Source organism: Microbacterium sp. M28, assembly GCF_025836995.1.
In the GTDB taxonomy this organism is placed as follows: Bacteria; Actinomycetota; Actinomycetes; order Actinomycetales; family Microbacteriaceae; genus Microbacterium.
The window spans coordinates 56,061-111,364 of the sequence record NZ_CP107546.1 but is presented as its reverse complement, the minus strand read 5'-3'; the positions used below and the strand labels follow the sequence as shown (position 1 = coordinate 111,364).

The window sequence follows — 55,304 nt, the reverse complement described above, 5'->3', positions numbered from 1 at the left end:
CTCGCGTACGTCGTCGAGGGTGAGATCACCGGCGATGTCGTGCGCGAGCCGAGCTGCACCCTCGACGTGCCAGGCGGCTCGGCCGGACCTGCCCGTGGGGCGCGCACGCTGCTCGCGGGCGACGCGTTCCTCAGCATGGGGCACCGGTCGATCGCGTTGCAGTCGACATCGGGGGCACGGCTGATGACCGCTGATCTCGAACTGGACTCTGCCGCTCTGGACGGGATCCCCGGCTTCGTCTTCGTGACCGGTTTCGCCGAGCTCGAGCCGGCCGCCGCGGCACTCGCCGCGAACCTCGGCCCGGTCGATCCGGACGTGCACGGACTGCGCTCGGGCGATCCGCTGATCTGCCGCATGATGGTCACCACGGTACTGCTGAGCCTGATCCGCGCCTGGGCGCAGAACGGCTGCGCTCCGCAGGGGTGGCCGTCGCGAGCCGGAGACCCGTTTCTCGATCGCGTCGTAGAGGCCATCCATTCCGAACCCGGACGGGACTGGACGGTCGACCTGCTCGCCAACGTCGGCGCCATGTCGCGGTCGGTCTTCGCGGAGCGCTTCCGCGCCGCGCTCGGGCAGTCGCCGGCGAGCTACGTCACTGAGGTGCGGATGCGCCAGGCCAAGGAGCTGCTGGACGCCGGACGCAGCGTCTCGGAGACGTCACGCGAGCTGGGCTACGCTTCGGACGAGGGCTTCAGCCGCGCGTTCCGCCGGCACACCGGCGTCACACCGTCGCTGTGGCGCGCCAGCGGGCGCGCGTCCATCCCGGCCTGACCGCCGCGCGTCTTTGCGCCGCCGCGGCGTGCACAATTCCTCAGAAGCGCCACCCGCGTTGTGAAAGTGGTGCGGATTTCCGCGGGCCGACGCCCGCCCGACCCGCATTGATGAGGAGTTGTGAACGCGGCAGCGAGCACACTTCGATCAGCACCTGAGACGGACTCTGCGCCGAACCCCGTGCACAACTCCTCAGATTCGGTGTCCGCCGTTCGGGCAGAGCGCAGAATTCCGCAGGTCGGCACCCGCCCGACCCGCATTGATGAGGAGTTGTGAACGCGGGAACCGCCGCTCAGCGCCCGCCGGGCGGGCCGACCAGCAGAAGGATCACGTACAGGACGACGATCGCGAGCACGAGAAGAGCCGCGAGCACCCACGGGCGTCGCAGGAACCAGCGCATCAGCCGGTCGTACCAGCGGGCGTCGCGCGGGTCGTCGCCGGCGTCGAGCCGCCATTCGCCGCGCAGCCGGCCCGATCGCTGCAGCCAGATCTCCGTCGGGATCGTCGCATAGGGGATCACCGCACTGGCGACGGCGAGCACCGCCACGCCGACGTGCCAGCGCTGGTTGAGCGCGACGAGGATCGCCGTCGCCCCGTACGCGAGGAACACGAACCCGTGGATGCCTCCGCCGACCGTCACCACGATTCCCGGCGCACCGATCGCACGCGCGATGAGCGCCGCGATCAGGATCGTCCAGGTGATCGCCTCGGCGATCGCCAGGACACGGAAAAGACGGGCGGGTGCAAGGAACACGGATCTCCTCGGGTGGGGTGATTCCAGACTAGGAGAAACTGGAGCGATGACAGACGCTCGGGGACGCGCACGAGGCCGGCCGACGGTGCTGCTGCTCGCGCTCGCGCTCGGTGTGACGGGGTGCACGACCGCATCCCCGGAGGACTGGCGGCTCGAGTCCATCGCGTTCCGGTCGCCCGATCGCACCGACGTCGCGTTCGGCATGGCGAAGGTCACGGGCGACGGCGAAGGCGGCTTCTGGAGCGCTTCGAGCAACTCCTGGTTGCACGTCGACGCCGACGGCGAGACGGCGGCACGGTTCAACGCCGACGTCGACGAGCCGTTGTCCGACGCCACCGCGATGGCGACGCTCGCGCCCGGCCGCCTCGTCGTCGTCAGCGGGGAGGTGCCCAGCCTGGCGATCGTCGACACCTCGGACATGTCGATGATCGAGGTTCCCGTCGAGACGGGCGACGTCGATCCGCTGGGTGTCCTGCGGCCGTACGGCGATGTGGCGGCGCACGACGGCGTGGTCCATCTGGTGCGGTACGCCTTCTCCGATCCGACCGGCCCCCAGGCCGGGATCGTGCGCATCCCGCTCGCCGGCGGCGCGGCGACCATCGTGCACACCGAGCGCCTCGCGTTCGCCGATCCCGAGGAGGCCTGCCGCGGCCTGCCCCCCGTCGCCATCGACGTCTCCGCCGACGGCCGGCTGTTCATCGCCACGCCCGCGCACCGCATCGTCCTCGACCACCACGGTGTCGAGCTCTCGCGCGAACCTCAGAAGGCCGAGCGGCCCGTCGTCGCGGTCGCGCCGGACGGGACCGCGCTCTGGTGGGGAGAGGAGCCGACGTCCGACGCGACGACGGGCGTCATCGTCGGCGGGTCGGGCGAGGCGCGCGATGTCATCGCGGACCGCGAGAACTGCCGGGCCTGGTACTCCTCGGACAGCCTGCTGCTCACCGACTCCACCGGCGAGAACGGCGAACCACTGTCGTTCCTGTGCGGCGCCAACGCCGCCGCCTGGACGGGAGATGCCTGGGTCGTGGCGATCGGCGGGGAGGGGGACGGCGTGCTCGTCCGGCTCACCCCGCCCGGGTGACGTCGGCGTCAGGAACGCACGCGGTTCGACGCGCCGAACAGCACGGCTCCGAGCACGAGGATCGCCGCCCCGAGGACATAGTTCAGCTCGACGCCCAGCGCGTCGACGAGGATGCCGCCGACGCCCGCCGCGATCATGATCGCGCCCTGGAACCCGACGACGACCAGGCTGCCACCGGCCTCGAGGCGGTCAGGCATCCGGTGACCGACCCACGTGTTCACCACGATCAGCCAGGACGAGAAGAAGAAGCCCCACGCCACGACGGCGACCGCGACGGCCGCGATCGACCCCGGGAACAGGAGGGTCCCCAGCACGGCGACCGCGATCGCGATCGGGCCGACGACCGCGAAGAGCGAGAACGTCCGGTCGACGATGAGGCCGATCACGAGGTTGCCGACCAGACCGCCGGCGCCGAACAGTGCCAGCAGGAGCACGATCGTGCCGGCATCCACGTCCGGCATCCGCTCCAGCGCGAGGCGGATGTAGGTGTACGCGAGGAAGTGTCCGAGCACGACCAGCACGTGGCCGGTGAAGCCGAGACCGACGCCCGGCCGACGGAGCGTGTCGACGAGGATGCGGATGCTGGATGCCTGGGCGGCGGGAACCGACGGCAGGAGAGTCCGCAGCGCGATGGCCAGCAGCAACGTGACGACACCGGCGAGCGCGAACACCGTGCGCCAGTCGAGCACCTCGCTCAGCATCACGCCGATCGGCACTCCGGCGACGGTCGCCAGCGATGTACCGGCCGTGGTGAACATGACCGCGCGGCCGATGCGCTCGGGCCCTGAGATGCGGGCAGCGACCGTGATCGACATGGACCAGAACGCACTGAGCGCGGCGCCCAGCAGGAAGCGGGCGAGAAGGACCAGCACGAGGTTCGGCGCGATCGCGACGATGAGGTTCGACGCGCCGGCGGCGAGCGCCATCCAGACCAGGAGACTCCGCCGGTCCAGCCGCGGGAAGATCAGGCCGACCGTCGGCGCGACGAGCAGGCCGACCAGCGCCGTCACGGTGACGGTCTGACCAGCCTGCCCCGGTGTGACCCCGAGCCCGTCGGCCATCTCGGTCAGCATGCCGTTCGGCAGGAACTCGGCGGTGACGAGCAGGAAGCTCATGAGCATGAGCGCGATGAGTCCGCCGTAGCGCATGCGCTCGGCCGTAGTAGCAGGGGCGACGGGGACGGGGGCGGTCGTGGTCATGGTTCCACCCTTGCAGGATGCCGGTGGCCGCACCCGATCGGTCGTCCGCGGCATCCGACCGATCGTCCGGGGCTGGACGGCACCCCGGCTTGCGGATATGCTCGTCCAGCGCCGGGACATCCCCGGAAGGAATCAGCGGAAGGAGCAAGCCATGACCGTTGTCGTCGTCGTGCCCTCTTCCGACCAGAACCTTCCCCTCGAGGCCGCCCGCTCCTGATCCGCGTGTGGCCTCCTCTCCCGGAGCAACCACCGTGTCTGATCCCTTCGCGTCCTTCGACGCATCCCTCACCTTCGCCGATGTCGAACCCGGCGAGAACCAGCGCTGGACGACCTGGCCCGCCGTCACCCCGTCCGAGCGCGGGCCAGAACCGCGACCGCCATGGGTCGTGACGAGCGCCGGCGCGCTCGACACCGAGCTCGGCATCCTCAAGACCGGCAAGGAAGCGGACGTCTTCCTCATCGAGCGCGCCGTGCCGGATGATCCGTCGCAGCGCACGCTGCTGGCGGCAAAGCGCTACCGCACCTCGCAGCACCGCACGTTCCACCGGTCGAGCATCTACACCGAGGGGCGTCGCACCCGGAACTCCCGCGACGCCCGCGCGACCGAGAAGAAGTCGCTCTACGGACGCGAGGTCGCCGCGGCCGAGTGGTCGTTCGCCGAGTTCGAGGCCCTGTGCCGCGCATGGGAGCTCGGCGCACCCGTGCCGTATCCCGTGCAGGTCCACGGCACCGAGCTGCTGATGGAGTTCATCGGCGCGGGTGCGGTGGCCGCTCCGCGGCTCGCGCAGGTCCGCGGCGACCGGGACGAGCTGACCGACCTGTTCCAGCAGATCGTCGAGCTCATGCACGTGTTCGCCGCTGCCGGCTTCGCGCACGGCGACCTGTCGCCCTACAACCTGCTCGTGCACGAGGGCCGCGTACGGGTGATCGACCTGCCGCAGATCGTCGACGTCATCGCGAACCCGCAGGGCTTCGACCTGCTGCACCGCGATTGCGTGAACGTCTGCGACTGGTTCATCCGGCATCGGGTCGAGGCGGATGCCGAGGCCCTGTTCGCCGAGCTCATCGCGGCGTCGTACGGGTGACGGTCCGCAGGACGCGTTCCGGCGCGTCGCTACCTCGCGTTCACCGGTCGCGGCCAGACTTCGACACATGAGCACGTCGGATGAGACACCCGTTCCGCCGCCCACCGCCAACAGCGGCGCGGTCGGCGTGATCGGCCTGGAGCTGCGCGGCGACACTCCGGCCCCGAAGAAGCAGGTCTACTCGTGGGCGCTGTGGGACTGGGCGACGCAGCCGTTCAACACCGTCATCCTGACGTTCATCTTCACGGCGCTGTATCTGACGACCGAGCAGTTCCTGCCACCGGAGATCGTCGCGCTGGGCGACAAGGACCCCGCCTATCTGGCTGCGGAGGCCGAGCTGGCCAGCGGCCTCGGACTCGGCTCCACGATCGCCGGACTCGCGATCCTCCTGTTCGCCCCGGTCCTCGGCCAGCGGGCGGATGCCGCCGGCCGCCAGAAGCTGTGGCTCGGGATCGGCACCGGAGCGCTGATCGTGTGCATGTTCGGACTGTGGTTCGTCGAACCGACGCCGACGCTGTTCTGGCTCGGTGTCGCCCTGATCTCGGCGGGCAGCGTGTTCGGCGAGATCGCGGCGGTGAACTCCAACGCCATGCTCATCGGCATCGCGAACCCGAAGACCATCGGCCGGATCTCCGGGCTGGGCTGGGGTTTCGGCTACATCGGGGGCATCGTCGCTCTCGTGCTGGTCGTCGTGTTCTACCAGTTCGACTGGTTCGGACTGCCGGCCGACGACGGTCTGCCGTTCCGGTTGATCGCGGTCGGCTGTGCGATCTGGGCGCTCGTCTTCAGCATCCCGATCTTCCTGAACGTCCCGGAGCCGTCGCTCGGGCGGCCGGAGCGCAAGGTCGGATTCTTCCGTTCGTACGCACTGCTGGTGAAGGACGTCGTCGGGCTGTACCGCAATACGCAGACTCGCGGCGCATTCTGGTTCCTGCTGGCGAGCGCGGTGTTCCGAGACGGCCTCGGGGGCGTTTTCGCCTTCGGCGCCGTGATCGCGGGACAGGTGTTCGACTTCGGCTTCCCGCAGCTCGTGATCTTCGGCATCGCGGCGAACCTCATCGCCGGTGTCTCGACGATCCTCGCCGGCCGCCTGGACGACCGGTTCGGCGCCAAGCGGATCATCGTCTTCTCCCTGGCCTCGATGGTCGTCGCCGGTCTGGCCGTGTTCCTGCTCGTCGAGGCAGGACCCGTCGTGTTCTGGATCGGCGGCCTGATCCTGTGCGCGTTCGTCGGCCCGGCGCAGTCGGCGTCGCGGTCGTTCCTCGCGCGAGTGACGCCGGCCGGACGCGAGGGCGAGATCTTCGGCCTCTACGCGACGACCGGGCGCGCGGCCAGCTGGATGGCGTCCGCGGCGTGGACGGGACTGATCGTGCTCACCGCGCAGACGAAGTTCGGCATCCTCGGCATCGTGATCGTGCTGCTGGTCGGACTGCTGCTGTTGCTGCCCGTGCAGGAGCGGCGGGTCACGACGGCCTGAGCGGCCGCCGTCAGGGGGTCGTCCCCCAGTTGTCCGCGAGCTTGTTGAGCAGTCGGGCGAGCTCGGTGCGCTCGTCCTCGGTGAACGCCTCGAGCGCGCATGACAGCTCCTGTCGCCGCTCCCCCTTGGCTCCTCGGGCGACTCGGATGCCGGCGTCCGTGAGCGCGATGCGCGTCCGGCGGGCATCGTCCGGGTCGGCCTCCCGCCGGACGAGATCGCGCTCGACTCCCTGCTGCACGAGCCGAGACGCTCGGGGCTGATCGACGCCGACGGCCTCGGCGATCTCGCTCACGCTGAGCGGGTCGGATGCCGCGGCGAGCGCCTCCAGCATCCGCATCCAGGCGGGGGCGGCGAAGCGCCCACCCGGTCCGGCTGGCCAGCCGCCCGGCCGTCCGCGGCGCCCCTCGTGCGGGCCACCGCGCTGCCCGTGCGGTCCGCCATGTCCGAGACCGTGACCGGGGTGACGACGTCCTCGTAGGCGCACGAGCGCGTCGGCGATGTCGTCTGCGGGATCGGGCGTGCTCACGCCTCCGAGTTTACATGCTACTTGACATACTTTCGCGTTGCATGTCACACTACATATACATGCACAGTTACAAACAAAGGACTTCCCCATGACCACGTACACATCACCCGACGAGCGTCCCCTCGGCTACTGGCTGACCGCTACCGACCGGCTTCTGGCCGCCGAGTTCGCCCGCGCCTTCGACAACGAAGGCATCACCCGCCGCGACTGGCGGCTGCTCAACGCGATCGACGGGGCCGTCCCGATCGCACGCCCCATCGACGACCGCAAGCTCGGTCGTCTGATCGAACTCGGCTGGGTCACCCCCGCCGAAGACGGGTGGGCGCTCACCGATGAAGGCCAGGCCGCCAAGAAGCGGCTCGGGACCATCGTCGACGGCATCCGCGCCACGATCGCCGAGGCGGTCAGCGCGGACGACTACGCGACCACCGTCGCCACCCTCGCGCAGATCGCGCGGGCACTCGGCTGGGACGAGAACGTCCCGCTCCCGCGCAAGAATCGCGAACGCGGTGGGCACGGCCGGCGCGGTGCGCACCGCCACGGCCACGGCGCGTTCGAGCACCGCCGCCATGTCCGTCGCGGTTTCGGGCCGCATCCGTTCGAGGCACCCGGTACGCAGCCGCACGCCGGCCACGGATTCCACGACCATGGTGCGTTCGACCACGGCCTCGCCGACGAACCGCACCACCACGGCCGCTTCGGCGGCCACTGGGGTGCTCACCGCCGCATCGCCCGCATGGCGCAGCACGCCTACGAGCGCGGCTTCGACGCGGGATTCGACCGCGGCAGCACCACACGCTGACCCGCCCCATCCGCGAGACCCGCGATGCGGGGTGAGACTCGGCCAGGCTGGCTAGGTCTCACCCCGCAGAGTACGTCTCGCGGAGCTGCTCCACCAGCTGCGCGGCGGCGGCGAAGCTGGGCGGGTTGTTCGCGAGCACGATGACCCCGATCACGGCCGCGATAAGCAGCGCCAGCAACAGGGCGAAGATCACGAACGGCCAGCCCCGGTACGTATCACCCTGCGACTGCGAGAGGTCGGATGCCGGAGGTTCACCGCCCCCGGCGGAAGGCGGCGCGTACGCGAGCGGAGCGGCGGCCGGGCTCGACGCGGACACCGGAGCGACGCTCGCCTCCGGGGGCACGGACGATTCGCCGGCGGTCGGGGATGCCGAACCAGAGGGCCCGTCCGGCCGCACGGAATCGCTCCCGGCGGCGGAGGCCCGTGCACGGAGCTCGGATCGCGTCGCCGGCACCGGCTCGGACAGCTCAGCCGGAGCGGCCGAATCAGACGTACCGTCCGAGCCGTCCAGCACAGGCTGTCGGGTCGACGCCGCCCGCTCCGCCGTGGAAGTCAGCTGGGAGTCGTCGAGCTCACTGCTCGCCGCGGTCTCATCCTCGAGCAGACCGACGGCGGTCGCATCCAGCGGCGGGATCTCCGGCGGCTCAGGGACGGTGAACTCGGGAACGGCCACCTCAGCGGGCGGGATGTCGAGGTCGGCGACGCGCGCTGCAGCGAGCTCGTCGAACGCCTGAGCATCCGACGTCACCGACGGCACCTCCTCCGCTGCGGCCACCGAGGCACCAGGGATCTCGGCGTCGATCACCGGCTCGGCCGGCGTGGCATCCCCTACGGACGGCGGAGGCGGAGGGAACGCCCCCGCGTCATCGTCGCGCGGATCGTCCGGATCGCCCTTGTCGCCGCTCACGCTCTGATCCTATGCCGCGGCCGCCCGGCGATGGGGGTGTTCATCGATCCCGCACTTCGCACACAACGCGTCGACCCTCGGCGACGCGAACGCGATCATGCCAGCGCGGCCAGCATCGCCTCGTCCGCGCCGGCGGAGACGAGCCGGCGGCGCATCGCGCGCGCCGCGAGCGCGTACGCGCCGTCGTCACCGAACAGCAGAGAGCGACTGTTCGCGTGCTCGTCCAGCGCGATGAGCTCGAAGGCGATGACCTCGGCATCCGCGACGTCAGCGGTGAGCTCGCCTGCGCCGATCGCGAACCGCAGCTGAGCCGTGAGGTAGCCGTACCAATCGGCCTGAGCCGAGCGCACGGCGTCGCGCACCGGGCCCGGCTTGGAGTCGATGTCGGCCGAGGTCGCGACGAAGAAGCACCCACCCGTGAACACGCGATCGCGCGAGTAGTCCAGTGCCGCACGCATGAGCGTCGCCACCCGCCGTACGCCGCGCGGCTCCGCGCGCGCCGGTTCGATGATCGTCGCGATGAAGATCTCCCGCGCCGCGGCGATCGTCGCCAGCTGCAGATCGTGCTTGCTGCCGAACAGCGTCGCGATGCTGCTCTTGCTGCGTCCGGACGTCTCTGCGAGCCGGCCGATCGTGAGTCCGTCGAGGCCGTCGACCGAGGCGAGATCCGTCGCCCGTGCGAGCACACTGCGCCGCGACGCGTCTCCGCGTGCTCGGCGTCCGTCCACGATCTGATCCGACATTCCTCTAGTTTACGCACGATCGTTCGTATAGTGTACGTACGATCGTTCGTATTGATTCGGAATCGAGGAATCCATGCTCCGCTCCGCCGCATCCGTTCGCACCGGCCTACGGGTCGCCGATGCGATCTCCCCCGCCCTGGCAGGAGGAATCGCCTATCGCCTGTTCTTCCGCACCCGCCCGCGCATGCCGCTGCGGGATCGCGAGCGGGCCACGGACCTCGCCGCCCGGCGTGAGGTCCTGCGCACTGGTCGCCGCGCCGTCGTGTCCTACCGATGGGGCGAGGGACCCCGGACGGTGCTGCTCATCCACGGGTGGAAGGGCAGGGCGATTCAGTTCGCACCGCTCGTGCGCGAACTCGTCGCCGAGGGCATGCGCGTGGTGTCCTTCGACGCACCTGCCCATGGCTCTTCGCCGGGCCGCAGCACGGACATCCGCGATTGGATGGCCGCGATCGAGCGCATGCAGGACCGCTTCGGCCCCTTCGCCGCGATCGTCGGGCACTCGGTCGGAGCCGTCGCCGGCCTCGCCGCCGCGCGCACGTTCGCTGCGGTGCCCGTGGTGGTCACGATCTCGGGCACCGCAGGGCCGATGGCGATGGTGGACGAGTTCGCGCGCATGACCGACTTGTCCGCGGGCGCCCGCATCCGCCTCGCGCAGCTCTTCGCGGCCAGGATCGGCGAATCGCCGGCATCCGTCGCCGAACGCTTCGACTCGGCTGCGCACCCGCTGCCCGCTGAAACGAGCCTGCTCGTCGTGCATGGCCGGGACGATCGCGGCCTCTCGGATGCCGATTCGGTGCGACTCCATCGCGCGCACGGCGCGCGCTCGCGGATGCTGCGGCCGTCGAACCTCGGCCACAACCGCATCCTCGCCGACGACGAGGTCCTGGACGCCGTCGTCTCGGTCGTGACCCGGGGCGGTCACGCCGAGACGTCCGCCGAACCCGCCGCACGCGGCGGAGGAGAACGCACGAATCGGAGGGCGAAAGACGCGCGAACGGTCCTCCCGATCGCGTGATCTCCTCCCGCTGGGCGGCCGCACCGGATGCCGCGCGCAGTCCGGGGCGCCTCCTCGACCGTCTTCGACAGATACGTTGACATCGGCAACATTTCCTCAATAGGGTTCAGAAACCGGTTCCCCACACCGGTTCCCATCTGCGAGAGGAACGATGATGTCCTTCAAGCCCCGCTCTTCCGGCGCGCCCATTTCCGCGGATTCCCCACCAGGCATCCGCAGGCATCGCGGCCGACGATACGTCGCCACCGCCGCGATCATCGGTGCTCCGCTGCTGGCCCTGAGCGCGTTCGCCCCGTCGGCCGTCGGCGCCCCGGTCCCCGCCGAGGCGCACTCGAGTGGCAGCGAGCTGCTGCGGCAGATCGACGCACCGACCACGACGACGGCCGACGGCCCGGTGTGGTCGCCGACCGCGACCGGCTTCGCCTCGGTGCCGACCGATGCACTCCCCGACGGAACCACCGGAGGCGCGGGCGGCGAGGTGGTCACGGTCGACGATGCCGCCGAACTGTCGGCGGCCGCGGCATCCGCCGAGCCCCTGACGGTGCTCGTCGACGGCACGATCGACGTCGGCGACGGCAGCATGATCCGGGTCGCCGCGGACAAGACGATCGTCGGCGCGAGCGGAGGCGGTGAGATCGTGAACGGCGGGCTCCTGCTCGACCGCGTGTCCAACGTGATCATCCGCAATCTGACGTTCCGCGATTCGTTCATCGGCGGCGACTGGGACGGCAAGTCGCCGGAGAACGACAACGACGGCATCCGCGTCGACACGTCGCATCACGTCTGGGTCGACCACAACGAGTTCGCGCGTCTGGGCGACGGGCAGCTCGACATCCGCAAGGACTCGACGGACGTCACGGCATCCTGGAACTACTTCCGTGACCACAACAAGACCCTCGGCGTCGGATGGACCGACAACGTGGTGACGACGCTCACGCTGCACCACAATCGCTTCTCGAACGTGCATCAGCGCAACGGCAGCCTCGACAACGTCGCGGCCGGCCACGTCTACAACAACTGGCTGTCCGGCGTGAGCTCGTACGGCATGAACGCCCGCGGAGCCGAGACCGAGCTCGTGGTGGAGTCCAACGTCTTCGAGCACGCGCGCAACCCGCTGATCGGCGAGGGTTCGGTGTTCCAGCAGGACAACATCTTCGAGGACGTCTGGGGTGAGGCGCCGCGCGACACCGGCCCGACCTTCGACGCGACGGAGCACTACGCCTACACGGCGGATGCCGTGGACGACGTCCGCAAGATCCTGGAGAAGGATGCCGGTCCGGTGCACCGCACCGGCGACGACGCCGAGCGCCGCGTGACGGTCGCGCAGGACGGCACCGGCGACTACCTGTCGCTCCACGCGGCCGTCGGTGCGGCATCCCGCAGCGCGCACCCGGTGGAGGTCGTCGTGCAGCCGGGTACCTACCGCGAGGTCGTCTCGATCTGGCCGGATGCCGACAAGCTGACCATCCGCGGCGCGACCGGCGACCCGAAGGATGTCGTGATCACGTACGACAAGGCGAGCGGCGACTGGCCGACGGTCAACGTCCTCGCCGATGCCGTCATGCTCCAGAGCGTCACGCTCGAGAACCCCCTCAACGACCCGGCCGCTCCCAAGACCGCGTACGCGCTGCGGTCTGCGGGGGTCGGCATCACCCTGGACGACGTCGTCGTGCTCGGCGACACGCTCTTCGAAGGAGAGGACCGATGAACAGCAGGAAGATGACCCGACTCGCCGTCGCGGCGAGCGCACCCGTGCTCGCACTGACCCTGATCGCCGCACCGGCGCACGCCGACACGGTAGACCCGGCCGCCGACGGCGTCGCGCTGCTCGAGCGCATCGAGGCTCCGACCACGGCGACGGCCGACGGCCCGGTCTGGTCGCCCACGGCGACGGGCTTCGCGTCCACGCCGACCGCCGAACTGCCGGACGGGACGACCGGCGGTGCGGGCGGGCGGCTGGTCGTCGCCGACGATGCCGCCGAATTGGCGGCGTACGCCGCGCTCGAGGAGCCGCTGACGATCCTCGTCAAGGGCACGGTGGATGTGGAGCCCTTCGGGTCGCAGATCCGGGTCGCGTCCGACAAGACGATCGCCGGTGCAGGACGGGATGCCGAGCTCGTCGGCGGCGGGTTGTTCCTGGACCGCGTGTCCAACGTGATCGTGCGCAATCTCACGTTCCGCGACTCGTACGTCGCCGGCGACTGGGACGGCAAGGGCGAGGACAACGACAACGACGGCATCCGGATCGACACGTCCTCGCACGTCTGGATCGATCACAACGAGTTCACGCGGCTCGGCGACGGGCTCGTCGATGTGCGGAAGGACTCCACGGCCGTGACCCTGTCGTGGAACGTCTTCCGCGACCACAACAAGACGGTCGGCGTCGGCTGGACGAAGAACGTCGTGACGACGATCACGATGCATCACAACCAGTTCTCGAACACGTACCAGCGCAACGCCAGCATCGACAACGTCGCCGCCGGGCACCTGTACAACAACTGGTTCGAGGGGCAGGCGCACTACGGCACGATGTCCCGCGGTGCGGCGCAGCTCGTGGTCGAGTCCAGCGTCTACGAGAACGGCGAGGACGCGATCGTCGCGAAGGACCCGGAGTCGAAGGTGGACTCGCGGGACAACAGGTTCACCGGCATCCGCGGCCGCAAGGATGACACCGGCCCGACGTTCGAACCGTCGACCTTCTACGCCTACACGCCGGATGCCGTGGCGGACGTCGTCTCGGTCGTCGACGCCCACGGCGGCCCGCTCGGCAAGGACGAGAAGGTCAAGAAGCAGGTCACCGTCGCCCTCGATGGCACCGGCGACTACGCCAGCGTGAGTGCGGCGGTGGGTGCGGCGTCCCGTGCGAAGCATCCGGTCGAGCTCATCGTGCAGCCGGGCGTCTACCGCGAGGTCGTCCGGATCTGGCCGGATGCCGACGGTCTGACGATCCGCGGCGCGACAGGCGAGGCATCCGATGTGGTGATCTCGTACGATCTCGCGGCCGGGCAGGCGAAGTTCTACGGCGGGACGTGGGGGCACACCGGGTCGCCGGTGCTGTCGGTACTCGCGGACGACGTCACGCTGCGCGACATCACGATCGAGAACGCGTACGACGAGGCGCTGAACGGCGGCAGTCAGGCGCTGGCGCTGCGCGCCGCGGCCGACCGCACGGTGCTCGACGGGGTGCGGCTGCTCGGTAACCAGGACACGTTCCTGGTGGATCCGATCTCGAAGACGCAGCCCTCGCGGGTCTGGATGACCGACTCGTACGTCGAAGGCGATGTCGACTTCATCTACGGAGGCGGAACGCTGGTCGCGGAGGACTCCGAGATCCACTCACTGGATCGCGCGTCGGCCGTCAACGGCTATGTCGCCGCTCCCGCCACCGTGCCCGGCGGCAAGGGCTTCCTGTTCCTGGACTCCCGGTTCACATCGGATGCCGCGGCCGGCACGGTGTTCCTCGGACGCCCGTGGCACCCGAGCAGCAACCCGGCCGTGGACCCGGCGATGGTCGTGCGCGACTCGGAGCTCGGCGCTCACATCCGCACGCCCGCGTGGTCGGACATGAGCGGCTGGGTGTGGCAGGAGGACTTCTTCCGGGAGTACTCCAACACCGGTCCTGGTGCGGTCGTCGGCGAGGACGCCGGGCGTCCGCAGCTGACGGACGACGAAGCGAGCGCGCACACCCGCGAGGCCTACCTGTCGGGCGAGGACGGCTGGGCTCCGTGGAGTTGAGCTGACCGTCTGCGCGAAGGGGCGCCCGGTCTTCGGACCGGGCGCCCCTCCTGCGTGGTCTCAGCCGCCGGTCGAGCCGAGGTCGGTGACCCCGACATCCGTGCGGTGGAAGTTCTGGAACGAGCGGGATGCCGTCGGGCCGCGCTGCCCCTGGTAGCGGTTGCCGTACGGGCCGGAGCCGTACGGGTTCTCGGCGGGCGAGGTCAGGCGGAAGAAGCAGAGCTGCCCGATCTTCATGCCCGGCCACAGCTTGATCGGCAGCGTGGCGACGTTGGCCAGCTCGAGCGTCACGTGGCCGGTGAAGCCCGGGTCGATGAAGCCCGCCGTCGAGTGCGTGATGAGTCCGAGACGGCCGAGCGACGACTTGCCTTCCAGACGCGCGGCGACGTCGTCGGGCAGCGAGACCTGCTCGAAGGTCGCACCGAGCGCGAACTCGCCAGGGTGCAGGATGAACGGTTCGTCGGGAGCCACCTCGATCAGGCGGGTGAGCTCCGGCTGATCCTCTGACGGATCGATGAACGGATACTTGTGGTTGTCGAACAGCCGGAAGTAACGGTCCAGGCGCACGTCGACGCTGGACGGCTGCACCATCGCCGGGTCGTGCGGCTCAAGCCCGATCCGGCCGGCGGCGAGTTCTGCGGTGATGTCGCGGTCGCTGAGAAGCACGGGAACAGCCTAGTGCGCGGTGCTTTGGTGATGTCGCCCTCGGCCGGTAGGCTTTCGCTTGCCTGCCTCTTCGGATGCCGGTACGGGGCTGTAGTTCAATGGTAGAACTTCTGCTTCCCAAGCAGACAGCGCGGGTTCGATTCCCGTCAGCCCCTCCACATCACTGCTCCACGATCTCCACCGAGGTGCGCGCGCCCTCGAACCGGGACAGCTCTTCCTCCGTCGCGTCATACGTGCCGAGGTGCAGCGTGTCGTCCGAGTAGCCGATGCCCGACGTGTCGTAGTAGAAGCCGATGTTGCCCCACGGCGTGAAGTAGATCAGGTCGCCGTCCGCGGGATCGGAGCCGGGCGATCCCTCCCAGGCCAGCTCGCGGCCGGGGTAGGCGATCTTCTCGCGGCCGTTGAACTCGGCCAGCTCGAGCGTCATCGGAAGCATCGAGAGGAAGTCGCGGGTCGCCGGGCTGTCCTCGCCGATCGTGACGTCGACCACGGCATCCCCGGCGGAGAACCGCACGATCGTGCCGACCACCGACGGCTCGTCACGCGTCGACTCGGGCGCAGGGCTCGTCCGGACCGAGGTCGACTCGGCGGCCCGCGGCGGTGAGGCGGCCGGCGTCGGCTCATCGGATGCCGCGCCGCATGCTGTGAGCACAAGGGCGAGCAGGAGAGTGGTACCGATCGTGAACGTGCGCAGGGCCATCGCGTGCCTCTCGGTCGTGGGCGGTCGCCACCGAGTAAACGCGCTCCGACGCAGCTACGGGAGTCTCCGAGAAAGGGCGTACTGGCAGGGCCTCCCATCCCGCGCCGTGCGCTGGGTACGGTGAACCCGGAGGCACTCATGCGCATCGAACTGATCATTGACGGTCGTATCGCCGAAGGCGAGCTCTTCGAGAACCCCGTCGCGCGGCAGCTCGGCGAGCTGCTGCCGCTCACCCTTCCGTTCGACGACTTCAACGACGTCGAGAAAGTCGCGCCCCTGAGGCGCGACCTCGTTCTGGACGGCGTGCCCGAGGCCGACGCCCCGCATCCAGGCGAAATCGGGTACTACGCGCCGATGCAGACCCTGGTGCTCTACTACGCAAGCCCCGGAACGTGGCCGGGACTCGTGCGCGTGGGGAGATTCGATCACGACCTCGAGGCGCTCCGGGCCCTCCCGGACGGCACGGTCATCAGCATCATGCCCAGCTGAAATCCGCTCGTGCGTCGGTGAGCGCTTAGGGGCGGGAGCTCAGAATTCCCGAGCAGCCACATCCGGGCGATGAGACGCAGCGAGCAGTTCCCGCAGTCGATCCGCGGGAAGCGGTGCGCCAGGATCGGCGAGGTAGTCCTCGTGGCCGCCGGCGAAGTAGATCCCGGTGTAGGCGCCGGATTCGGGCTCGAACCGCCACGAGTCCGTCAGCGAACCGGCATCCACGGCATCGAAGCCGAGAGTCTGGACGATCTCCATCGACGCACGCTTGGCCTCGTCGTCGTCTCCTGCGACCGGCAGGGCCGTGCGGGGCGTCGAATGGGCGAGCCCGGCGAGGTGGTGGGCGACGATGTTGTTGAAGGCCTTCACGATCCGGGATTCCCGCAGCAGTGACTGCTCGTACTCGGCCGTCGTCACCGACAGCGAGTCCAGCATCTCGAGCCGACCATCGCGGTACGGATAGTAGTTGCCGGTCGACAGCACCGGACGCCCACGCAGCGCTTCGACGGGGAGTGCCGCATAGGCGCCGAGCGGTACGGCGAGGACGACGAGGTCTCCGAACCGGGCCGCCTCAGCGGCGGTTGCCGCTGTCGCTCTCGAGCCGAGCTCGTCGATCAGATCGTTCAGCGACTCCGGCCCACGGGAGTTCGCGATCTTCACATCGATGCCGGCCGCGACCGCCAGACGGGCGATTCCCGCGCCGATCGCGCCACTGCCGATGATGCCGATTTCTGTCACGGATTGATCCTCTCGTCGGGGACACGCCGTCGCTCAGCGCAGGAGGACTCAGAGTGCGGACGCGTCCCGATCGGAAGATCGCGCGGTCCGGGCAACGGCGCTCCGTTTCCAGCCTATGCGCGGACACCGGGCCCGGGGCCGGATCGCATGAGGGATGCTCCGGCTCGTGCGCCCTCTCATAGCCGGCCCGCTCAGTCGCGCGGTCCGCTGGGCTCGCGCCGCCCGGTGCGCAGCTCGCGGGCCGCGAGATTGGGCCGGTAACCGAGTTCCTCGATCGCCGCTTCCACCCGTTCACGCGTCGCGGGAGCGACCGGCACGGCGCCGGTCACGACGTTGGACACCGTCTTCATCGAGACGCCCGCGACGGCAGCGACGTCCAGCTTCCGAGGCGCTCGGCCCGATGACGCGACCACGTCGGCGCGGGCCGCGGCGGGCGCGTTCCGGCGACGCATCTTGACGTAGTTGCCGCACCCCGCCATCGTGCACCACCGCCCCGATCGGTTGCGCGACGCATCCCAGTACGCCCAGCGGCAGGAGTCGCGCGAGCATGCCTTCACCCGGGCCCAGCTGCCATCGGCACGCGCCGTATCGAGCGCGGCCAGGGTGGGCGCGAGGAAGAAGGCGCCGACGGATGCCGCATGCACCTGTCCCTCCTCGTCGAACCGCAGCTGCAACGGGAGTCCGGCGAGCAACGCGTTCACCCCGTCGATCGCGCCGGGCCTCGGATCGTGCCCGGCGTGCGCCAGGAGCGCTTCGCGCAGACCCTCGCGCAGGCGGCGCGCGACGAGCAGGTCCTTCTCGGTGAGCGACCCCGGATCGCGTCCCGTCCGCTCATCCAGCCAGGCCCGGAGCGCTCGAGGACTGCTCCACGCCTCCTCGTCGACCTGCCATTCGACCGTGTTCACGAAGTCGATGAGCAGCTGCGCGGCGGGCGGCGCAATCACCGCATCGATCGTCATGACACCAGTGAACCGCATTCACCGGTGTCACGCAATGCCGGGCGCCACCCGCTCTGCGAGCCGCACCGCATCGTGCGGGGCGTGCCCGCGGGCGTCGTTGTCGAAATACGCATATACATCGAGCCCGGCATCCGTCCACTCGCGGATGCGTGAAGCCCACTCATCGAGTTCGGCATCCGTGTAGCCGCTCGTGTAGAGCTCCTGCGCGCCATGAAGGCGGACGTAGACGAAGTCAGCCGTGACGGAGTCGAAGAGCGGGAAACGCCCCGCCGTGTCGGCCACGGTCATCGCGACGCGATGCCCGCGCAGCAGATCCTCGGCCTCGCCGAACGACACCGAACGCGGCTCGAGCGCGTGCCGCAACGGCCTGTCCCCATCGATCTGCAGCCAGGCCCTCCCCGACATCCGATCGTCGTGGCGACGCGCAAGCTCCAGTGCCTCGCCCGTCGATCGTGGCAGTAGGGAGAGGAACGACGTCAGCACCTCCGGGTCGAACTCCTCGCGCTCGGGCAGCTGCCACAGGAGCGGTCCGAGGGCGGAGCCGAGCGCGAGCACGCCGGAGGCGAAGAAGTTCGCCGGCGCCGTCTCGACATCGCGAAGGCGCAGCATGTGGGTGATGTAACGCGAGCCTTTCACCGCGAACAGGAAGTCGTCCGGCACGGCCGCACGCCACCGCCGGTAGCTCTCCGGCCGCTGCAGCGAATAGAACGAACCGTTCAGTTCGACGGTCGAGAAGCGGGATCCGATGTACTCCAGCTCGCGCCGCTGGGCGAGCCCCTCGGGATAGAAATCACCGCGCCAGCGCGGGTACCGCCACCCCGAGGTGCCGATCCGCACGACCGGAGCGCGCGCCATCCGCCCTCACACCGTCCGCCATCCGTGCTGGGTGATCGCCGCTCCCGCCTGCGGTCCCATCTGCAGCATGCCGCCGTCGATGGCGATCGACGTGCCACTGATGTACGCCCCACCCGGCGATGCGAGGAAGGCGATCAGCGCCGCCACCTCACGGGCATCCCCCGGCCGTCCCAGCGGGATGCCCGGGCGATCCACCTCGCGAGGGTCGGTGTCCTCGTTTCCGGTCATACCGGTGGCGATCTCACCCGGTGCGACACTGACCGCGGTGATCCCGTGGCCGCCGAGCTCGAGCGCGATGTTCTTCATCAGTCCGGCGAGGCCGTGCTTGGCCGCGTCGTAGGCGCTGGATCCGACCATCGGCTGATGCGCGTGCACACTCGTGACCGCGATCAGACGCCCTCCGTTCCCCGCGGCGACGAGGTGCCGAGCCGCCCGTTGCAGACAGACGAAAGCGCCGGTCAGGTCCACATCGACGACCCGCCGCCACTCGTCGATCCCGACCTCGAGGAAGGGGGTGGAAAGCCCCATCCCCGCATTGTTCACGAACACGTCCAGGCCGCCGAGTTCGGCGACCAGCTCGTCGACCACGTCGCCGCACGCCGGGATCTCCGACGTGTCCAATCGCGCGACGATCGCCCGCGATCCGTGAGAGCGGACCTCTTCGGCGGTCTCCTCCGCTCCCGCGGCATCCGAATGCCAGGTGATCGCCACATCGACGCCCTCGGCTGCGAGCGCGACGGCGGTCGCGCGACCGATTCCGGAATCCGCGCCGGTGACGATCGCGCGGCGAGGCTCAGCATCCATGGGTCAGCGTCCCGCCGGGGTACGGTTCTCCGCGCTCACCATCCAGGCGAACTGCTCCAGCTTCTCGATGATCGCGTGGAGGATGTCCGCACTCGTGGGGTCCTCCTCGTCGACGCCGTCATGCACTTCGCGCAGGGTTCCGACGACCGCCTCGAGTCGTGCCGTGATGAGGTCGACGGTCTCGGTCGTGTCGACCTCGCCCTGCGGATACTCCGGCAGCGTCGTGCTCGACGCCACCGTGTCGCTGCGCCCGTCGGGCACGGCGTGCAGCGCGCGCATGCGCTCGGCGACCGTGTCGCTGAACTCGCGCGCCGCCTCGATGATGTCGTCGAGCTGCCGATGCGTGTCGCGGAAGTTCTTGCCCACGACGTTCCAGTGCGCCTGCTTGCCCTGCATCGCCAGTTCGAGCAGGTCGACGAGTACGGCCTGCAGGTGCGCGCTCAGCTCGGGAGACGCCACGAAGCCCTTCTCGGCGTTCTGCCGACGCGTGCGCTTCTCGCCGCTCCCGCCGCGCGCGGTACGGGAGACGGATGCCTTGGTGGAGGATGTCTTCGTCGTTGCCATCATGCGGCGACCGTAACGCGACCTCCCCGGCGGATCGGAGGGGCTTGACAGCGGCGACGCCGCTGATCCAGGCCGCGAGTCAGGTGAGTCGGGCGGCGACGATGCGCGCGGTCGCCTCCGGGTCCATCCGGTGGCCGATCGACTCGGGCACCTCCACGAACTCGGCGTCCGGCATCGCAGCGGCCAGACGGGAAGCCGCGGAGACGAGGATCGGCATGGTCTCGGAGCCGCGCAGGATCGTCACCGGCATCGACACTCCGAGCATGGCCGCCGTCGGGGTCGACGTGCGCTGGGTCACGAGGACGTCGTAGACGGTGGAGCGTCCGAGTCGTGCGACCTGGTCGAACCCCGGCGAAGCACGGAACTGCTCGATGAAGGCCTCGGGCAGGCCGACCCCCTCGCGCTGGAACAGCACGACGGCGTCGCCCGGACGCCCGTCGTCGACCAGCGCCTGCAGACGCTCGGTCAGATCGGCGGCGGGGTCGCCCGCACCGAATCGGAACGGCGGCTCGGAGAGGAACAGTCGGCTCATCGGCACGCCCTCGCCAGCGGCGTAGAGCGCGAGCACGGCACCCGACGAGTGCCCGATCACAGAGGCTTCGGATCCGGAGGCCGCGATCACCGCCGCGAGATCCTCCACCTCGCGAAGCGGCTCGGCCGGCGCGGCGTCACCGCTGTCGCCGCGGGCGCGCCGGTCGTAGGTGACAGCGCGCAATCCGATGTCGGCGAACGCCCGCGCGATCTCCTGCGCATCGCGGGCCGTGGACAGGGCGCCGTTCACGATGACGACGGTCGGGCCGGACCCCGTCGTGCGGGTGGCGATGGGTGTTCCGTCGGCAGAGGTGACGATCTCCATGACGCCACGCTAGTCCCAGGCGGCGACATCGTGTCTCCGACCTGGGGTGCCCTGAGAGAACCTCCCTCCCCGCACCCCCGCGGCCTACGCTGGCGGTGACGGAAGGAACCAGCATGCACACCCGCACACTCGGCCAGGGCCTCGAGGTCTCCGCGATCGGCCTCGGCGCCATGGGCATGTCCCAGAGCTACGGACCCAACCCCGGCGATCGCCAGGAGATGATCGATGTCCTCCGCTACGCGGTCGATCACGGCGTCACGTTCATCGACACCGCCGAGGTGTACGGCCCGTACGACAACGAGGAGCTCGTCGGTGAAGCGCTGCGACCGGTCCGGGACCGGGTCACGATCGCCACGAAGTTCGGCTTCGACATCCAAGGCGGTGCTTCGGTCGGGACGGACTCTCGCCCCGAGGGCATCCGCGCCGCGGCCGAAGGCTCGCTGCAGCGCCTCGGAATCGAGACGATCGACCTGCTCTATCAGCACCGCGTCGACCCCGCGGTGCCCATCGAGGATGTCGCCGGCACCGTCGGCGACCTGATCGCCGAGGGCAAGGTGCGCCACCTCGGACTCTCCGAGGCTGCGGCGTCGACGATCCGGAGAGCGCACGCCGTGCACCCGGTCACGGCGGTCCAGAGCGAGTACTCGCTGTGGACGCGCGACCCCGAACCGGAGGTGCTTCCGACGTGCGCCGAGTTGGGCATCGGATTCGTGCCGTTCAGCCCGCTGGGCAAGGGGTTCCTCACCGGAACCGTGACCGCCGACAGCACGTTCGGCTCCGATGAGATCCGCGCCAAAGTCCCCCGCTTCGAGGCGGAGAACCTTGCCGCCAACCTCCGGCTCGTCGATCACGTGAAGGATCTCGCCGCGGCGCGGGACGCATCCCCCGGCCAGATCGCGCTCGCCTGGCTGCTCGCGCAGCATCCGTTCATCGTGCCGATCCCCGGCACGCGTCGTCGGGAGCGCATCGACGAGAACGCGGCGGCCACAGGTGTCGCCCTGTCCGCGGACGACATCGCCGATCTCGACACGCTCGTCGCGCGTTTCGGGGTCGCCGGTGATCGCTACAACCCGGCCGGCATGCAGGCCGTGGGCCGCTGACTCAAGCCGCGCGCTCGGCCACCTCGGCCAGCGCCTGCTTGACCCGTGCCATGGCGTCGACCATGACCGGCCGCGGCGTCGCGAACACGAACCGCGTGTATCCGATCGCCGCCTCCCCGCAGGCCGAGCCGTCGGTCATGGCGACACCGGCATGTTCGCGGAACCATGCGGCCAGATCACCGGTCAGACCGGTCTCACGGAAGTCCAGCAGCGCGATATATGTCCCTTCGGGCATGGTCATGCTCACGCCGGGGATCTCGTCGACCAGCTCGGCGAGAAGTCGCCGATTGCCATCGAGATAGTCCACGACGTCGTCGAGCCAGGCCTCGCCTCCGGTGTAGGCGGCGACGTTGGCGACGACGCCGATGGTCGCCGTGCCGTGACCGGCCCAGCCGCCGTCCTCCTCCCACAGCCGTTCGGTCTCGTCGTTCGAGAAGATCAGCTGTGCGCACTTGAAGCCGGCGAGGTTGAACGCCTTCGACGCGGATGCCGCAGTCAGCGTGTGCGCTGCTGCGACGTCGGACACCGACGCGTACGGAATGTGGGTTCCCGGAGCGAACACGAGCGGTGCGTGGATCTCATCGCTGAACACCCGCCCGCCCGCGGCATCCACCGTGGCGGCGATCTCGAGCATCTCGTCACGGGTGGCGACCGTGCCGAGCGGGTTGTGCGGGTTGCAGAGCACGAGCAGCTCGCCGCCGTCGGCGAACGCCGCCGTCACGCCGGCGTGGTCCATGACCCAGCGGCCCCCGACGAGGACGCTCGGCACCTCGATCACCCGTCGTCCGAGGCGCCCAGGCACCGTCAGGAACGGCATGTATGCCGGTGTCGGCACGATCACCGCGGCGCCCGGCGAGGTGGACGACGTGATCGCGAATTCGAACGCCGCGATCACGTCCGGCACGGCGCGCACGCGCTCGGCCGGCACGTCCCAGCCGTACTTCTCGGAGTACCAGGATGCCGTGGCCTCGGCGAGCTGCGTCGTCAGTCGCGTCGGCAGGTACCCCGTGAGCCCGGCATCCAGCGATGCCTTGACCGCGTCGCTGATCGCGGGCGCGACACCGAAGTCCATCTCGGCGACGAAGGCGCCGATCGTGTCCGGGAAGGCCGTCCACTTCACGCTGCCGGCCTGGCGAAGATCGTCCGCGGTGATCGCGTCGAAGGGATGCGCTGCCATGTCTCTCCTCTGAACTCGTCCTCCCCATTCTCCCTGCCCCCGACGACACTCGGGCGCGGCTAGCACTGCGGAAGAGGGCGCGTCAACCCTCCGGCTCGATCTGGGAAGCCGCGGGATGATGGATGCACAACCCGAGCGAAGGAGTCGTTCATGAACATCGCATTGGTGCTGATCATCGTCATCGCCGTCATTCTCGCCATCGTCGGCGGCCTCAACACAGCGCTGAACTGGTTGCTGTGGGTGGCGCTGATCGTCGGTGTCATCGCGCTGATCGCGTTCCTGTTCCGAGTGATCGGCGGACGCAACAGAGTCTGACATCCCGGGGCGCACCTGTTGCGCATCGGTGAAAGGAAGAGGCCGCGACGGAAGACCGTCGCGGCCTCTTTCACTGTGGTCCTGCGGTGCCGTCCCGCCCCGCACACTCGGTACCGCGGGAGGACGCGCGCCGACGCCTCCTGTCCGTAGCGTCGACAGCATGATCACTGCAGAAGGCCTCACGAAGAGATTCGGGGACAAGACGGCCGTCGAGGACGTGTCGTTCACCATCCGCCCCGGCGCCGTCACCGGTTTCCTCGGTCCCAACGGCGCCGGCAAGTCCACCACGATGCGCATGATCGTCGGGCTCGACCGCCCGACGGCCGGGCGCACCACGATCGACGGCGTCGAATACCGTCGGCTGCCCGCACCGCTGACCCATGTCGGGGTGCTCCTCGACGCGAAGGCCGTGCACACCGGTCGCACCGCGCGGAACCACCTGCGTGCCATGGCGGCCACCCACGGCATCGGGTCCGCCCGCGTCGACGAGGTCATCGACCTCGCCGGGCTCACCCCGGTGGCCCGCAAGCGCGCCGGGAAGTTCTCGCTCGGTATGGGCCAGCGGCTCGGCATCGCCTCGGCGCTGCTCGGCGACCCGCACACCCTCATCCTCGACGAGCCGGTCAACGGCCTCGACCCCGAGGGCGTGCGCTGGGTGCGCCAGTTCGTGCGCCACGCGGCATCCGAGGGACGCACCGTGCTCCTGTCCAGCCACCTCATGAGCGAGATGGCGCAGACCGCCGACCACGTCATCGTGATGGGACGCGGCCGAGTGCTCGCCGACGCATCACTGGACGACCTCGTGCGGGCATGGACGGCCAATACGGTGCGCGTCCGCACACCGCGGGCCGCGGCGCTGGCCGAGGCCGTCACGCACGCCGACGTGGAGATCGTCAGCACCGAGCCCGACCTGCTGGAGATCGTGGGGCTTCCGGCATCCCGCATCGGCGACATCGCCGCAGACCGCGGGATCCCCCTGCACGAGCTCACCCCCACCACCGGATCGCTCGAAGACGCCTACCTGGCGCTCACCGGCGACTCGGTCGAATACCGGACCAAGGAGATCGCATGAGCACCATGACCGCGGAGGGCACGCGACGCACCACGCACGTCACGTCGCCGTACCGACTGACCTTCCTGCGAACCCTACGCAGCGAATGGATCAAGATCGCCACGCTGCGATCGACCTGGTGGTCGATCGGGATCACAGCCCTGCTGACCGTCGGGATCGCCACGTTGATCGCGTCGACGGTCGGTGCCGCGGACCAGTTCCCCATGATCCAGGCTGTCGTCTCGCCGATCCAGTTCACGATGCTGCTCGCCGGCATCCTTGGCACGATCTCGGTGACCGGCGAGTACTCCACCGGGATGATCCGCTCCACGCTCAGCGCCGTGCCCGTGCGCGGGATGGTGCTGGCGGCGAAGGCCGTCGTGCTGGCTGCGCTGCTGTTCGTCGCGTCGCTGGTGATCTTCTTCGGCGCGGCTCTCGTCATCAGCCCGATCGCGGAGTCCAAGGGTCTGGGTCTGGATTGGTCCGACTTCGATGTCACCATCCGACCGATCCTGCTCGCCTCCGCAGCGATGGCGGTCTTCGCTCTGATCGGCGTCGCCTTCGGGTTCATCCTGCGCTCGGGCGCCGGCGCGATCGCGGCGACCGTCGGGCTGCTGTTCGTGCTGCCGATCGTATCGATGACTTTCACCATGGCAGGGGATGCCTGGCAGTGGATCGCTGAGGCCTCGCGCTACCTGCCGATGTCCGCCGCGCAGTACGCCATCAACCCCGTACCGGAAGGAGTCGACGGCCTGTCCCCCGAGATCGCGTATCTCGCGCTGGCCGCGTGGGTCGCCGCCGGGATGCTGGGGGCGTGGGCTGTGCTGCGCACCCGCGACGCGTGAGAGCACGCCACCGCAGACCAGTGACGCGTAGAGTCGAGCCCGTGTCGAGCACGAGCGGTCGGAGCTCCTCCGCCGGCCGGATCCCCGCACAGGATCCGGCCACGGAGGAGCTCCGTCTGCCGCGCCCGCCGGGGATGATCCGAAGGTTCTGGGCACGGCATCCGCTCTTCGCCGACATCCTGATCGCACTCGTCTGCCTGGTGATGTCGATCACCCCCGCGGTGATGTACACGACAGATCGAGTCGGACCGGACGGGGCGATCATCGCCTCCAGCCCTCCGCCGATCTGGGCGAGCATCGCGATCTCCGTCCTCGTGTTCGCCGCGTGCGCACTCCTGCTGCGTCGCCGGCGCTGGCCGACGACCGTGCTGATCGCCTCCTACATCGTGGCCGTCGTGTATCTACTGGTGCTGGACCCCGCCGGAGGCCCGCTGCTGCTCGTCTCCAGCTACGGCATGGCCGTCTACCGCTCATCGCGGGCCGCCTGGACGGCGTTCGGGATCGGGATCGGCGGCCTCACGCTCCTGGCCGCCGCCCTGCAGCTCGCGGGCGCGATCACGCTTCAGGCAGCGGCGAACGCCGTGCTCGGACAGCTCACCCTCGCCCTCATCGGTACGCTCATCGGCGCCAACGTGGGCGGACGAAAGCGCTACGTCGAGGCCATCATCGATCGTTCCCGTCAGCTGCTGAACGAACGCGACCAGCAGGCGCAGATCGCCGCGGCGGCCGAACGCGCACGGATCGCCAGGGAGATGCACGACGTGGTCTCGCACTCGCTGACCGTCATCGTCGCGCTGTCCGAGGGCGCGGCGGCGACGTCGGATCCGGAGCGCGCGAAGGATGCCTCTGTCGCGGCGGCCGCGACTGCGCGTGGCGCGCTGTCGGAGATGCGCTCCATGCTGGGCGTGCTCCGCGAGGGGGATGCCGATGCGCCGCTCGCGCCCACCGCCCCCGTCGACCCCCGCACGACGGTCGCGGCCGCGCAGCGCGCGGGTTTCCCGGTGACCCTCTCGGTCTCGGGCGAGGCCGGAGCGGCGGAGCCGGTCGAGTTCGCGATCGGCCGGGTCGTGCAGGAGGGCGTCACGAACGCCATGCGCCACGCACCCCGGGCGTCGGCCGTCTCGGTCCGGATCGACCGCCGAGCCGATCCCCTCGTGGTGCAGATCGTCAACGACGGCGTCGCGGCGGCACCCGCCGCGAGGTCCGGCGGCTTCGGCCTCACCGGCCTGGCCGAGCGCACGGCTCACCTCGGCGGAACGCTGGATGCCGGGGTGCGCGACGATGGACGATGGGTGCTGCGCGCGGAATTCCCCGCGGGTGGCGCCGATCCGGGCGAGAAGAGGAGTGCATGACCGAGCAGATCCGCGTGCTGCTCGTCGACGATCAGGAGCTCATCCGCGTCGGCTTCCGGCTCGTGCTCGACGCCGAAGACGATGTGGCCGTCGTGGGCGAGGCCGCCGACGGTGCCGCGGCCGTGGCGCGCGCCGCCGCCCTCGCGCCGGACGTCGTCCTGATGGACGTGCGGATGCCCGGCATGGACGGGATCGCCGCCACCGCCGCGATCGTGAACGCCCGCCCGCAGACGCGCGTGCTCGTGCTCACCACGTTCGATCTCGACGAGTACGCGTTCGGCGCGATCGGCGCCGGGGCGAGCGGGTTCCTCCTCAAGGACGCGCAGCGCCATGAGCTGACGGCCGCGATCCGCGCCGTCCACCGCGGTGACGCCGTGCTCGCACCGCGCGTCACCCGTCGCCTGCTGGAGCATGTGGGTCCCCGACTGTCGAGCACACCGCCCGCAGACGACCCCACGTCGTCTCTCACCGAGCGCGAGCGCGACGTGTTCGTCCAGATCGCTCTCGGCCTGTCCAACGCCGAGATCGCGCAGACGCTGTTCCTCAGCGAATCGACCGTCAAGACGCACGTGGGTCGCGTGCTGGCGAAGGTGGGCGCACGCGACCGCGTGCACGCCGTGATCCTCGCGCACCGGCTCGGGCTCGTCGACTGACGATCGGGGCCTTGAACGCGTCAGCCCGCGGGCGGCGACGCGCAGGTGACGATGCCGGCGATGGCGTCGTGGTACTGCTCGGCGGTGAACGGAAGGCCGAACTCCGGTGCGGTCTGCCCCTCAGCGGCAGGCGCCTTCGACGCGATCGCGGCCAGCTCCCACGCGAGGTACGCCGCGATGGAGCTCCCCGATGACGAGTTGTTCAGCGTCACAGCGACCGTGAAACCGGTGGCCGGATCCGAGTACGCCGAGGTCGCGTAGCCGGGAGTCCAGCCGTGCTGGCCGATCATCGACCCGACCAGCAGCGCACCCCCGGTCGCCTGGTACCAGGACGGCGCCTTCGACGAAACCGGCAACGGCGCACCGTAGCGCGCCGGCTCGGCGCCTTCCGCGCGCAGCGCCTGCGCCGCCTCCGCCTGGACGTACCGACCGAGTTCCTCGATCGTCGAGACGGCGCCGGAGTCCGTGAAGCCCATGCTCGCCGACGCGACGGTCACATCCACCGGTGCGGTGCAGTTGTAACCACCCTCGATGACGGGGTGGTAGTTCCCGCGCAGCACCGGTCCGTCCGAGGCCGGAGCCGCCTTGTCACCCGGCAGTCGCGTCTGCACGAGATCGAGCGGATCGGCCACGTACTTGTCGATGAGTTCGGAGGCGCTCATGCCGGACGCGCGCTCGAGCGCCAGGCCGAGGAGGATGTACCCGGCATCGGAGTCCCGCCACGCCGTGTGCGGCGTCGACGGCGCACGACCGAGGCCGTAACCGGCGAGCTCGAGCGGAATCCAGCGCCGCTCCGGCGTGTTCAACCAGGCGGACTTGAGAGTCGCCTCGGAGGATCCGATCCCGCTCGTGCCGTTGCACAGGTCGAGCAGCGTGATGTCGTCGAGATCCGCGACCCCGGAGACGTAGTCCGGCACGGAGGCATCGAGCTCGACGAGGCCGTCGTCCGCCATGCCGTACAGCACGTCGCAGGTCATCAGACGAGTGACGTCGGCGACCCGGAAGGCCATCTCGGTGGTCACGGGGGTCTCATCGCCCTGTGCCTGCGTCCCGGTAGCCGCCACCCACTGACCGCTCCACGGCACCCATACACCGACGATCGCGCCGGAGGAGCCCGACGCGGCCATGGCACTGTTCACGGCATCCTGCATCTGCGCGACCATGTCCTCGGGCAGCGCCCCGTCGACCTGGGGCGGCGGGGTGTAGGTGACATCCGTATCGCCGGAGCAGCCCGTCAGGAGGAGCGCGAGCGCGACGGCGGAAGCCGCGGCTGCGCGCAATCGGCGCGACGACAGAACGTGCATGAATCCACTCCCGGGGTATCTTTCACCGAGTCTAGGGGCCGGATCCTGAAAGTCACCCCCGACGGCCCGGGGCCCGGCGCTCTACAGTGTGAGCGTGCCTCACACCTTCGACGCCGACGTGGTCGCGGCCGTACTGCGCCACATGAACGGCGACCACGTCGACGACAACCTGCTGATCGCCCGGGCGTTCGCCGACGCATCCGAGCCGCCCGTCGTAGCCGCCGAGATGGCCGGATTCGACGGCGACGGCGGGTTCTGGCTGCTCATCCGAGCCGGCGGATCCACGGACGAGCTGCGAGTGCCGTGGCCGGGCGGCCCGATCTCCGAGCGTCCTGCCGTGCGCCGGGAAGTCGTCGCGCTGTACGACCAGGCCTGTGCGCGTCTGGGCGTCGAGCCGCGACCGCACGCCTGACATTCGCCCTTCGCGCGAGGTTAGGTTGCCCTTACACTGGGGGCATGTCCGAAATCCTGTCGTTCTCCGCAGCGCTGCGTGAGAGATCCTCCGGCTCGCACTCCCGCAGCGAGCACGCCGGTTTCATGGGCGACCTGCTCACCGGCGAGGGGTCGCGCGACGACTACATCGCCCTCGTCTCGCAGCACTACTTCATCTACGAGGCGCTCGAGGCGGCCGCGGATCGGATGCGCGATGACCCGGTGGCTTCCGTCTTCCTGAGCGACAGACTCACGCGCCTGCCGGCGCTCGAGGCCGACCTCTCCTTCCTCCTGGGTGCCGACTGGCGGGCGCTGATCCAGCCGCTGCCGACGACCCGGCGCTACGTCGAACGGATCGACCAGGTGGGTGCGACATGGCCAGGCGGCTTCGTCGCGCACCACTACACGCGCTATCTCGGCGATCTTTCGGGTGGGATCTTCATCGGTCGGGTCATGCAGCGCCGTTTCGGCTTCGAGACCAACGGCATCGGGTTCTATCTGTTCGACGACATCGCGGACCCCAAGGCGTTCAAAGACGTCTACCGCGACCAGCTGGATGCCGCACCATGGGATGACGCGGAACGGGAGCGCGTGATCGCCGAGGTGCTGCTGGCGTACCGGTTCAACACCGAGCTGTTCGAGGACCTCGACCGCGCCCGCGCGGCCGCCTGAGCTCAGGCGGAGACCTCGGGGGTCGAGTTGCGCTCCCATGCGGCGCGCATGAACCGGCGCACGTCCTCGTCCACTCGGATGTCGCTCGGCCGTAGCGGCCGCGACAGGTACAGGCCGTCCAAGGACGTCAGGCGGCTCAACGCCACGTAGGTCTGACCGGGGGCGAACGCGCCGGAGCCCAGATCGATCAGGGCGCGATCGTACGTCTTGCCCTGCGACTTGTGGATCGTGACCGCCCACGCGAGTCGCAGCGGGAACTGCGTGAACTCCGCGACCACGTCACGCGACAGCGTCTTGGTGAGCGGGTTGTACGCGTACCGGTACCTCTCCCAGACGGCCGGCTCGACATCGACCTCCTCTCCGTCGATGTCGACGCGCACGGACCCGCCGAGGATGCGGGTGACGGTGCCGATGGTGCCGTTCACCCACCGCGGGGGTTCGCCGGCCATGGCGGTGTCGTTGCGCAGGAACATGACCTGGGCGCCGACCTTCAGCTTCAGCTCGGCATCCGCCGGGAAGTTCGCCTCACCGCGCCCGAAGTCACCGTTGATCTCGGCCTTGGCGGTCTGCTCGCGCCCGCCGAGGGCGGCGAGATGGCGGCGGTTGATGTTGTTGACGATGTCGTTGCGGGTCGCCAGCGTGATCATCGGCACCTCGCCTGGCTCGGGTTCCGGCTGCGGACGCGCACCCTGGGTGTTGAGCACCTCGGCGATCTCTGCGGTGACGCGACCGTAGCGGACCGCGTTCAGCATGGCCTTGAAGCCGTCGTCCGATTGTCGATGGATCTCGACCAGTTCGCGCACGTGCAGCTGCGCGCCGTGCCGCCCGAGGTCGAGCAGACCGTCGTCGTCGCCAGGCGCCGAGCCGGCCCAGACCTTCGCATCGAAGAACCAGAAGGAGCGGTAGTGATCCTCGACGTACCGGGCCTCGTCACCGCGCGGCGGCACAGGGGCGAGCTGATACGGATCGCCGAACATGACGACCTGCACTCCCCCGAACGGCTGCGCACGTCGCCCACGCGCCTGGCGGAGCGCTCGATCCATGGCGTCCATGAGGTCGGCGTTGACCATCGAGACCTCGTCGATCACGAGCGTCTCGATCGCGTTCAGGATGCGCCGGGTCGGATCGCTCTGCTCGATCTCGCTGTCGGCGATGAGGCCGATCGGCATCCGGAACAGCGAATGGATCGTCTGCCCCTCGACATTGAGCGCGGCGACGCCCGTCGGCGCGCAGATGGCGATCTGCTTCTTGGTGTTCCAGGCGAAGTACTGCAGCAGCGTCGATTTGCCCGTGCCGGCGCGACCGGTCACGAAGACGTGCTCGTCGGTGTCCTCGATCAGCCGGAAGAGGGCTTCCTGTTCGGCGGAGAGAGCGGGGAGGGACACGGCATCCATGGTACGTCGCGCAGGCGCGTCACCTCCGGCAATGCTCGGCTTCGTCTCAGGACCGCCCTCATAGACTGACGCCCATGGAGCAGCCTGCCGCCGGGTCGCCCCGGCGCGCGCGCCTCGGGGTCGACCTGTCGATCCTCGCGCTGATCGGCGTGCTGCTCGTCGCGTCGCTGGGGGCCGGCGGTGCCGCGCTGTACCAGCAGTTCTACAGCCCGGCCGCGTTCGTCACCCGCTATCTCGACCTGCTCGCCGCCGGCAAGGCGGCCGACGCGCTTCTCGTCCCCGGTGTCGCCGTCGATCGTGCGACGCTCGAGGATGCCGGGATGAACCCGACCGCGTCCGAGGCGCTCCTGCGCCAGGCGGCTCTCGCCCCGCTGACCGACGTCGAGGTGGTCTCCACCACGCAGAAGGACGGCATCAGCGACGTGACGGTGTCGTACTCGGCGAACGGTCACGCCGGCGAGAGCACGTTCCATGTCGAGCAGGACGGTTGGATCGGCGTCGCGCCTCGCTGGCGGTTCAGCGCGAGCCCGCTGGCGTCGGTCGAGCTGGCCCTGCAGGGAGCCGACCGCTTCGCCGTGAACGGGTTCACGGTCGAGCGCGGCCAGGTGTCGGCATCCGGCGCCGAAGCCGACCCGACCGCGCCGATCCCGATGCTCGTCTTCACCCCCGGCCTGTACTCGGTGACGGTCGACACCGCGATCTCGCGATCGCCCGGCGTCAGCGTGCTCGCCGATGCCCCGCTGTCCTCCACTCCGATCGAGGTCAGTGCGACCGCGACCGAGGAGTTCGTCGCGATCGTGCAGCAGCGGGTCGAGGAGTTCCTCACCGAATGCACGACGCAGCGGGTCCTCAAGCCGACCGCGTGCCCCTTCGGCTACGACGTTCGCAATCGCATCGACGGCGAGCCGACGTGGTCGATCGAGAAGCAGCCTCAGGTGGCGGTCGAGCCGGAGGGCGGCGCGTGGGTGATTCCCGCAGCGGATGCGGTGGCCCACATCGAGGTCGACATCCGGTCGCTGTTCGACGGATCGATCGAACACGTCTCGGAGGATGTGCCGTTCCAGGTCAACGGCACCATCGCGATCCTCCCCGACGGTTCGGCATCCATCAGGGTCGGATCGCCCCAGGACGGATAGGCGGCTCCGCTCCCGCAGCAGCGCCGATAGGGTGTCCGCATGAGACACCCCGGCCCCGGGCCGCGCGAAGCGATACGTCCCCAGAACGTCTGGGACGCGCTCGAAGCGGTCATGGATTCGATTGGGGTGCTCATCGGCGTGATGTGCCTCCTGCTCGGTGCCGCAGCAGCCGCCCTGTTCGTCTGGTTCATCAGGCGCATGCTGGTGCAATGGCGCAGGTCGGGCAGCGCTCAGCGCTCGTGGCCGCGCATCGCGGCCGTCGTCGAATCCGTCGACGGCCGGGCGGGCTCGGGCGTCGAGACGGCGAGGTACCGCTTCGTCGTCGACGGTGTGGAGGTGACCGGCATCGACGATGCGTCGGTCGTGCCGGAAGCGACCGCGGGCACGACGATCGAGATCGCCTACGACCCAGCCGACCCGCGCGACAACACGATCGCTGCGAAGATCCCCGGACGTCGGTGGCTGTGGCTCGTCATGTCCGTGATCGTCGCCGTGCTGTTCGGACTGTGCGCCTCCGGCCTGCTCGCACTGGGCGTGGACGGCTTGTTCATCCACTGACGCGCCGACACCGCTCAGACGACCGCTCAGCGCTCGCTGACGTCCCGGGCCATGACGGTGATCAGCCGGATCCGGCCGTCGTCGAAGGTGACATGCAGGACGCGCCGATCCTGGATGCGGAAGAGGTCGAAGTCCGCCTGCGACCGGTAGGGCTCACCCACGACGGCGCGCACGTCGTCGCGGGTCGACACGGCGAGATCGATTCCGTCGATGAATCCGGTCCTGTCCGCATAGGCCGTGAAACCCTCATCCGCCAGCACGTAGACGAAGACGGAGGAGAGCAGCGTCTCCGTGAACATGAGTGCGAGGCCGGAGGTGGTGTACTCGACGTAACCGACGTCGTCGAAGGTGTTGTCGCGGACCGGCTGCTCGTCGTACCGGCTGACGACGTCCTGCACCTCGCGGGCGCTCTCGGGAAGGTCGAAGGCGGCGGCGATCGCGGCGATGTGTCCGGTGAGGATCCGCATACTGCTCCGTTCGGTGCGCACGCGGCCGACGTGTCCGCGCAGGGCCGTCGGCCCCCGTGCTTGCCGACGACTCTAGCGCCGCTCCCGCGCCGCCGCCCTGGCATCCTTCGCCGCGAGTTCGGCGAGCCGGGCGTTGTACTCCTCGAGCTCGGCCTCGCCGGTGCGGTCGGCATGCCGGTCGCGTCGGCGCTGCACCTTGGAGTCGTTGCGGCTCCACTGGATCGCCACCGTGATCGCGAGGATCAGCGTCGGGATCTCCCCGACGGACCACGCGATGCCGCCACCGATGTACTGATCCTCGAGTGGGGTGGGGCCCCACGTGCGGCCCATCGCGCCGAACCACTCGGAGACCATGAGGCCGGTCTGCATCATGATCGCGATGCCGAAGAACGCGTGCAGCGCCATGACCGCGATCAGCGTGATCAGCCGTCCTGGATACGGCAGCCGATACGGGACGGGGTCCGCTCCGATCAGGCTCATGACGAACAGGTAACCCGAGATGAGGAAGTGCGCGACCATCCACTCGTGACCGAGGTGCTCGTACATCGACCAGCGGAACAGGTCCGTGAAGTAGAACGCCCACAGCGACCCGACGAAGATGCCGGCCGCCACGAACGGATGCGTGACGACGCGGGCGAACGGCGAGTGCACGGCCCACATGATCCACTCGCGACCGCCGCGGGTTCCGTCGTCGCGCTTCTCGATCGCACGCAGGGCGAGCGTGATGGGCGCTCCCGACACGAGCAGCAGCGGGATCGCCATCGACAGCAGCATGTGCCCCATCATGTGCACGCTGAACAGGTAGTCCTGGTACGCGTTGAGGGCGCCGCTGGTGACCCAGACGAGCAGCAGGAGGCCGAGCACCCAGAACACCGTCCGGTGGATCGGCCAGCGGTCGCCTCGACGCCGCAGCCGCAGCATCCCGGCCAGATAGAACACGAGTCCGAAACCGGCTGCGACAAGCCACAGCACGTCGACGTTCCACTCCGTGAACCAGCGGTCGAACGTCAGCTCGGGCGGCAGCGGCGAGTCCGTGAGGATCTCGGCCGGTGTGCGCACGGCGGGCGGTGTGTCCCCGGCCGGCGGCTCGGTGCGCGCGAGCGCCGCTGCGGCACCGGAGGCGAGCCCCATCAGGGCGACCTCGCAGAGCACCAGCATCCAGAACCAGCGCCGATCGCGGTCGAGCTTGGGGATCAATCGTGACCGGTACCAGGCTCCGAGGGCTCCCATCGCGACCAGCAGCACGATCTTGGCGACCAGGATGCCGCCGTACGGCGTCAGCAGTCCGCTCCAGCCGCCCAGGGCGACGATCGAGCGCGCGAGGCCGGAGACCGTGACGACGACGAACGCCGCCAGCGCGAGCGTGGAGTAGCGCTGCACGAGGGACGTGACCTCGAGCTCAGGCGTGCGCCGCAGGAGCACCACGAGCAGGAGCCCGCCGAGCCAGACCGCCGCGCCGACGGTGTGCAGCAGGATCGAGTTGACCGCGATGTTGTGACCGGCGACGTCACCCGAGTGTCCCTGCGTGGCCAGGGGCAGGAAGGATGCCGCGGCGAGGATCGCCGTGAGCAGCACGGGAGTCCACGTCCGCCAGGCGAACGCCAGCACGGTGACGGTGGCGCCCATGAGCGTGGTGATGAGCCAGGACTGGCCGAGGGCCGTGTTCAGCAGGAAATCCCCCAGCTGCTCGCCGAACAGTCGATCGGCGCTGAGTGTGGGATTGAACGCCGACATGAAGGTCAGGAAGGCGCTGATCCCGGATGCCACGGTGAATGCCGCGGCTCCTGCCGATGCGGCATCCATCGCCCGCTCGAACGGCCGGGTGCCGACTTTGAGGGCGAAGAGGGCGAGCACGAGCGAGCCCAGCATCACGGCGGCGGTGACGTTCGTCAGCATCTTGGCCAGCGGCAGCCCCCAGCGCACGACGGGGCCGGGGTCGAGCAGACGAGGCGCTTCGGCGGCGCCGCCGTAGATGAGGGCCACGACGGTGGCGACGACACCGGCGATGAGGAGGATCGCGGGTCCGGCGATGCGGTACGCCGAGACCCGCTGCGCGGGCGTGGTCACCCTCCCAGCCTACGCGGCGCCGCGGACGGGGATTCCCAGCCGGGATGCACGAAGGCCGCCCCCTCGACGGAAGCGGCCTTCGTGAAGGAGGCGGTCTTACTTGACGGCAGCCTTGAGCTTGGAACCGGCGGTCACCTTGACACGCTTGCCGGCCGGGATCTTGATCTCGGCGCCGGTCTGCGGGTTGCGGCCCGTGCGGGCGGCCGTGTCGACCTGCTCGAACGAGATCCAGCCCGGGATCGAGACCTTGCTGCCCTTGGCAACGGCGTCGGAGACCGAGGAGAACAGAGCGTCGAGCACACCGGAGACGGTGGCCTGGCTCTGGCCGGTGGCGGAAGCGATGCTCGCGACGAGCTCGGTCTTGGTGATGGACTTGTCAGCCATGTCATCCTCCAGCGACGAGGATCCCGTCGCATCGTTGGTGTGACGGAGGGCGGCTGCCCCCCGGTGGTCGTTCGACCGCCTCGAATGTACCAACCACGGCCGACATTTCCGCGTCATTTCGCGGGTTTTGACGTTTTCGGCGGCGTGTCGGGCCACATTCGTCACTCCCGTAACAGCCTTGACAGCGGTTCGGGCGACCGGCTGGGAGGAGAACGCGCGATCAGGAGGATCGAAACGGGCGTTTCGATCCTCCCGATCGCGCGTTTCCCTCCGGTGCTGCGGGGGTCATCGGGCGAGGTGGAGCCCTTGAGCGACGGCGGTCATGATCAGGGCCTGCACCTCGGTCCAGTGATTCATGATCTGGTCGTATCCGATGCGGATGACGTGGTAGCCGTGCAGCTTCAGCAGGGCGTCATGAGCGATGTCCTCGGTGCGCTGCGCCCCGACGTGCGTTCCGCCGTCGATCTGGATCACGAGTCGATCGCCGATGAGCCGATCGACCCAATGCCCGAGGACCCACGCCTGCTGGACGAGCGGCAGTTTCAGCCATGCCAACCGATGCACGACGATCGACTCGAGCCCCGAGTCCGACCAGAGCGAGGCCTGCGTCACGATGCTCCGCGCCCGAGCGGGCAGGGGCAGGCGGAGCACCTCATGCTTCTGCACGCGTCCGTTGCGCAGCGCTGATTCCCACAACGTGACGGCATCTTCGCGGACGAGGCAGGAGGTGGCGATGACCAGCGCGTTGACCAGCAGATCCTCCACGGCGCCCGGCATCCGCGCGAGGATGGGCCGGTTCCAGTGCACCACCGCTTCTGGCGCGGCCACGTGCCCGGCAGTCGGCGGCGCGCCGACATGCAGCGCGTCCACTTTCCGCACCCAGAGCTTCTGTCGCTTGGCCAGCGTGATGCAGGTCAGGACGACACCGCGTCGTGCCGCCCCGACGAGGATCGGGTCGGCGTCCGGGAGAGCGACCCAGCCCTTGCGGATCCTCGTGACGGCGCCTGCGGTCTTGGCCTTGCGCAAGGCGTGGATGGTGACGCCAGTGCCGAGCAGCGCTCGCACCTGCGCGACGCCGCCGAGTCGGCGCAGTTCGATGATCGGGTCCATCGCCCGAGCATCGCGGTCGGGCGACGGGGAGCGCGGGTCGTTTCCCGCGGAATCCTCGGATGCCGTGGACAGGAACGTGCTTCTCCCGCGCGGTGCAGGGCGAGTCCGGCGTGCCCCGGCATCCGGCCGTGTGCCGACATGCGCATCCGCGGCGGCATCCGCACCCGCATCCGCATCCGCATCCGCATCCGGACGGGAGGAGAAAGCACGAATGGGAGGATCGAAACAGGCGTTTCGATCCTCCCATTCGCGGGAAGTCCTCCCGTCCGGGGAGGGCACGCACGAAAAAGGGCGGGATTCCGAAGAATCCCGCCCTTTCAGAAAGCGATGCTTACCAGCTGGACTTGGTCACGCCGGGCAGCTCGCCCCGGTGCGCCATGTCGCGGAAGCGGACACGCGAGATGCCGAACTTCGTCAGCACGCCACGGGGGCGGCCGTCGATGGCGTCACGCGAACGGACGCGAGCCGGCGACGCGTTGCGGGGCAGCTTCTGCAGGCCCACGCGTGCGGCCTCACGGGCCTCGTCGGTGGCGTTCGGGTCGACGAGCGTCTTCTTCAGCTCGGCGCGACGCTCGGCGTAGCGCTCGACGATGACCTTGCGCTGCTCGTTGCGAGCGATCTTGCTCTTCTTAGCCATGGATCAACGCTCCTCTCGGAATTCGACGTGCTTGCGGACCACCGGGTCGTACTTCTTCAGCACGAGGCGGTCGGGGGTGTTGCGACGGTTCTTCTTGGTCACGTAGGTGTAACCGGTGCCCGCCGTCGAGCGGAGCTTGATGATCGGACGGACGTCCTGTGCCTTCTTGGCCATTAGAGCTTCACACCCTTCGCCTTGAGGTCGGCGACAACCTTCTCGATGCCGCGCGCGTCGATCACCTTGATGCCCTTGGCGGACACGTTGAGCGTGATCTTACGACCGAGCGACGGGACGTAGTAAGTCTTCTTCTGCACGTTCGGGTCGAAGCGGCGCTTCGTCCGGCGGTGCGAGTGCGAGACGTTGTGACCGAAGCCGGGAACAGCTCCAGTCACCTGGCACACTGCTGCCATGTGATTACTCCTTCAATACCGTGAGACCGGACGGCCTCACCCAAGATCCCTTGTCTGCGTGCCGTCCTTGCGGGCCCGGCATGCGAACTGCGCACAGGAGTGTGCGCAGACAAAGAGTCAGTCTAGCACCCTTCGGCGCGCTCCGCTCACTCGCTCGGCGCGGATGCCGCAGCCGCCCCTCGGCCCCACCGGAACGCCGAGACCGTGGGGTCGCCGGGGATCCAGAAGCGCCAGGGGAAGGCATCCGTCCCCGCGTGACCTGCGACGCCGACCCGCGGGCCGCTCGCGACCTCGCTCAACGGGTCGTCGAGCCACAGCTCGGCCTGTGCTCCGGACCACTCGGCACCGGTGACGGCATCGATGCCGTCATGGCGCGGATGCCTCAGGCCGGACACCTGCCCGAACCGCCCCGGCCCCCTGGCAAGGTCGCGCCCCGTGCGTCCGGACCGGGATGCCGCGGCATCCTGCCCCTCGAGGACCTCGCCCGCCCGGAGCAGCACACCGCCGGCGACGCCCTCCGGCCCGGAGACGACGTTGACGCAGGAGTGGATGCCGTGACTCAGGTACACGTACAGGTGTCCCGGCTCGCCCCACATCGTGGCGTTCCGCGCCGTGCGACCCATCCTGGCGTGCGAGCCGGGGTCGGGGACGAGCCCTGTTCCCTGCCCGTGATACGCCTCGGCCTCGGTGATCCGAAGCGTCACAGGAATGCCGTCGACGACGGTCCTCAGCCGCCCGCCGAGCAGCCGAGGCGCGACCTCGAGCGGGAGGCCTTCGAGCTCCTCGCGCGCAGCCCTGTGCAGCACGGGTCAGAACACCGGTCCCACCGGGCACCACGAGATGTCGAACCCGGTGACCGGGACGATCTCCTCGCCCGTCTCGGTGTCGAGCACGTGCGTGTGCAGCGTCTGCGGAAGCGGGGCGAGCAGGTCGTCGTACGGGTTATCCGCCAGGTCGGGCGCGACCGTGACGGCGGTGTACTGGCCGCTCGGCGACGGGCACACCTGCAGGATCGTGTCCGTGCTCGGCACCTCGAGGATCGGGGTCGCCGCACCGTCCTCGTCGACACGGATCACGGCCTGGCCGGTGGGCAGACCCTCCGCATCGCGCGTGACGATGTGCCGCAGCGTTCCGCCGGGGAACGGAGCGATGGTCGTCGCGACGCCGTAGTCCGGTTCGGATGCCGCGAGCGGCGCCTCCGAGCCGTCGGCGAGGTTCAGTTCGACGATGCTGCCGTCGGTGCGCTCGATGATCGCGGTGTACGTTCCCCGCGAGACGCCCATGATGCTCAGCGCCGTCCCCAGGGCCTGCGTCCCGGCATCCGACGAGAGATCCTCGAGAGCGAGCGCACCCTCCCAGTCGATGAACAGGACGGCGGCGGAGTCGGGCACGAACTCCCACTCCGCGATGCTGGACTCGGCGTCGGCGACCTCGACGATGCGCGGCTCGCCCGAGCCGTCGATCGGCTGCGTGACGAGCACGCTGGCACGTCCGCTGGATTCGGTGAGCTCGCGGTCGGAGTACGTGTAGCCGACGAGGCCGCCGCGGTCGGACACCTGCACACCGGTGACGAACCCGTCGCCGGGGAGCTCCAGCTCGCGCTGCTCGGAGCCGTCGCGGTTCATGACGAGGACGGACGAACCCTCCTCGTCCTCGACGGCGACGACGAGCTGCGTGGTGGTCGCACGGTAATCGTCGATGCGCTCGGCAGTGAACACCGGAACGGCCTTCTCACCCGTGAGGTCGGTGCGGAAGATGCTGTCGGCACCCTCGGCATCCCGCTTCAGCAGGAACACCTCGGACGGCGGTGTCGTGAACGTCGTCGTCAGGTCGGTGGACGGACCTCCGCCGGTGCTCGCGACGTCGGCGACCCGCACCGAGTAGGTCGTCTCGTCGTCGAGCGGCACGGTGAAGCGGATGCCGACGCTGCGCCCTGCGGCGTCGACCGTGAACGGCACGGCAGGTTCGACCGACACCTGCTCCGGGTCGATCGCGGTCAGCGGCTGGTTCGTCGTGAGGATCAGGCGGCTTCCGGAGACCTCGATCGCCTGTGCGGGGTCGATCTGCTCGGAGACGAGGCGTGGCCCCTGGGTGAGGCTGATGATGCCGAGCGTCGCTCCGACGAGCGCCAGGACGCCGAGGACCGACACCAGCAGGATGCCGAAGCGGTGGTCGCGCCAGGTGCCGGTCTTCTCGGATTCCGGGTGCACGGCCGCGGGCGAGGACGGCACGGCGGGCTCTGGGGCATCGACGGGCTCTGACGGGTCGGCGGGCTCGGCGGGAATCGTCGCGTCTGGTTCCGTCTCGCCCTGCGAGGCGACCATGTCGGCCGCCTTCGCGGCCGGAACCGGCTCGGGAGCGGCCTCCGTCACGGGCTCGTACCCCGAGGAGGTGGCGCGGATCGCCGCATCGAACGCCGAGACGCGACCATCCTCGGCACCTGCGGGCGCGGGCCCGGGCGAGGCATCACGAGAGGGGGCACGATTCGCCGCTTCCGCCTCCGCACTGCGGCCATCCGGGGCACCTGCCGGCGCGGGCGCCTCCTCCGCAGCATCCGGAGCGCCTCGGGTCGCCGCCTCTTCCGCGGCGGCGGCCTCGGCCGCAGCCCGCAGCGCGCGCATCTCGGCCCTGGTCCGCGGCTGGTCGGGAGAATCAGTACTCATACGGATCCCCCGGCTCGTCGATCGGGGTGACCTCGGTGGGCTCGACGCTCAGGGTGCCGTCGACGTCCGCTGTGATCGTGCCGGTGATCTCGACCCACTGCCCCACCTCGTAGTCGCTCGACCACGACGCGGAGACCACCGGAATGGATGCCGGCTGCGCATCGATCACGCAGTGCGTGATCACCAGGCGCGAGAGGTTCATCTCGTCATCCGATTCGCCGGGGGTGACGAAGCCGGTGAGCGTCACGGTCGAGCCGTCGTAGCTCTCCGGACGGGTGGCGGTGGCGAACACGCTCGACCAGTCCCCCACGCCGAACGTCGACGTGTCCGCGACGCCGAGGGTGACGGTGTCGGCCCCCGCGAACAGGGTGCCGGCCTCGCCCGCTCGTGACATCGCGAGCTCGACGGACAGCGATGCCGGCGGCAGCACGAGTCCGGCGATGACGACGCCGGACGCCACGACGCCCGCCGCGATGCTTCCGACGGCCGCGAGCGTGCGCTTCACCGACGGGGCGTCCGCGTCCGCGTCCACGGCGTCCGTCCCGTGGTCGTGATCGTGATCCATCTCCTCGCCGAGCGGGAGCGTGCACGACCACACCGCACCCGCGAGAGTCACGACGGCGCCGGCGACCGCGAACCACACCGACTCGGGGCTGATGTACAACGACAGCCGTCCGGTGAACGCGAGGCCGAGCGTGACGACGGACAGCCCCGTGGCGAGGCCGACGCCGAGCCAGCGCGACCACAGCGCGCGACGACGCGAGACCTGCTCAGACAAAGACGTTCACCCCGATCCCGATGACGAACGCGCTCAGCAGCACGACGCCGACGATCCCGACCAGGGTGCGGCTGGTGAAGGTGGTGCGCATCAGCGCGAGCATCTTGATGTCGACCAGCGGGCCGACGAGCAGGAACGCCACGATCGCGCCCGGCGAGAACGTCGACGCGAACGAGAGAGCGAAGAAGGCGTCCACGTTCGAGCAGATCGCGACGGTCATGGCCAGCGCCATCATCGCGACGATCGACAGCACCGGGTTCGACCCGATCGCGAGCAGCACGTCGCGCGGGATCAGCACCTGCACGGCACCGGCGACGGCGGATCCGATCACGAGCGCCGGCATCACGGCTCGCAGCTCGATGAGGAACTGGGTGAGGCTGCGGCGAACGGGCGTGCCGTGCTCGTGCGTGACCCGATCGCACGTCGCGACGAACCGCTCGGTGAGCAGGGCGTCCGGCGAGGGGTGGCGACTGTAGATCCAGCCGATGAGGTTCGCGATGAGGTATCCGCCGACGAGGCGTGCGACGAGGATGCCGCCGTCCCACCCGAAGGCGGCATGGGTGGTCAGGATCACGATCGGGTTCACGATCGGCGCCGCCATGAGGAACGTCAGCGCCTCGGCCGGGGCGAGACCGCGCATCATCAGACCGCGCGCGAACGGAACGTTGCCGCACTCGCACACCGGGATCAGCATCCCGAGCAGCGACAGCACCGCCCTGCGCGCCCAGGCGCGGCGCGGCAGCCAGCGCTGGATCGCGTCCGCCGGCAGCCACACCTGCACGACGATCGACAGCACGACACCGAGGATCACGAACGGCAGCGCCTCGATCAGCACGCTGAGCGACAGGGTCAATCCGTCCTGGACGCGGTTCGGCAGCGAGACCGAGTACAGGGTCGGCAGCACGAGGTCGATGACGAACAGCACCGCGAGGATGCCGAGGCCGATGGCCACGCCGATGATCGGCGACGGGCGACGGTCCCGGTCGCCCAGGCCGGCCGAAGGTCGGGAAGTCAGCACGTTCACGCGGTGGCCGACTCCTGCGCCTGCTTCTTGTTCGCGCACGGGGTGCACAGCCCGAAGATGTCCACGACGTGCGCGGCCTCGGTGAAACCGTGCAGCGCCGCGGTGCGGTGGGCCCAGGCCTCGACGTCGGTGGCCTCGATCTCGACCGTGAGGCCGCACGAGCGGCAGATGAGGTGATGGTGGTGCCCCTGCGTCGAGCAGGCACGGTAGAGGGCTTCGCCTTCGGGGCTCTGCAACGAGTCGGCGTCGCCGGACGCCGCGAGACCCGCGAGGGCGCGATAGACGGTCGCCAGCCCGATGCCGGTGTTCTCGTCCCGGAGGGTGGCGTGCAGGGACTGGGCGCTGACGAACCCGCGCGCATCGGCGAGGGCGTCGCGCACGCGCTCGCGCTGCCATGTGTTGCGCTGAGCCATACCGACGATTCTAGGCGGCGGGGCTTGCGCGGGGCTGGGAGCCCTCTCACCCCGCCTGGCCCCCGGCGGCGCCGTCGTGCTGCTCAAGCCGTCCGGCGCACGCGTCCGCGCTGGTGCTGGACGACCCAGCAGACGACGTAGATGAGGAACGAGATCGTGGTGATGTAGGGGCTCACCGGCAGCGTTCCGGCGAGCGCGAGAAGGATGCCGCCGACCGCGGAGACGAAACCGAACAGCGCGGCCAGCAGCGGCACCACCAGCGGCCCCGCCGCCACGCGCATCGCGGCCGCGGCGGGGGTCACGAGCAGGGCCATCACGAGCAGCGCACCGATGATGTGCACTGCGACGGCGACGATCAGCCCCAACAGCACCATGAAGAGGAGGCTTATGCCCCTGGTCGGGATGCCGCGGGCCGACGCCGCCACGGGATCCAGCGAGTCGAAGCGCAGCGGGTTCCACATCAGCAGGAGCCCCAGCAGCACGACGACGCAGATGCCGATCAGCCAGCCGAGGTCGGGATTCGACACCGAGACGATCTGGCCGGTGAGCAGGCTGAAGCGGTTCGCGCTGCGGCCGTCGTACAGCGACAGGAACAGGATGCCGAGGCCGAGTCCGAACGGCATGAGCACGCCGACGATCGAATTGCGGTCCCGCGCTTTCGAGCCGAGCAGCCCGATGAGGATCGCGGCGACGAGCGCGCCGCCGATCGAGCCGACCACGACGCTCCCGCCGAACAACAGAGCGGCCGCCGCACCGGCGAATGACAGTTCGCTGATGCCGTGCACGGCGAACGCGAGATCGCGCTGCATGACGAAGACGCCGATGAGACCGCCCACGAGCCCGAGAATCGCACCCGCGATGATCGAGTTCGACAGCAGCGCGACGAGCGCGCCGTAGTCCTCGAACGAGAAGACGTCGCTCCAGTCGACCATCGGGGCGATCATGCGCGCCCCTCCGCGAGCGTGGTGCCGTCGGTGTCGAGCACCTGCGTCGGAGAGAAGCGCTTGCGCCGGCGATCTCCGGCGAATTCGTCCGAAGCTGGCGCATTTCTCCGCGCGAAGCGCACGCTCTTCGGGGCGATCATGCGTGCTCCTCGTGGTCGTGGTGCGGCTCGGCATCCGGGATTCCGACGACGACGAGGCGGTCGCCGGCCCGCAGCACGAAGACGGGAGTACCGTACAGGTCGGTCAGCACGCGGCTCTGCAGCACCTCGTCCGGGGTGCCGAGCACGAATCGCCCACCGGCGATGTAGAGGATGCGGTCGACGCGGCCGAGGATCGGGTTGATGTCGTGCGTGACGAACAGCACGGCGGCGCCGTCCCGGCGCTGCCGGTCGATGATGTCGGTGACCGCGCGCTGATTCGCGAGATCGAGAGCCGAGAGCGGCTCGTCGCACAGCAGCAGGTCGGGATGATCGGCCAGCGCCTGGCCGACGCGCAGCCGCTGCTGCTCGCCGCCCGAGAGCTGACCCACCCTGCGGTCGGCGAACTCGGTCGCGCCGACCGCGGATAAGAGCGAATCGACCCGCTCGGAGTCTCCTCTGCGCGGCAGCGGGAAGCCGAACCGGGTGCCCTGCACTCCGAGCGAGACGACGTCGCGCGCGCGCATGCTGGTGTCCGGCGGAAAGGGACGCTGCTGCGGGATGTACCCGATGCGCGGGTTGCCGCGGTGCACCGGCTGGCCGCCGACGCGGATGCTGCCTGCGGAGAGGTCCTGCAGCCCGAGGATGGCGCGCAGCAGCGTCGTCTTGCCGGAGCCCGACGGCCCGAGCACGGCGATGAACTCCCCCGGTCGGACATCGAGGTCGAGCCCTGCCCAGAGTTCACGGTCGCCGCGTTGGATCGCGGCGTCACGGATCGTCAGGATCGGAGCGGCGTCGTCGTGCGCGGGTTCGAGGCCCGCCGCGCTCACGATGCGAGCGCGTCGGCGAGGTTCTGGATCGCGTCGGCCATCCACTCAGAGTACGACGATCCGTCCTCGAGCAGCTCCGTGAAGGCGACGACGGGGATGCCGGCGGCCTCTGCGGTGTCCTCCACGCGCGTCGTCTCGGCTCCACCGGTCTGCGCGTTGGTCAGCACGACGGCGGCATCGCCGGCCTCGATGACCTCGATCGCGGCGAGCAGCGTGGCCGGCGCGACATCGGTGCCTTCCTCGACGGACTCGGCGAAGCCCTCAGGGGTCACATCGGTGAGACCGGCGGCTTCGGCGAGGTAGCCGGGCAGCGGCTCGGTCATGAAGAATCCGGTGCCCGCGTACTGGCTGTTCAGCTCGGCCAGGTCGGCCTCGGAGCTCTCGAGGTCGGCGATGATGTCATCCGCAGCGGCGGTGAAGTCCGCCTCCCCGTCGGGGTCGAGCGCCGACAGTTCGGCGGCGATGTCCTCCACGACGTGGATCATCGTGTGCGGGTCGAACCAGACGTGCTCGTTGAACCCCTCGATGTGGTCGTGGCCCTCGTGCTCCTCGGCGTGCTCGTCCTCGGCGTGCGCCTCGTCGGTGTGCTCTTCCTCGGTGTGCTCGTCCTCGTGCGCGTGGGCCTCGGCATCCTCTTCGTGGCCCTCGTTGCCGGGGTAGTCGTGCGCGAACTCGACCGCGGTGATGGTCGCGGCATCCGATCCCTCGAGCAGGTCCTCGATGAACGAGTCGTACCCGCCGCCGTTCTCGATGACGAGGTCGGCCTCCTGCACGGTGAGACGGTCGCGAGCCGAGGCCTCGTACGAGTGCGGGTCCTGCGAGGCCGAATCGATGATCGACGTGACCGAGACCCGGTCGCCGCCGATCTGCTCGGCGAGCGAGCCGTAGATGTTCGTGGTCGCGATCACGGTGACGCCGTCTGTACCGCCCTCCGCCGACGGCGTGGTCGCGCATCCGGCCAGGGCGATGGCGGAGACGGACACGAGCGCGATGGCGGCGACGGACTTCTTCATACCCTCATCGTACGTTCATGAGAATGATTCTCAAAATCGGCTCGGCCCCGACCCACACGACGCGAATGGCCGCCTCGACGAGATCGAGACGGCCCTTCGCGACACCAGGGTCAGGCGGTCGGTGCGATCCAGACCGTGGTCTCGCCCGGGACGGATGCCTCGGCATCCGCGCCGCTGGAGAGCACGACGGCGCCCGTGTCCGCGTCGAGCGCGAACGGCTCGGTGCCGAAGTTGGTCACGACCTGCCATCCGTTCGGGCGGACGAACCGCAGCACGTCCTCACGTCCCGTCTCAAGCCATTCGAGCGTCTCACCCGTCTGCAGTTCGTGCCGAAGCGCCAGCGCACGGCGATAGAACGACAGCGTCGACGCCGGATCGGATGCCTCGGCGTCCACCGCGTACTCGGCGAACCAGGCGGGCTGCGGAAGGTGCGAGCCGGCAGAGCCGAACCCGAAGGACGCGCCGTCGGCGGTCCACGGCAGCGGAACGCGGCATCCGTCGCGGCCGAGACCGTCGAATGCACCGCCCCGGAAGAAGGCCGGGTCCTGGCGCTGCTCGGCGGTGATCGCCGCCACCTCGTGCAGACCCAGCTCCTCGCCCTGGTAGAGGTACGTGCTGCCGGGCAGGCCCAGCAGCAGCAGCGTGGCCGCGCGTGCACGGCGCAGGCCGCCCTCCCGATCGAGCTGATCCTCCGGTCCGCCGGCGGCGACCCACTCGGTGCCCTGCTTGACCCGGCGACCGGCGAGCGGCGGCAGGCCGTAGCGGGTCGCGTGCCGCGTGACATCGTGGTTGGACAGCACCCACGTCGTCGACGAACCCGTCACCAGAGCCTCGGCGAGGTTGACGGTGATGAGCGTGCGGAACTGCGTCGCGTCGAAATCCGCGACGAGCAGGTCGAAGTTGAACGCCTGACCGAGACCGTCGGCCGAGGCGTACTTCGCGCGGCGCTCCGGCGTCTCGACCCAGGCCTCTGCCACGGCGGTCCGAGGCGGATCGTAGGAGTTGAAGACCTTGCGCCACTCGGCGTACACCTCGTGCACGTCGTCGCGGTCGAACAGCGGGTGGTTGCCGTCGCGCGGGATCGCCTCCAGCTCGACGCTGCTCGGCAGCGGGTCCGCGAGATCCTTGGTCAGCATGTGGGCGACGTCGATGCGGAAGCCGTCCACTCCGCGGTCCGACCAGAACCGCAGCGTCTCGAGGAAGTCCTCGCGGACCTCCGGGTTCGCCCAGTTCAGATCCGGCTGCTCGACGGCGAAGTGGTGGAAGTACCACTGCCCGTCCTCGACGCGCTCCCACGCGCCGCCGCCGAACGTCGACTGCCAGTCCGTCGGGGGCTCGGAGCCGTCCGGCCCCGTGCCCTCGCGGAAGATGTAGCGGTCGCGCGCCGCGGAGCCTCGACCAGCGGCGAGCGCCTCCTGGAACCAGGCGTGCAGGTTCGAGGTGTGGTTGGGCACGATGTCGACGACGACGCGGATGCCGCGTGCGTGCAGCGCCTCGACCATCGCGTCGAAGTCCGCCAGCGTCCCGAGCCGGGGGTCGACATCGCGGTAGTCGGCCACGTCGTACCCGCCGTCGGCGAGCGCGGACGGGTAGAACGGGCTCAGCCACACGGCGTCGACGCCCAGCTCGGCGAGATAGTCGACGCGGGACAGGATGCCGGGGATGTCGCCCAGCCCGTCGCCGTTCGCGTCCGCGAAGCTGCGGGGATAGATCTGGTAGACGACCGCCTGGCGCCACCAGGCCGGGGTCTCCTGGTCGGCGGGCGTTTCGATGACGAGCGCATCGGTCATGAGAGCGGGAACTCCTTCGGTGTTCGGGGTGGTTCGGATGGACTGGGTGCGACGCGTCAGCCCTTGACGGCGCCCTGGGTGACGCCCTCCATGACCCAGCGCTGCGTGAACAGGTAGGCCACGATCGCGGGCGCCATGGCCATGAGGTACGAGGCGAACGACACGTTGTAGTTGTTGCTGAACTGGGTCTGGAACAGGTTCTGTCTCACGGGCAGCGTCTGCATGGCGGGGTCGGAGATGATCAGCGACGGCATCATGAAGTCGTTCCAGGCGTACAGGAAGGCGAAGATGCCGACGGTGGCGCTCATCGGGGCGAGCAGCGGGAAGATGAGCCGCCAGAACGTCTGCCAGGTCGTGGCGCCGTCGATGCGCGCGCTCTCCTCGAGCTCGATCGGAATCGAGCGCAGGAACGCGGTGAACAGGAGGACGCTGAAGCTGAGCTGGAACATCGTGGCCAGGATGATGACCCCGAGCGGGTTGTCCAGTCCTACTCGTCCGGTGAGCTGGATCTGCGGGAGCGCGACGACGGGGAACGGGATGAACATCGCCGCGAGCAGGTAGAAGAACGAGTATCGGAACAGTCGGCGATCCCAGTTGCGCACGATCGCGTAGGACGCGAACGCGGCCAGGATGATCGTCGCGACCACGGTGCCCGCCGTCACCAGCAGCGAGATCAGTGCGCCGACGGGGAACTTCGTGAGGTTCCAGGCGGCGACGAACCCGTCGATCGAGAACGGGGCGGGCAGCGAGAACGCGTTGCCGTCCACCGCCTGACCTGTCGTCTTGAACGCCATCGAGATCGTGACGTACAGCGGCAGCAGGACCGTGACGGTGCACAGGATCAGGATGATCGTCCCCGACCAGTTGACCCGCTCCATGCGGACGCGCGGTCGGCGCCCTGCGGCGGTCTGGGTGGTGATGGTCTCGGTCGACATCAGAATGCGTTCCTTCCGCGCGTCAGCGAGAGCTGAAGGAGGGAGATGAGGACGGCGACGATGAAGAAGATGGTCGCGTTGGCCATCTGGTAGGCGTAGTCGCCGCCGTTGAAGCCCGCGATGATCGTCATCGCGACGCTGCGGGTGGACGTTCCAGGACCGCCGTTGGTGAGGCCGACGATGATGTCGTAGGCGTTCAGGAAGCCCTTGAAGCCGAGGATGACGTTGATCACGACGTAACCGGCGACCAGCGGGATCGTGATGCGGGTCAGCTGCTGCGTCTTGTTCGCGCCGTCGATGCTCGCGGCCTCGTAGACCTCGCCGGGCACCGAGAGGAGTCCTGCGATGTAGATGAGCAGCGTCCCGGGGATCGCCTGCCAGGCGGTCACGATCACGATCGCGACCCAGGCCAGATCCGGGTTCGCGAGCAGACTCGTCTCCAGCCACCCGACGCCCAGCGCCGACCCGAGAGCGGGCAAGGAGTTGGAGAACAGAAAGTTGAAGACGTAGGCGATGATGATGCCCGAGATCACCATCGGGATCACGAAGATCGTCCGCAGGCCGGTGTTGAAGCGCACGCGCGACGTGAGCCCGACCGCGAGCAGGAAGGCCACGATGTTGACCACGATGACGGTCGCGATCGAGAACCCGAACGTGAACAGGTAGCTCTGCAGGATCGCCGGATCGCTGAACAGCGCGATGTAGTTCGTCAGCCCGATGAAGTTCCACTCGCCGATGCCGATCGAGTCCGTGAAGCTGAAGAAGATCCCGATGACCCCAGGCACCGTGATGGCGAGCGTGAACAGCAGCACGCTCGGCAGCAGGAACAGATAGTAGATCGGCTCGACGCGGCGCGACGTGCGTCGGACCTTCGCGTCTCCCCGCGTGACGATGGTCGTCGTCGTGCTCATCCCTGGGACTCCTTCGTCTCGGTCGAGGGCGCCGGCGCGCGGAAGGCCAGGCGCGCCCAGTCGGCGTCCATCGTGGCCAGGAGCGCGTTCGGGTCGCCGCCGAGCACCATGGCCTGTGTGTAGTTGAAGACCGGGATGGTCTTGGGGACCAGCACGGATGGCCCCTGGTAGACCTGCCCTGCGTCGTAGTACGGGATCATCCCGGCGATGCGAGAATCGTCGGGCGCCTCGGCATCCTTCGTGGGTGTGAAGCCGAGCTGGGAGGCGTTGTAGGCCTCGATGTTCTCGGGCAGATAGAGGTACTCGAGGAAGTCGCGCGCGGCGTCCTGGTGCTTCGAGCCTTCGGGGATCATGGCCGCGAGGTCCATGTTGACCCGCACCGCGAGGTCGTCGGGGTCGTCGGTCATCGGCAGCGGGAAGGTCCCCAGAGCCAGGTCCGGCGCGGTCTTCGCGATCTCGCTGAAGGCCCACGGCCCCTGCAGGTACATCGCCGCCTCGCCCTTCGCGAAGGCGAGGTTTCCGTCGCCGTAGCCGCGACTGGGGGCGTCCTCGTTGACATAGGACTCGGTGAGCTGCAGCATCCGATCCATGGGCTCTGCGAAGTCCTTCTGGAACGACACATCCGAATCCGGTCCGACGTCGCCGCCCTCGGCGGCCAGATCGTCGAAGAACTCGAGCACGTCGAGCGACCCGCCCACCGCGTAGTCGTACCAGCCCTGGCCGACCGTCCAGTCGTCCTTGAAGGTGCCGTAGAACGGCGTGACTCCGGCGGCCTGAAGCGTGTCGCACGCGGCGAGCAGCTCGCTCCAGGTCTCGGGGACCTCGATGCCGTGCGCATCGAAGATCTCCTTGTTGTAGATGACGGATGCCGCCATCACCGAGTACGGCAGAGCGCTCGTGCGGCCCTCGCACGAACCGTACTGGTTCATCAGGGCGCCGAGGTCTTCGCGGATGCCGGCGGCGGCGTCGGTGTCGGACACATCGGTCAGCGCGCAGCGCTGGATGAAGCGCGCGACCTCGTAGTTGTAGTTCGCGAGCATGATGTCCGGCGGGTTCCCCCGGACGAAGCTCGCGGAGATGACGTCGGGTCCCGAGGTGTCGATCTCGACGCGCACGTCGTCCTGCGACGCGTTGTATTCGGCGACGAGATCGGTCATGAAGGTGATCGCCTCGCGCTTGTTGAACGTGAAGCGGATGGTCTCCCGCCCGTCGGCGGAGCAGCCGGCGAGCGCCGTCCCGATCAGGGCGAACGCGGCCGCTCCGGCGGCCCATCGCATCGCGGATGTGGATTTCACAGACACCGTCGTCCTTCCGTATTTCACCAGACGTAGATCCGAGGATTAAATCTAGTGAGCAAATTTACTTCGCTGGACGGTACTCTCTCATTGGAGGACTGGGGAGGTCAAGCGCCGTGTCAGAAGTCGCAGGCGATCTCGGCACCGGCCGCGCGAGCGTCGGGGCCGTGCTCGACTTCGCGTGGGACGCCGGTGTCTTCACCGCCACCGACGCCATGGCGCAGACGTCCCTGACGCGATCGACCGCGATCGAGGCGATCGACACCCTCGTGAGCTTGGGCGTCCTGCACGAGCTTCCGAACGCGCGCGAGGCGGGGAGTTATCGGTCCGGCCGCCCGGCGCGACGGTTCACCCTCGCGAGCGATCTGGGCGTCGTCGTCGGGATGGATGCCGGCGACACCCACCTGGCGGTCACGGTCGCCGACCCGCTCGAGCGCACCCTCGTCCATCACCGCACGGACCTCGACCCCACGCACTCCCCCGACGAGCGCCGCGCGGTGATCCTCGCGCAGCTGCAGCAGGCGCTCGATGAGGCGGGCGCCTCGCCGGACGCCGTGCTCGCGATCTGCGTCGGCGTCGCCGCGCCGGTGAACCGCGACGGCGTCTCCCCGCCGCATCCGCTGGGGTTCTGGGAGCGCACGAACCCGCAGCTCGCGCATGCTCTCACCGGCCTCGCACCGGTCGTCGAGGTCAAGAACGACGCGCTGCTCGCGGCCGTCGCCGAGGGGTCGGATCCACGCGGCGCCGCGATCGGATGCCGTGACTACGTGGCCCTGCTCGCGGGAGAGCGCTTCGGCGGCGGGGTCGTCGTCGACGGACAGCTGCTGCACGGCGCGCACGGCGGCGTGGGCGAGGGCGTCGTGTTCGACCACATCATCGGCGTCGGGTCCGCCTTCGGTCTCGGACCGGCGCTGCAGACCCGGGTGCGCGAAGCCCTCGCCGAGGGCGAGATCCCCGCGGAGGGCCCGACCGGACAGCTCGCCGCCGCGCGCCGCATCGACCCGCGCGCGGTACTCGACCTCGCGGCATCCGGCGATCCGGACGCCGCGCTCGTCGTCGACAGGGTCGGGCGGACTCTCGCCAGGATCGTCGGCGTGCTGGGCAGCATGTACGACCCGGCGAAGGTGATCATCTGCGGCGCGGTCGCGGAGAGCATCGAGCCGGTGCTCGCCGCCGCCCGCGGCATCCTGCCGGCGCAGTTGCATCTGCCGGCCCCCGAGCTCGTGGCCTCAGCCCTGGGCGCCGAGGTCGTCTCGCTCGGCGCCGTGGCGACGGCGCGGCGCGCGGCGCGGGAACGGGCCGTCCCGCAGCGCGCCGTGCAGCGTCTCGCGGCGCGCTGACCGGCATCCGGCGGCGGCTGAAACCGAGGCGCCCGACGGATGCGGAAGCCGAGGCACCGGCCGTCTGCGAAGGCCGAGGCACGCGCCAGAACCGGCGGCCGGGCATCCGGGTGCGAGAACCGCCGGCCACGGCAGGCGAACCGGGCGCCGACATGCCAGATGTCGGACCGTTCTCCCGAAAGCGTCCGACAAGTGGTGTGTCGGCCCCCGATCCGGCGGCGCGGACGGCCGGGCCGAGCCGCGGTCAGTCGACGAGCAGCGCCGGCTCCTCGAGGATCGCCGCGACATCCGCGACGAAACGGCTCATGCTGTCGCCGTCGATCACGCGGTGATCGAACGAACCGGCGACCGTCGTGACGTAGCGCGGACGCACCTCGCCGTCGACGACCCACGGCTTCTGGCTGATCGTGCCCATCGCGACGATGCCCGCCTCGCCGGGGTTGATGATCGGAGTGCCGGCGTCCATCCCGAACACCCCGATATTGGTGATCGTGATCGTGCCGCCCTGCTGGTCGGCCGGCGCCGTCTTGCCTTCGCGGGCCGTGAGCGTCAGGCGGTTCAGGGCGCGGGCCAGGTCCTTCATGCTGAGGTCCTGCGCGTCCTTGATGTTCGGCACGAGCAGTCCGCGCGGAGTCGCCGCGGCGATGCCGAGGTTCACGTAGTGGCGGACGCGGATCTCGGCGCCGTTCTCGGTCTCGACCCACGCCGCGTTGACCATGGGGTTGCGACGGACCGCCCAGATCACCGCGCGCGCGACGATGAGCAGCGGAGAGACGCGGATGTCGGCGTAGTCCGGTGAGGTCTTCAGCCGCTTGACGAGCTCCATGGTCCGCGTGGCGTCGACGTCCTTCCACACGGTCACGTGCGGCGCGGTGTACGCGCTCTGCACCATCGCGTTCGCGCTGGCCTTGCGAACGCCCTTGACCGGGATCGCCTCGCTGCGCGCCTCGGCATCCTGTGCGGCGGGAACCGCGGATGCCGTCGGCGCCAGCCCGCGCGCCACACCGACCGGTGCGGACTGCGGCGCGGGAACCGTCTCCTCGCGCACCTCGCCCCACTCCGGCGTCTCGATGTTGCGGAACACGCTGGCCTGCGATGCATGCTTGACGACGTCGTCGCGGAGGACCTCGCCATCAGCGCCCGTCGGGGTGACAGACGCGAGTTCGACGCCGAGATCGCGGGCGAGCTTGCGGATCGGCGGCTTCGCGATCACCCCGACCGACGAGCGGACGGGTCGCTGCGCCGCACGCTTGCGCCGCGAGGTCGCCCCCGTGCCGCTGCCGTAGCCGACGAGCACCGACCCGCCGCCCTCCTCAGCGGCGGGGGCGGCCGTCGGCGCAGCGGGGGCGGCCGCGGCATCCGAGACGAAGGAGATGATCGGTGTGCCCACCTCCACCGTCGTCCCCTCGGCGACGAGCAGCTCGCCGACCGTGCCGGCGTGCGGCGAGGGGAGCTCGACGAGCGACTTGGCCGTCTCGATCTCGCAGATCACGTCGTTGATGGCGACCTGGTCGCCCGGGGCGACCTTCCAGGCGACGATCTCGGCCTCGGTCAGGCCCTCGCCGACGTCGGGGAGGGTGAAGTTCTGCGTGCTCATGGTCATGCCCTTCGATCAGTAGGCCAGGGAGCGGTCGACGGCCTCGAGGATGCGATCGGCATCCGGGAGGAAGACGCCCTCGAGCTTCGCGGGTGGGAACGGGACGTCGAAGCCGGACACGCGCAGCACCGGCGCCTCGAGCGCGTAGAAGGCCTGCTCCATGACGGTCGCGGAGATCTCGCTGCCGACGCTCACGAAACCGTGCGCCTCCTGCGCGTAGACCATGCGTCCGGTCTTGCGGATCGAGTCGAGGATCGGCCCGTAGTCCACCGGAGACAGGGAACGGACGTCGACGACCTCGCAGCTCGTGCCCTCGGCCTCCGCCAGCGCCGCCGCCTGCAGCAGCGTCGTCACCATGGCACCGTGGCCGACGAGCGTGACGTCGGTGCCCTGCCGAACGACGCGGGAGGAGTGCAGCGGCACGGCGGGGGCCGACAGGTCGACCTCGCCCTTGGTCCAGTACCGGCTCTTCGGCTCCATGAAGATGACGGGATCGTTCGAGCGGATCGCGTCCTGGATCATCCAGTACGCGTCGTTCGGCGTCGACGGACTCACCACGCGCAGCCCTGGGGTGTGCGCGAAGTACGCCTCCGGGCTCTCCTGGTGATGCTCGACTGCGCCGATGTGTCCGCCGTACGGGATGCGGATCACGATGGGCAGGCTGAGCCGGCCGTCGTGACGATTGGTGAGCTTCGCGAGCTGCGTCGTGATCTGGTCGAACGCCGGGAACACGAAGCCGTCGAACTGGATCTCGATGACGGGGCGGAACCCCGCCATCGCCAGGCCGATCGCCGAGCCGACGATCCCGGACTCCGCCAGCGGCGTGTCCAGCACGCGCTGCGTGCCGAAGTCGCGCTGCAGATGCTCGGTGATGCGGAAGACGCCGCCGAGCTTGCCGATGTCCTCGCCCATGAGCAGGACCTTCGCGTCGTCTTCCATGGCCTTGCGCAGGCCGGCGTTGAGCGCCTTGCTGAACGGCATCGTGTCGATCGTCATGCCTGCTCTCCCTCGAACGACGCCTCGTAGCGCGCCAGCCACTCGCGCTGCTGCTCGAGCAGCGGATGGGGCTCGCTGTACACGTTGGTGAACATCGTCTCGGCCGTGGGCGGCTGGAGTTCCAGCGTGCGGACACGCAGATCCTCGGCAGCGTCGGTGGCTTCGGTCTCGACGTCGGAGAAGAAGGATGCCGCGGCACCTCGCCCTTCCAGGAACGCGCGCATGCGGACGATCGGGTCGCGCTCAGCCCAGGACTGCTCCTCGTCGCTGCCCCGGTACTTCGTCGGGTCATCGCTCGTGGTGTGCGCGCCCAGGCGGTAGGTGACGGCCTCGATCGCCCGCGGGCCGTGGCCGCTGCGCGCCTCTTCGAGCGCTGTGCGCGAGACGGCGTAGCTGGCCAGCACGTCGTTGCCGTCGACGCGGACGCTCGGGATGCCGTAGCCGGTGCTGCGCTCGACGAGCGGGACGCGGGACTGCGTGGAAACGGGCACGGAGATCGCCCAGTGGTTGTTCTGCAGGAAGAAAACGGTCGGCGCCTGGTAGCTGGCGGCGAACACCATCGCCTCGTGCACGTCGCCCTGGCTGGATGCGCCGTCGCCGTAGTAGACGACCACGGCCTCGTCGTGCTCCGGGTCACCGGTGCCGGTGCGGCCGTCGAAGGTGAGGCCCATCGCGTAGCCGACGGCGTGCAGTGTCTGCGAACCCAGCACCAGCGTGTACAGGCGGGTGTTCCCGTTCTTGGGGTCGCTCGGATCCCAGCCCCCGTGCGAGACGCCGCGCATCAGCTTGATGATGTCGAGGGGATCGACGCCGCGGATGCGGGTGACGGCGTGCTCGCGGTACGA

General features: G+C 69.5%; 58 protein-coding genes, 1 tRNA gene and 2 pseudogenes (2 of these 61 cut by a window edge). 21 read left to right on the top strand and 40 right to left on the bottom strand.

Annotated elements, in window-relative coordinates; genetic code table 11:
• Positions 1-771, top strand: the 3' portion of a protein-coding gene (locus tag OED01_RS00600; RefSeq protein ID WP_264156450.1) for a helix-turn-helix domain-containing protein. Its footprint begins 126 nt before the window's first position; the window shows 771 of its 897 coding nt (coding positions 127-897); its start codon lies off the left edge, out of view; its stop codon occupies positions 769-771.
• Positions 772-1,063: 292 nt separating this feature from the next.
• On the opposite strand, the gene OED01_RS00595 is transcribed toward OED01_RS00600, so the two are convergent.
• Positions 1,064-1,525 carry a DUF3817 domain-containing protein gene (locus OED01_RS00595; protein WP_264156449.1) on the bottom strand — a complete coding sequence of 154 codons (462 nt, stop codon included), beginning with the start codon at positions 1,523-1,525 and terminating at the stop codon, positions 1,064-1,066.
• Between the two features lie 46 nt (positions 1,526-1,571).
• Here OED01_RS00595 and OED01_RS00590 point away from each other — a divergent pair, with 46 nt between their 5' ends.
• Positions 1,572-2,606: a hypothetical protein gene (locus OED01_RS00590; RefSeq protein WP_264156448.1), complete on the top strand. Its 1,035-nt coding sequence runs from the start codon at positions 1,572-1,574 to the stop codon at positions 2,604-2,606.
• Between the two features lie 8 nt (positions 2,607-2,614).
• On the opposite strand, the gene OED01_RS00585 is transcribed toward OED01_RS00590, so the two are convergent.
• The gene (locus OED01_RS00585) at positions 2,615-3,805 is read right to left on the bottom strand and encodes an MFS transporter (protein WP_264156447.1); all 1,191 of its coding nucleotides are present in this window, start codon (positions 3,803-3,805) and stop codon (positions 2,615-2,617) included.
• A 251-nt stretch (positions 3,806-4,056) separates the two neighbouring features.
• On the opposite strand from OED01_RS00585, the gene OED01_RS00580 reads away from it, so the two are divergent.
• Together OED01_RS00580 and OED01_RS00575 are read left to right on the top strand one after the other, a co-directional pair.
• Positions 4,057-4,890: a serine protein kinase RIO gene (locus tag OED01_RS00580; protein ID WP_264156446.1), complete on the top strand. Its 834-nt coding sequence runs from the start codon at positions 4,057-4,059 to the stop codon at positions 4,888-4,890.
• Between the two features lie 67 nt (positions 4,891-4,957).
• Entirely contained in the window at positions 4,958-6,367 is a 1,410-nt protein-coding gene (locus OED01_RS00575) for an MFS transporter (RefSeq protein ID WP_264156445.1), read from the top strand.
• Between the two features lie 10 nt (positions 6,368-6,377).
• Here the strand turns inward: OED01_RS00575 and OED01_RS00570 are convergent, their stop codons facing one another.
• Entirely contained in the window at positions 6,378-6,893 is a 516-nt protein-coding gene (locus tag OED01_RS00570) for a MarR family winged helix-turn-helix transcriptional regulator (RefSeq protein WP_264156444.1), read from the bottom strand.
• Between the two features lie 88 nt (positions 6,894-6,981).
• Between OED01_RS00570 and OED01_RS00565 the strand changes: the two genes are divergently transcribed.
• Positions 6,982-7,695, top strand: coding sequence for a MarR family winged helix-turn-helix transcriptional regulator (locus OED01_RS00565; RefSeq protein WP_264156443.1), 714 nt, complete (start codon positions 6,982-6,984; stop codon positions 7,693-7,695).
• Positions 7,696-7,753: 58 nt separating this feature from the next.
• On the opposite strand, the gene OED01_RS00560 is transcribed toward OED01_RS00565, so the two are convergent.
• Together OED01_RS00560 and OED01_RS00555 are read right to left on the bottom strand one after the other, a co-directional pair.
• Positions 7,754-8,602 (bottom strand): hypothetical protein, encoded by an 849-nt coding sequence (locus OED01_RS00560; RefSeq protein WP_264156442.1) that lies wholly within the window; start codon positions 8,600-8,602, stop codon positions 7,754-7,756.
• 95 nt (positions 8,603-8,697) lie between these two features.
• Positions 8,698-9,345, bottom strand: coding sequence for a TetR/AcrR family transcriptional regulator (locus OED01_RS00555; RefSeq protein WP_264156441.1), 648 nt, complete (start codon positions 9,343-9,345; stop codon positions 8,698-8,700).
• 73 nt (positions 9,346-9,418) lie between these two features.
• Here OED01_RS00555 and OED01_RS00550 point away from each other — a divergent pair, with 73 nt between their 5' ends.
• From OED01_RS00550 to OED01_RS00540, 3 genes are all read left to right on the top strand, one after another.
• On the top strand, positions 9,419-10,363 hold the full coding sequence (locus tag OED01_RS00550; RefSeq protein ID WP_264156440.1) for an alpha/beta hydrolase family protein: 945 nt from the start codon (positions 9,419-9,421) through the stop codon (positions 10,361-10,363).
• Positions 10,364-10,517: 154 nt separating this feature from the next.
• The gene (locus OED01_RS00545; RefSeq protein ID WP_264156439.1) at positions 10,518-12,071 is read left to right on the top strand and encodes a pectate lyase family protein; all 1,554 of its coding nucleotides are present in this window, start codon (positions 10,518-10,520) and stop codon (positions 12,069-12,071) included.
• Positions 12,068-14,098 (top strand): pectinesterase family protein, encoded by a 2,031-nt coding sequence (locus OED01_RS00540; protein ID WP_264156438.1) that lies wholly within the window; start codon positions 12,068-12,070, stop codon positions 14,096-14,098. Before OED01_RS00545 ends, OED01_RS00540 begins: the two co-directional genes overlap by 4 nt.
• Positions 14,099-14,158: 60 nt before the next feature.
• Here OED01_RS00540 and dcd read toward each other — a convergent pair whose 3' ends face one another.
• Entirely contained in the window at positions 14,159-14,764 is a 606-nt protein-coding gene (gene dcd / locus OED01_RS00535) for a dCTP deaminase (RefSeq protein WP_264156437.1), read from the bottom strand.
• An 84-nt stretch (positions 14,765-14,848) separates the two neighbouring features.
• On the opposite strand from dcd, the gene OED01_RS00530 reads away from it, so the two are divergent.
• Positions 14,849-14,922, top strand: a tRNA-Gly gene (locus tag OED01_RS00530).
• A gap of 2 nt (positions 14,923-14,924) precedes the next feature.
• On the opposite strand, the gene OED01_RS00525 is transcribed toward OED01_RS00530, so the two are convergent.
• Positions 14,925-15,464 carry a cyclophilin-like fold protein gene (locus tag OED01_RS00525; protein ID WP_264156436.1) on the bottom strand — a complete coding sequence of 180 codons (540 nt, stop codon included), beginning with the start codon at positions 15,462-15,464 and terminating at the stop codon, positions 14,925-14,927.
• Positions 15,465-15,602: 138 nt separating this feature from the next.
• Between OED01_RS00525 and OED01_RS00520 the strand changes: the two genes are divergently transcribed.
• Positions 15,603-15,953: a cyclophilin-like fold protein gene (locus tag OED01_RS00520; RefSeq protein ID WP_264156435.1), complete on the top strand. Its 351-nt coding sequence runs from the start codon at positions 15,603-15,605 to the stop codon at positions 15,951-15,953.
• 39 nt (positions 15,954-15,992) lie between these two features.
• Here OED01_RS00520 and OED01_RS00515 read toward each other — a convergent pair whose 3' ends face one another.
• The 7 genes and pseudogenes from OED01_RS00515 to OED01_RS00485 form a co-directional block, all read right to left on the bottom strand.
• Positions 15,993-16,691: an NADPH-dependent F420 reductase gene (locus OED01_RS00515; RefSeq protein WP_264156434.1), complete on the bottom strand. Its 699-nt coding sequence runs from the start codon at positions 16,689-16,691 to the stop codon at positions 15,993-15,995.
• A 218-nt stretch (positions 16,692-16,909) separates the two neighbouring features.
• Positions 16,910-17,143 (bottom strand): annotated as a pseudogene (locus OED01_RS00510) (LacI family DNA-binding transcriptional regulator); the annotation flags it as partial.
• Positions 17,144-17,650 (bottom strand): annotated as a pseudogene (locus OED01_RS00505) (CGNR zinc finger domain-containing protein); the annotation flags it as partial.
• A gap of 27 nt (positions 17,651-17,677) precedes the next feature.
• The gene (locus OED01_RS00500; protein ID WP_264156433.1) at positions 17,678-18,505 is read right to left on the bottom strand and encodes a DUF72 domain-containing protein; all 828 of its coding nucleotides are present in this window, start codon (positions 18,503-18,505) and stop codon (positions 17,678-17,680) included.
• A 6-nt stretch (positions 18,506-18,511) separates the two neighbouring features.
• Positions 18,512-19,309 (bottom strand): SDR family oxidoreductase, encoded by a 798-nt coding sequence (locus tag OED01_RS00495; RefSeq protein WP_264156432.1) that lies wholly within the window; start codon positions 19,307-19,309, stop codon positions 18,512-18,514.
• Positions 19,310-19,312: 3 nt separating this feature from the next.
• Positions 19,313-19,873: a Dps family protein gene (locus OED01_RS00490; protein ID WP_264157993.1), complete on the bottom strand. Its 561-nt coding sequence runs from the start codon at positions 19,871-19,873 to the stop codon at positions 19,313-19,315.
• Between the two features lie 79 nt (positions 19,874-19,952).
• Positions 19,953-20,729, bottom strand: a complete 777-nt coding sequence (locus OED01_RS00485; protein ID WP_264156431.1) for an alpha/beta fold hydrolase — start codon at positions 20,727-20,729, stop codon at positions 19,953-19,955.
• 113 nt (positions 20,730-20,842) lie between these two features.
• On the opposite strand from OED01_RS00485, the gene OED01_RS00480 reads away from it, so the two are divergent.
• Entirely contained in the window at positions 20,843-21,829 is a 987-nt protein-coding gene (locus tag OED01_RS00480; protein ID WP_264156430.1) for an aldo/keto reductase, read from the top strand.
• A gap of 1 nt (position 21,830) precedes the next feature.
• Here OED01_RS00480 and OED01_RS00475 read toward each other — a convergent pair whose 3' ends face one another.
• Complete coding sequence (locus OED01_RS00475; RefSeq protein ID WP_264156429.1) at positions 21,831-23,006, bottom strand: MalY/PatB family protein; 1,176 nt, start codon at positions 23,004-23,006, stop codon at positions 21,831-21,833.
• Between the two features lie 150 nt (positions 23,007-23,156).
• Between OED01_RS00475 and OED01_RS00470 the strand changes: the two genes are divergently transcribed.
• From OED01_RS00470 to OED01_RS00450, 5 genes are all read left to right on the top strand, one after another.
• Positions 23,157-23,321 carry a hypothetical protein gene (locus tag OED01_RS00470; protein ID WP_264156427.1) on the top strand — a complete coding sequence of 55 codons (165 nt, stop codon included), beginning with the start codon at positions 23,157-23,159 and terminating at the stop codon, positions 23,319-23,321.
• 160 nt (positions 23,322-23,481) lie between these two features.
• Positions 23,482-24,393: an ABC transporter ATP-binding protein gene (locus tag OED01_RS00465; RefSeq protein WP_264156426.1), complete on the top strand. Its 912-nt coding sequence runs from the start codon at positions 23,482-23,484 to the stop codon at positions 24,391-24,393.
• Entirely contained in the window at positions 24,390-25,217 is an 828-nt protein-coding gene (locus tag OED01_RS00460; protein WP_264156425.1) for an ABC transporter permease subunit, read from the top strand. Before OED01_RS00465 ends, OED01_RS00460 begins: the two co-directional genes overlap by 4 nt.
• Before the next feature lie 41 nt (positions 25,218-25,258).
• The gene (locus tag OED01_RS00455) at positions 25,259-26,569 is read left to right on the top strand and encodes a sensor histidine kinase (RefSeq protein ID WP_264156424.1); all 1,311 of its coding nucleotides are present in this window, start codon (positions 25,259-25,261) and stop codon (positions 26,567-26,569) included.
• A complete protein-coding gene (locus tag OED01_RS00450) occupies positions 26,566-27,222 on the top strand; it encodes a response regulator (protein ID WP_264156423.1) in 657 nt (218 codons plus the stop codon). Before OED01_RS00455 ends, OED01_RS00450 begins: the two co-directional genes overlap by 4 nt.
• Positions 27,223-27,242: 20 nt before the next feature.
• Here the strand turns inward: OED01_RS00450 and OED01_RS00445 are convergent, their stop codons facing one another.
• The gene (locus OED01_RS00445; protein WP_264156422.1) at positions 27,243-28,526 is read right to left on the bottom strand and encodes a serine hydrolase domain-containing protein; all 1,284 of its coding nucleotides are present in this window, start codon (positions 28,524-28,526) and stop codon (positions 27,243-27,245) included.
• A gap of 94 nt (positions 28,527-28,620) precedes the next feature.
• On the opposite strand from OED01_RS00445, the gene OED01_RS00440 reads away from it, so the two are divergent.
• Both OED01_RS00440 and OED01_RS00435 read left to right on the top strand, forming a co-directional pair.
• Complete coding sequence (locus OED01_RS00440) at positions 28,621-28,938, top strand: DUF2470 domain-containing protein (RefSeq protein ID WP_264156421.1); 318 nt, start codon at positions 28,621-28,623, stop codon at positions 28,936-28,938.
• A 44-nt stretch (positions 28,939-28,982) separates the two neighbouring features.
• Positions 28,983-29,630 carry a biliverdin-producing heme oxygenase gene (locus OED01_RS00435; RefSeq protein ID WP_264156420.1) on the top strand — a complete coding sequence of 216 codons (648 nt, stop codon included), beginning with the start codon at positions 28,983-28,985 and terminating at the stop codon, positions 29,628-29,630.
• 2 nt (positions 29,631-29,632) lie between these two features.
• On the opposite strand, the gene OED01_RS00430 is transcribed toward OED01_RS00435, so the two are convergent.
• Complete coding sequence (locus tag OED01_RS00430) at positions 29,633-31,024, bottom strand: ATP-dependent DNA helicase (RefSeq protein WP_413231596.1); 1,392 nt, start codon at positions 31,022-31,024, stop codon at positions 29,633-29,635.
• 74 nt (positions 31,025-31,098) lie between these two features.
• Here OED01_RS00430 and OED01_RS00425 point away from each other — a divergent pair, with 74 nt between their 5' ends.
• Together OED01_RS00425 and OED01_RS00420 are read left to right on the top strand one after the other, a co-directional pair.
• On the top strand, positions 31,099-32,160 hold the full coding sequence (locus OED01_RS00425; protein WP_264156418.1) for a hypothetical protein: 1,062 nt from the start codon (positions 31,099-31,101) through the stop codon (positions 32,158-32,160).
• 39 nt (positions 32,161-32,199) lie between these two features.
• Complete coding sequence (locus tag OED01_RS00420; RefSeq protein ID WP_264156417.1) at positions 32,200-32,718, top strand: DUF3592 domain-containing protein; 519 nt, start codon at positions 32,200-32,202, stop codon at positions 32,716-32,718.
• Positions 32,719-32,744: 26 nt separating this feature from the next.
• Here the strand turns inward: OED01_RS00420 and OED01_RS00415 are convergent, their stop codons facing one another.
• The 20 genes from OED01_RS00415 to OED01_RS00320 form a co-directional block, all read right to left on the bottom strand.
• Complete coding sequence (locus tag OED01_RS00415) at positions 32,745-33,185, bottom strand: hypothetical protein (RefSeq protein ID WP_264156416.1); 441 nt, start codon at positions 33,183-33,185, stop codon at positions 32,745-32,747.
• Positions 33,186-33,257: 72 nt separating this feature from the next.
• Positions 33,258-35,252, bottom strand: coding sequence for a bifunctional copper resistance protein CopD/cytochrome c oxidase assembly protein (locus OED01_RS00410; RefSeq protein ID WP_264156415.1), 1,995 nt, complete (start codon positions 35,250-35,252; stop codon positions 33,258-33,260).
• A gap of 96 nt (positions 35,253-35,348) precedes the next feature.
• Positions 35,349-35,636: an HU family DNA-binding protein gene (locus tag OED01_RS00405; protein WP_120230127.1), complete on the bottom strand. Its 288-nt coding sequence runs from the start codon at positions 35,634-35,636 to the stop codon at positions 35,349-35,351.
• A gap of 285 nt (positions 35,637-35,921) precedes the next feature.
• On the bottom strand, positions 35,922-36,746 hold the full coding sequence (locus OED01_RS00400) for an endonuclease domain-containing protein (RefSeq protein WP_264156414.1): 825 nt from the start codon (positions 36,744-36,746) through the stop codon (positions 35,922-35,924).
• A gap of 331 nt (positions 36,747-37,077) precedes the next feature.
• Positions 37,078-37,383, bottom strand: coding sequence for a 30S ribosomal protein S14 (rpsN, locus tag OED01_RS00395; protein WP_264156413.1), 306 nt, complete (start codon positions 37,381-37,383; stop codon positions 37,078-37,080).
• A 3-nt stretch (positions 37,384-37,386) separates the two neighbouring features.
• Positions 37,387-37,557: a 50S ribosomal protein L33 gene (rpmG, locus tag OED01_RS00390; protein WP_046014935.1), complete on the bottom strand. Its 171-nt coding sequence runs from the start codon at positions 37,555-37,557 to the stop codon at positions 37,387-37,389.
• Positions 37,557-37,793: a 50S ribosomal protein L28 gene (gene rpmB / locus OED01_RS00385; protein ID WP_120226966.1), complete on the bottom strand. Its 237-nt coding sequence runs from the start codon at positions 37,791-37,793 to the stop codon at positions 37,557-37,559. The genes rpmG and rpmB overlap by 1 nt, the downstream gene beginning before the upstream one ends.
• 146 nt (positions 37,794-37,939) lie before the next feature.
• Complete coding sequence (locus OED01_RS00380) at positions 37,940-38,599, bottom strand: DNA-3-methyladenine glycosylase (protein ID WP_264156412.1); 660 nt, start codon at positions 38,597-38,599, stop codon at positions 37,940-37,942.
• Between the two features lie 3 nt (positions 38,600-38,602).
• Entirely contained in the window at positions 38,603-40,456 is a 1,854-nt protein-coding gene (locus OED01_RS00375; protein WP_264156411.1) for a hypothetical protein, read from the bottom strand.
• The gene (locus tag OED01_RS00370; RefSeq protein ID WP_264156410.1) at positions 40,446-41,234 is read right to left on the bottom strand and encodes a TIGR03943 family putative permease subunit; all 789 of its coding nucleotides are present in this window, start codon (positions 41,232-41,234) and stop codon (positions 40,446-40,448) included. The genes OED01_RS00375 and OED01_RS00370 overlap by 11 nt, the downstream gene beginning before the upstream one ends.
• Positions 41,227-42,195, bottom strand: a complete 969-nt coding sequence (locus OED01_RS00365) for a permease (protein WP_413231637.1) — start codon at positions 42,193-42,195, stop codon at positions 41,227-41,229. The genes OED01_RS00370 and OED01_RS00365 overlap by 8 nt, the downstream gene beginning before the upstream one ends.
• 59 nt (positions 42,196-42,254) lie before the next feature.
• Positions 42,255-42,671, bottom strand: coding sequence for a Fur family transcriptional regulator (locus tag OED01_RS00360; RefSeq protein WP_264156409.1), 417 nt, complete (start codon positions 42,669-42,671; stop codon positions 42,255-42,257).
• A gap of 83 nt (positions 42,672-42,754) precedes the next feature.
• Complete coding sequence (locus tag OED01_RS00355) at positions 42,755-43,615, bottom strand: metal ABC transporter permease (RefSeq protein ID WP_264156408.1); 861 nt, start codon at positions 43,613-43,615, stop codon at positions 42,755-42,757.
• A complete protein-coding gene (locus OED01_RS00350) occupies positions 43,612-43,755 on the bottom strand; it encodes a hypothetical protein (RefSeq protein ID WP_264156407.1) in 144 nt (47 codons plus the stop codon). Before OED01_RS00350 ends, OED01_RS00355 begins: the two co-directional genes overlap by 4 nt.
• Positions 43,752-44,582: a metal ABC transporter ATP-binding protein gene (locus OED01_RS00345; RefSeq protein WP_264156406.1), complete on the bottom strand. Its 831-nt coding sequence runs from the start codon at positions 44,580-44,582 to the stop codon at positions 43,752-43,754. The genes OED01_RS00350 and OED01_RS00345 overlap by 4 nt, the downstream gene beginning before the upstream one ends.
• Entirely contained in the window at positions 44,579-45,595 is a 1,017-nt protein-coding gene (locus OED01_RS00340; protein WP_264156405.1) for a metal ABC transporter solute-binding protein, Zn/Mn family, read from the bottom strand. The genes OED01_RS00345 and OED01_RS00340 overlap by 4 nt, the downstream gene beginning before the upstream one ends.
• 110 nt (positions 45,596-45,705) lie before the next feature.
• Positions 45,706-47,385, bottom strand: coding sequence for a glycoside hydrolase family 13 protein (locus tag OED01_RS00335; RefSeq protein WP_264156404.1), 1,680 nt, complete (start codon positions 47,383-47,385; stop codon positions 45,706-45,708).
• 56 nt (positions 47,386-47,441) lie between these two features.
• Complete coding sequence (locus OED01_RS00330; RefSeq protein WP_264156403.1) at positions 47,442-48,320, bottom strand: carbohydrate ABC transporter permease; 879 nt, start codon at positions 48,318-48,320, stop codon at positions 47,442-47,444.
• Positions 48,320-49,231, bottom strand: coding sequence for a carbohydrate ABC transporter permease (locus OED01_RS00325; protein ID WP_264156402.1), 912 nt, complete (start codon positions 49,229-49,231; stop codon positions 48,320-48,322). The genes OED01_RS00330 and OED01_RS00325 overlap by 1 nt, the downstream gene beginning before the upstream one ends.
• Entirely contained in the window at positions 49,228-50,508 is a 1,281-nt protein-coding gene (locus OED01_RS00320; RefSeq protein WP_413231636.1) for an ABC transporter substrate-binding protein, read from the bottom strand. The genes OED01_RS00325 and OED01_RS00320 overlap by 4 nt, the downstream gene beginning before the upstream one ends.
• A 134-nt stretch (positions 50,509-50,642) precedes the next feature.
• Between OED01_RS00320 and OED01_RS00315 the strand changes: the two genes are divergently transcribed.
• Complete coding sequence (locus tag OED01_RS00315; RefSeq protein WP_264156400.1) at positions 50,643-51,866, top strand: ROK family protein; 1,224 nt, start codon at positions 50,643-50,645, stop codon at positions 51,864-51,866.
• A gap of 244 nt (positions 51,867-52,110) precedes the next feature.
• Here OED01_RS00315 and OED01_RS00310 read toward each other — a convergent pair whose 3' ends face one another.
• The 3 genes in view from OED01_RS00310 to pdhA are tightly spaced (at most 15 nt apart) and all read right to left on the bottom strand, a layout consistent with a single transcriptional unit that may run on beyond the window.
• The gene (locus OED01_RS00310; protein ID WP_264156399.1) at positions 52,111-53,463 is read right to left on the bottom strand and encodes a dihydrolipoamide acetyltransferase family protein; all 1,353 of its coding nucleotides are present in this window, start codon (positions 53,461-53,463) and stop codon (positions 52,111-52,113) included.
• 15 nt (positions 53,464-53,478) lie between these two features.
• The gene (locus OED01_RS00305) at positions 53,479-54,459 is read right to left on the bottom strand and encodes an alpha-ketoacid dehydrogenase subunit beta (RefSeq protein ID WP_264156398.1); all 981 of its coding nucleotides are present in this window, start codon (positions 54,457-54,459) and stop codon (positions 53,479-53,481) included.
• A protein-coding gene (pdhA, locus tag OED01_RS00300; protein WP_264156397.1) for a pyruvate dehydrogenase (acetyl-transferring) E1 component subunit alpha crosses the window boundary here: on the bottom strand, positions 54,456-55,304 show its 3' portion. The gene runs 279 nt beyond the window's last position; the window shows 849 of its 1,128 coding nt (coding positions 280-1,128); its start codon lies beyond the right edge, outside the window — the gene reads right to left on this strand; its stop codon occupies positions 54,456-54,458. Before pdhA ends, OED01_RS00305 begins: the two co-directional genes overlap by 4 nt.

What these genes read in the sequence shown, in the direction of transcription:
- OED01_RS00590 (WP_264156448.1), top strand. Translation starts at nt 1,572, where the DNA reads ATGACAGACGCTCGGGGACGCGCACGAGGCCGGCCGACGGTGCTGCTG.
- OED01_RS00585 (WP_264156447.1), bottom strand. Translation starts at nt 3,805, where the DNA reads ATGACCACGACCGCCCCCGTCCCCGTCGCCCCTGCTACTACGGCCGAG.
- OED01_RS00575 (WP_264156445.1), top strand. Translation starts at nt 4,958, where the DNA reads ATGAGCACGTCGGATGAGACACCCGTTCCGCCGCCCACCGCCAACAGC.
- OED01_RS00565 (WP_264156443.1), top strand. Translation starts at nt 6,982, where the DNA reads ATGACCACGTACACATCACCCGACGAGCGTCCCCTCGGCTACTGGCTG.
- OED01_RS00555 (WP_264156441.1), bottom strand. Translation starts at nt 9,345, where the DNA reads ATGTCGGATCAGATCGTGGACGGACGCCGAGCACGCGGAGACGCGTCG.
- OED01_RS00550 (WP_264156440.1), top strand. Translation starts at nt 9,419, where the DNA reads ATGCTCCGCTCCGCCGCATCCGTTCGCACCGGCCTACGGGTCGCCGAT.
- OED01_RS00545 (WP_264156439.1), top strand. Translation starts at nt 10,518, where the DNA reads ATGTCCTTCAAGCCCCGCTCTTCCGGCGCGCCCATTTCCGCGGATTCC.
- OED01_RS00540 (WP_264156438.1), top strand. Translation starts at nt 12,068, where the DNA reads ATGAACAGCAGGAAGATGACCCGACTCGCCGTCGCGGCGAGCGCACCC.
- OED01_RS00525 (WP_264156436.1), bottom strand. Translation starts at nt 15,464, where the DNA reads ATGGCCCTGCGCACGTTCACGATCGGTACCACTCTCCTGCTCGCCCTT.
- OED01_RS00520 (WP_264156435.1), top strand. Translation starts at nt 15,603, where the DNA reads ATGCGCATCGAACTGATCATTGACGGTCGTATCGCCGAAGGCGAGCTC.
- OED01_RS00500 (WP_264156433.1), bottom strand. Translation starts at nt 18,505, where the DNA reads ATGGCGCGCGCTCCGGTCGTGCGGATCGGCACCTCGGGGTGGCGGTAC.
- OED01_RS00495 (WP_264156432.1), bottom strand. Translation starts at nt 19,309, where the DNA reads ATGGATGCTGAGCCTCGCCGCGCGATCGTCACCGGCGCGGATTCCGGA.
- OED01_RS00490 (WP_264157993.1), bottom strand. Translation starts at nt 19,873, where the DNA reads ATGGCAACGACGAAGACATCCTCCACCAAGGCATCCGTCTCCCGTACC.
- OED01_RS00485 (WP_264156431.1), bottom strand. Translation starts at nt 20,729, where the DNA reads ATGGAGATCGTCACCTCTGCCGACGGAACACCCATCGCCACCCGCACG.
- OED01_RS00480 (WP_264156430.1), top strand. Translation starts at nt 20,843, where the DNA reads ATGCACACCCGCACACTCGGCCAGGGCCTCGAGGTCTCCGCGATCGGC.
- OED01_RS00475 (WP_264156429.1), bottom strand. Translation starts at nt 23,006, where the DNA reads ATGGCAGCGCATCCCTTCGACGCGATCACCGCGGACGATCTTCGCCAG.
- OED01_RS00470 (WP_264156427.1), top strand. Translation starts at nt 23,157, where the DNA reads ATGAACATCGCATTGGTGCTGATCATCGTCATCGCCGTCATTCTCGCC.
- OED01_RS00465 (WP_264156426.1), top strand. Translation starts at nt 23,482, where the DNA reads ATGATCACTGCAGAAGGCCTCACGAAGAGATTCGGGGACAAGACGGCC.
- OED01_RS00460 (WP_264156425.1), top strand. Translation starts at nt 24,390, where the DNA reads ATGAGCACCATGACCGCGGAGGGCACGCGACGCACCACGCACGTCACG.
- OED01_RS00450 (WP_264156423.1), top strand. Translation starts at nt 26,566, where the DNA reads ATGACCGAGCAGATCCGCGTGCTGCTCGTCGACGATCAGGAGCTCATC.
- OED01_RS00445 (WP_264156422.1), bottom strand. Translation starts at nt 28,526, where the DNA reads ATGCACGTTCTGTCGTCGCGCCGATTGCGCGCAGCCGCGGCTTCCGCC.
- OED01_RS00435 (WP_264156420.1), top strand. Translation starts at nt 28,983, where the DNA reads ATGTCCGAAATCCTGTCGTTCTCCGCAGCGCTGCGTGAGAGATCCTCC.
- OED01_RS00430 (WP_413231596.1), bottom strand. Translation starts at nt 31,024, where the DNA reads ATGGATGCCGTGTCCCTCCCCGCTCTCTCCGCCGAACAGGAAGCCCTC.
- OED01_RS00425 (WP_264156418.1), top strand. Translation starts at nt 31,099, where the DNA reads ATGGAGCAGCCTGCCGCCGGGTCGCCCCGGCGCGCGCGCCTCGGGGTC.
- OED01_RS00420 (WP_264156417.1), top strand. Translation starts at nt 32,200, where the DNA reads ATGAGACACCCCGGCCCCGGGCCGCGCGAAGCGATACGTCCCCAGAAC.
- OED01_RS00415 (WP_264156416.1), bottom strand. Translation starts at nt 33,185, where the DNA reads ATGCGGATCCTCACCGGACACATCGCCGCGATCGCCGCCGCCTTCGAC.
- OED01_RS00405 (WP_120230127.1), bottom strand. Translation starts at nt 35,636, where the DNA reads ATGGCTGACAAGTCCATCACCAAGACCGAGCTCGTCGCGAGCATCGCT.
- OED01_RS00400 (WP_264156414.1), bottom strand. Translation starts at nt 36,746, where the DNA reads ATGGACCCGATCATCGAACTGCGCCGACTCGGCGGCGTCGCGCAGGTG.
- rpsN (WP_264156413.1), bottom strand. Translation starts at nt 37,383, where the DNA reads ATGGCTAAGAAGAGCAAGATCGCTCGCAACGAGCAGCGCAAGGTCATC.
- rpmG (WP_046014935.1), bottom strand. Translation starts at nt 37,557, where the DNA reads ATGGCCAAGAAGGCACAGGACGTCCGTCCGATCATCAAGCTCCGCTCG.
- rpmB (WP_120226966.1), bottom strand. Translation starts at nt 37,793, where the DNA reads ATGGCAGCAGTGTGCCAGGTGACTGGAGCTGTTCCCGGCTTCGGTCAC.
- OED01_RS00375 (WP_264156411.1), bottom strand. Translation starts at nt 40,456, where the DNA reads ATGAGTACTGATTCTCCCGACCAGCCGCGGACCAGGGCCGAGATGCGC.
- OED01_RS00360 (WP_264156409.1), bottom strand. Translation starts at nt 42,671, where the DNA reads ATGGCTCAGCGCAACACATGGCAGCGCGAGCGCGTGCGCGACGCCCTC.
- OED01_RS00355 (WP_264156408.1), bottom strand. Translation starts at nt 43,615, where the DNA reads ATGATCGCCCCGATGGTCGACTGGAGCGACGTCTTCTCGTTCGAGGAC.
- OED01_RS00350 (WP_264156407.1), bottom strand. Translation starts at nt 43,755, where the DNA reads ATGATCGCCCCGAAGAGCGTGCGCTTCGCGCGGAGAAATGCGCCAGCT.
- OED01_RS00340 (WP_264156405.1), bottom strand. Translation starts at nt 45,595, where the DNA reads ATGAAGAAGTCCGTCGCCGCCATCGCGCTCGTGTCCGTCTCCGCCATC.
- OED01_RS00335 (WP_264156404.1), bottom strand. Translation starts at nt 47,385, where the DNA reads ATGACCGATGCGCTCGTCATCGAAACGCCCGCCGACCAGGAGACCCCG.
- OED01_RS00330 (WP_264156403.1), bottom strand. Translation starts at nt 48,320, where the DNA reads ATGTCGACCGAGACCATCACCACCCAGACCGCCGCAGGGCGCCGACCG.
- OED01_RS00325 (WP_264156402.1), bottom strand. Translation starts at nt 49,231, where the DNA reads ATGAGCACGACGACGACCATCGTCACGCGGGGAGACGCGAAGGTCCGA.
- OED01_RS00320 (WP_413231636.1), bottom strand. Translation starts at nt 50,508, where the DNA reads ATGCGATGGGCCGCCGGAGCGGCCGCGTTCGCCCTGATCGGGACGGCG.
- OED01_RS00310 (WP_264156399.1), bottom strand. Translation starts at nt 53,463, where the DNA reads ATGAGCACGCAGAACTTCACCCTCCCCGACGTCGGCGAGGGCCTGACC.
- OED01_RS00305 (WP_264156398.1), bottom strand. Translation starts at nt 54,459, where the DNA reads ATGACGATCGACACGATGCCGTTCAGCAAGGCGCTCAACGCCGGCCTG.